A 50,270-nucleotide genomic window follows, 5' to 3' on the forward strand; every position below is an offset into this window, starting at 1 on the left:
ACCCGAATGAGCGACCTTTTTTGGCTGACGGACGAGCAGATCGAGCGGCTGCGGCCGTTCTTTCCCAAGAGCCACGGCAAGCCGCGTGTCGATGACCGGCGGGTGCTCAGCGGCATCGTCTTCGTCAACCGCAACGGGCTGCGCTGGCGAGACGCGCCAAGCGCGTATGGTCCTCACAAGACGCTGTATAACCGGTGGAAGCGCTGGGGCGAGCGAGGCGTATTCACGCGCATGATGGAGGGGCTGGCGGCGGTCGATGCGGAGCCYAAGACCGTGATGATCGACGCGACCTACCTGAAGGCGCACCGCACGGCATCAAGCCTGCGGGTTAAAAAGGGGATCTCGGCCGCCTTATCGGCCGCACCAAAGGCGGCATGAACACAAAACTCCATGCCATCGCCGACGCGAACGGGAGGCCCTTGAGCTTCTTCATGACCGCGGGCCAGGTCAGCGACTACACCGGGGCGGCCGCGCTGCTCGATGACATGCCTGCGGCACAGTGGCTGCTCGGTGATCGCGGCTACGACGCCGACTGGTTCCGCGACGCTCTCCAGGCCAAGGGCATTCAGCCCTGCATACCGGGTCGCAAATCCCGCAACGAGCCGGTCCGATACGATAAGCGCCGATACCGGCGCCGCAGCCGCATTGAGATCATGTTTGGCCGCCTCAAGGACTGGCGCCGCGTCGCAACCCGCTACGATCGCTGCCCGACCGCCTTCTTCTCCGCCATCGCCCTNCAGCCGCATTGAGATCATGTTTGGCCGCCTCAAGGACTGGCGCCGCGTCGCAACCCGCTACGATCGCTGCCCGACCGCCTTCTTCTCCGCCATCGCCCTCGCTGCCACCATCATCTTCTGGCTGTAATCAACGAGTCCTGAGCCTAGCAGTGGAGCTGGTGGCCCTGAGGAAAGCAGCTTTTCATAGCCGAGGAATGGACAGCGGGCAACGTTGTTTAGATATGCTGGGCGCCGGTTCCGTATGACAACGTCTTACGCGCAAACCCGCAGATTTCCTGGCGTATTACAACGTAAGACATTTCGTAATACGATGTAATCGCACGTAGCCTGGTACTAACCAATTGCTTGATAAGTAGAAATAGCAAGCGAAGCTTGCGTAGGGTGTGCTTGTTTTCTCCCTTTACCGGCTACTCATATTCAAAGTGCCAATCGATCGATCTTGGGGCCGTTCTTTGCTTCCTGCGAGGACGTCAGGCCGGCGTTATAGCCGGCCAGTAGAGATTGGTTCTGTTGCATCGAGAGGGCCGATCGGCAGCGAGTTTTGGTCATCAATACGATAGGCGAGATCACGTTTGTGCGCGGTCCTTTCCCGCTTATCCAAATCTTCGCAACTCAGGTTCATCAGTCACGGCGGAACGCCAGTGCACGAGGTACCGGTAAGCTGTTCCGTACTGCATGGAGCAGCATCGTCATTCCCGAATCCTCGACCGGTTCGATGAGGATCAGCCCGGTCGTTTTACCACCCATCCACAGCCGCATGGCACACGTCAGATTGTCAGACGGAGGGGCTACTCCAGATGGCTGATTGGGCATGGCCAAATCCACCCCCTTAGATCGCCACCAGCACCTCGTCGCGCTAGGGTCAGGACTCGTTGATTACAGCCAGAAGATGACGGTGGCAGCGAGGGCGATGGCGGAGAAGAAGGCGGTCGGGCAGCGGTCGTAGCGGGTTGCAACGCGTCGCCAGTCCTTGAGGCGGCCGAACATGATCTCGATGCGGCTACGTCGCCGATAGCGGCGCTTGTCGTACCTGACCGGCTCGTTGCGGGACCGCCGCCCTGGGATGCAGGGTTGGATGCCCTTGGCCTGGAGCGCATCCCTGAACCAGTCGGCGTCGTAGCCGCGGTCACCTAGCAGCCACTGAGCCTTCGGCAGGTCGTCCAGCAACGCGGCCGCACCGGTGTAATCGCTGACCTGCCCGGCGGTCATAAAGAAGCTCAAGGGGCGTCCGTTCGCATCGGCTACGGCATGGAGCTTGGTGTTCATGCCGCCCTTGGTGCGGCCTATCAGGCGGCCAAGGCCCCCCTTTTTACCCGCAGGCTCGATGCCGTGCGGTGCGCCTTCAGGTAGGTGGCGTCGATCATAACCGTCTTCGGCTCGGCGCCTGCCGCCGCCAGTCCTTCCATCATCCGCGTGAACACGCCTGCCTCACCCCAGCGCTTCCACCGGTTGTAGAGCGTCTTGTGTGGCCCATAGGCGCTTGGCGCATCTCGCCAGCGCAGCCCATTGCGGTTGACGAAGACGATGCCGCTCAGAACCCGTCGGTCGTCCACCCGCGGCCGGCCGTGGCTCTTGGGAAAGAACGGCCGCAGCCGCTCAATCTGCTCATCCGTCAGCCAAAACAGGTCACTCATTCCGGTCTCCTCGCGGAGCCTGAATCAGATCGCGACGTTCACATCAATGGGTCCTGACCCTAGTCACATTACGCTTAAGAAGCACAAAGTTCTTGACGTAAAATTTCATTGCTTAATCGGATTCAATTTGACTTGATAGATACGCCCTATAATTTCTTCGTTTTTATCAGATGGACGTATGATTAGGCTGAGATATTGCACTGGACAACTTTTGGATACTTGAAATTTTCCAGAAAACTTCCCTTCCGACCGTACACCTATCGGAACTCTTCCGATTTCTGCAGTATTTGCACATATTAGCGCCCAATAAGGCTGGCTGCTTCCGGGCAAATCTATGCCTGTGGCACGCCCCTCCAGAAAATATTCTCCGGGCGGTAACAACTGAGCTTGGCGTAGAACAGGGCCACCTATCCCGGGGGGAACTGAAAATTCAAATACCCCGCCGCCTTCGTCGTGTTGAAACGTTGCAACAACGCCATCATTTTCGATTGAAACCCAATCGAATATCGAAGGCTCGGCAGGCGTGGCTGTGAAATTGGGGTCGCGCGATCGCCTACGATCTACGCCAGGTGTAATTGCCGAATAAAGATTCCATGCTTCGTCAAATTTTCCCTGCTCACCAAGGCGCCGTATCAGTACCGCACGCGACGCAGCAGGCAGAAGAACATCCGCTTTTGCAATATCCTTGAAAAGAGACGCGACGGAGATGGTATCGACGGCATTGTCGGCTAGGTACACAATGAACGGTCCGCTCCACGTCGGTTGCGTCTTTAACCGTGAGACCAACGCCAAACGAATGGCCGGATCATCGAGCGCTTTGGCCAGAACCGGAAACAGCAGATCGGGGGCAAGGCGTGACGTACGGAGAGCAATATCGTACTGACGCAACGCGCCTTTAACATCGCCACGACTTACCGCGTCCTCGATCCACCACAGACGAGTCCGCAGATCGCGGCGTGAGAGCCTATTGCCATAAGCGAAGATATGCCGCGCCAGCGCGGTATTGTTACGAATTTGAGCGTTGATACCCAGTGTCGCAACCGCTGCAATCGCCGTCGGATCTTGATGCAATGCCTGCCGGGCAAGGCTGTCGCTTTGCACACGATCCGCAGGGCTTGCTTCGGGACCCGAAAGTTGTTCGGAAAGCAGCGCAGTAATCCGCCCGTCGCCAGGAGCAAGCGCATGCGCGTAGGCCGGGTCAATCCCCCTGATTGAATAAGCCAACGCGTAAGTGATGGCGGTATATCCCAACCCGGTGGCCGCAATCGCGATGCAGATGCGAACGCACCACTCACCCTTGGACCACCGGGATGTCAGTATACCACCACCGGCCATCAACCTTCTTTCGCTCCTGTACCGTCCCGACCATAGCCATAGCCATAGTCATATCCATACCCGTTATGGGCCTTGCGCGGTTCGAATTTGGTCAATACGCCACCGAAGATATGAGCATTGGCTGATGCAAGCCGTGCCAGCGCAGTCTTGACCAGCGTCGAGCGAATACCGTGGGATTCGACAGCGTAGACGACCCCTTCGACCCGGCTCGCGATCAGCGGAGCATCGGCTAGCCCCATCACCGGCGGGCTGTCGATGACAATATGTTCAAATCGTTCGTGAAGTCGTTCGATCAGCAGAGACAGACGGTGACCAGTCAGCAGCTCGGCGGCATTCGGCGGAATGGGTCCTGCGGACATCGCGGTGAAGCCAAGATCACTCATCTCGAACGTCAGTTGCATGATATCCTCTTGTCCAGCGAGAAAGTTGCTGAGACCGCGATCGTTACTGACGTTGCCTAGATGATGGACTGATGGCGAGCGCATGTCACCATCGATCAGGATCACCCGCTTTCCGCTTCGCGCCAGCATGGTTGCCAACGCAAGTGCAGTTGTCGACTTACCCTCGGCGGGGCGGGTCGACGTTACCGATAGCGAGCGGGGAACTCCATGCTCTGTAGTAAAAGCCAGATTGGTTTGCACCGCGAGATAGGCATCGACCATATCCGACTTACGATTGAGCAACGCCTCACGCGGCGTAGACCCTTCAACTTTGGGCACCGATCCCAGCAATGGCAATCCGAGACGACGCTCGACCTCCGCCGGATCGGCGATCGCCTCGTCCATCTGTTCGAGCGCAAAGGCGAGTGCCGCCCCCAGTCCCAACCCTGCCAGCAAAGCGATCGCCAGATTGATGAGTAGTCGTGGCGACGACGGCTTCTGCGGCACTTCAGCTTGGTCGACAATAGCAATATTGTTGACTCCAACCCCGCCAGCGACTCCGATTTCCTTGAACCGTTGCAACAGTCCCTCGTACAGGGCGCGGTTAGTATCCACTTCCTGCTGGAAAATATTGTACTGGATCGATCGGCGCCGCAGATCAAGATAATTACCCTTGAGCTGCTCGACCCGTGCCTGCAATCCGCGCTCCCGTTCCACCGCGCTACGATAGTCCCCCTCAAGCGAACCTGAAACGCGCCGCTCCTCGCCAGCGATGCTGCGGTCGAGTTGATTGATCTGCGACTGAATAGCGAGCGCAGTCGGGTATTCCGGTTCGAACTGAGTCAGCAGCCGCTGATATTCGGCGGCCAGTTCGGCGCGACGCTGACGCAGCGCATTGATCGCTTGGTTGCGTAGGGCTTCGGACGAGGAACCCGCGCGGCCAATTTCCCGATAGCGCGCCTCCGTAGCGATGCGCTCAGCCGTCGCTTGGCTCAACGCTGCATTGAGCGAAGCGAGATCGTCAGCAACGATCGAGCGTTCTGCGGTTGACCCGTCGCCGTTCTGCTGGGCAGGCAGGTTGATGATCCGCTGTTGCGAGGCATAGGCTACGAGTTGCCGCTGGGATTCATCCAGTCGCTCCTTCTGCTGCGCCAGCTGGCGCTGCAGAAGGTTGCGACCGTAAGACGTCGCCTGGATCTTACGCTCCAAGTTGGTCTGGATGAAGGCTTCGGACCATGCGTTGACCACTCGGGCCGAAAACTCCGCGTCAGGACTGGTGAAACGGATATCGACCAGGCGTGACAAGCGCGTGGGCGAAATGTTCAGATGATCGCGCAACACCTGCCCGGCTACCCGTTGGCGGATGGCCCGGCCGGCGGCGGGATAACGGCCGTTCACCAACTGAAAGGCCGGCACCTCGGAGGACACCCCAAAGCGTTCGTAGAACTTAGGGTCGTCGATCAACCTCAGTTGCGTCGCAACGCGTTCGGAAAGCGAGCGTGCCTGTAGCAGGCCGTATTGGGTCTGATAAAATTCCTGGTCGGCGACGCTTGTCTCGCGCTCCACTCCTTGAAAATTCGTGACCTGGCTAGCCTCGCGGGAGATTTCGACCGTTGCACTTGCCGTATATTTCGGCGTCATCAACAAAGTGACGATCAGCCCGAGCAGGACGCAAGCAGCGACGGCACCAAGAATAACGTAACGCCAGCGGAGCGCAATCCGCAGATACTGCCGGATGATCGGCACGTTCTCAGGCGGCTTTTGCGTCCGGATGCCAATGGAAGCATCGCGCGAATAGGGAGTGACGAGGTTCATGTCGTGCGAGGCCTTATTGCAGGACCGCAATCAGCGGTGCTGCGAGAAGCGGAGAAAGCGACACGAAATCGCGGAACAGGCGGCGCTGGGGTGAATCGCCTACGATGATGACGTCGTTGGCGAACACTGGCGGATCGTTATAGGCCCCCCGCCGGATCGCATCGACATTGTAGAGACCGGCCATACGCTGGTTGCCGACAGTGCGCAGGATGACGACGTCGTCTTGACGCGCAAATTCGGACAGCCCCTTGGCCGAAGCGATGACCCGCATCAACGTCATTTGGTTGGTGACGGGGTACAAGCCGGGTTCGACGACCTGTCCGTCAATCGTCACGACCTGACTGACCGAACTCTTGATGTTGACCGTGACTTCGGGCTTCCGAACGTAGCGCGCGCGCAAGGCAGTATCGATCGCCTGCGCCAATTCCTCGGCGGTTTTGCCCCGTGCGTCGATCGTACCCGCCAGCGGCATAGCGATACGCCCACTGGCATCTACTTGCATCTCACGGCTTAGATCCGGAACACTGAACACGTCTACCTGTATCGTATCGAGTGGGCCGATCAGTGCAGGGCGATCGGCCGCGGTCAGATCACCTCGGTCGGGTGGTGGCAACACCGAGCTGCCATGAACCACGGTTAACCCCGAGCTCGATTGGAGAGGTTCCCGGCCAGCGCATCCCACAAGGGCACTTGCCAGTAATAAGGCGATACAAAGCTTGCGCATGCGCTTGAGAAATCCGCGATGGATGCAGGGAAAGAAGGCGCAGCCTATAATTGCTGCGGAGCATCGGGTAAAGTCGAGCGCGTCGACAGATTATCGCCGCTCGCCAGCCATGTTGCGGCGATGACGAAAACGGCCATCATGATCGGCGTGCGTGCTGGGTAATCGAATAGGCTTGCAACAAACAGAAGTAGCAGCAAGGAGGATCCGAGAAGGGGCGGGATAGCGCCTCCACCAAACCGGGGAGCGCGCAACGCACGAAGTGTGGTATGGCACCACCATCCCAGTCCAGCCACCAAGAGCAATGTGGCCGGAAGGCCACCGTCGAGGATGATTTCGAGCAGATCATTATGCGCGTGATTGAAATAGGTAGTCTTCAACAGTCCGAACGGTTCGTGTATCCGGAAGACCGGATCGAAACCGCCAAAACCCGATCCGACCGGAAAATAGGTTTGGATCATCAACAGCACCGTAGGCAACGCACGCGTGCGCATATCCTGCAACTGGTCGGTTTCGAATAATCGGTCGATCGATGCCGCGCGACCTGCCGCAAAGCTGGCTGCAACGAACGCGAGGATGAGCAAGACACTACCGACCGGCAGCACCCAGCGCGGATAACGACGCAGTTCGCGCTGGGCCCTCGGCCAAATCAGTAGGGCGCCCAGCAACAAGCCGATTCCACCGAGTAGCAGTCCGGCACGCGATCCGCTGGCAAGGATCGTTAGCAGAAACAGGACCAGCAGGCCGCCCAAGACCGGTAGTCGCCATCCCGGCGACCGACCCGCAGGGAATGCCCAGACGGGTGCAATTGCGCAACCCATCGCCATGAACAGCGCAAAATGATTACGATTGGCAAACAGACCGCTGACCTGACGCGCATCGCCATTAAGTAGCGGATTGCGCAAATCCACTCCCGAGAACTGAATCAGGCCGATCAGCATCGACGTAACGATCAACCCGAAGAGAAGGTTGAACACCCAACGACGTTCGTACGCGCGCACACCGCCAAGAGCGAATAAAATGGCAAAGGGCACGACCAGCGACGATGCAGCGTTAAACGCGGCACCGGGGACGATAGCGATCGGGCGCCACGGAGCCACCCCTTCCTCTACCGCACCTGTCAGAATGGAGCGTCCAGGCAACGCCTGCCAGATGGACGGCGGCAACGGGATCAACTGGATCGCTACCGTCAAGAGAGCAACCAGCATCAGCCAGAATACCGGACGAGGGCCGACCAATGCAGCCCGGCGCTGAAAAAGAACGCAGGCGACGAGAACTGTCCATGCACCTGTACGAACCACCACTTGGCCCAGCACGTCAGCGCGCGCACTTCCTCCGGCCAGGAACAGCAAAATCAGCAACAGGCCCGTTAAGACGAAGGAAGGGCTGAGACGGAACGAGACGAGACGAGACTGCACCATGCCCGTGAGCCGCTACTCCATTTTGACCAGACAGAAAACCATTTTGATCGGCCGGGGCTGCATATCGCAGCTACGCCTTGCAACGAAAAAATTATCCGTCGTCCGTGGACGGCGAATGAAGGTGCCATGATAATATTTTACTATTCCCGTGCGCTGGCATATAGGCCCTGTAAAATGGCGAAATTATCATTTGCTTCCGTTCTTCGGATAATAATCCGCCAGCCCTGACGAGAATCCGGCAATATAATGATTACCAGCAAAAGCATGCCTTACGCAGGCTTAAATCACCAACTGCTTGTTTCCTTCTTGTCGTCCGTCATCCCGTATCTGATAATTTTGATGACTCTGCCGCAAGGGCAGGGGGGGCCTCCGCTTGCTATTACGGCGGTAGCTACATTCGTCACAGTTCTGACAGGTTCGATTATTCTACGCAATGTCACCAGTTATCCTGGTGTCGAAGCTAGTGTTTATTTTGTACCTTCATTTTTGATAACTTACGGTTCTTTGCTTCTTATATTTACAATGGGGCGAATTCCGTACAGCCGTCCGCAAATCATCGGGTCGTTCGTGTGTGCGGTATTCCTCTATTATTTTGCAATCGTGCGTTTAATGCGTCGGCGCAAGCCATGTATTGCGGTTGTTGCAGTTGGTGAAATCCAACCACTTCTGAACGAGGAATATGTGGACTGGCGCATATTGGCGAGCCCCGATACGCCGCTGAACGGTGCGATCGCGGTGGCCGCCAATCTGTGGGCCGACCTGCCCGACGAATGGGACCGCCGCCTTGCCGACTTCGCGCTGAAAGGTATTTCGGTTTACCATAGCAAGCACTTGTTGGAATCGCTGACTGGACGGGTCGAACTCGAACATCTTTCGGAAAGTACGTTTGGCACCCTCTCTCCGATTTCGGCCTATATGGCGCTGAAGCGTGGTATCGACACGCTAGTAGCGTTGATTACGCTGATCGTGCTGTTTCCCGTGTTGGCAGCGCTGGCTATCGTGATCCGACTGAACTCACCGGGACCGGCGATATTTCGCCAGCAACGGATGGGGTATCGGGGCCAACCTTTCACGCTTTACAAATTTCGTACCATGACCAATGCCCCGCCTTCGCAGGATCAGCGAGATGCCGCGATGACGAAAGACAGCGATAATCGTATCACTTCGATTGGCCACTTCTTGCGTCAAAGCCGGATTGACGAATTACCGCAGATCATCAACGTCCTGAAGGGCGAGATGAGTTGGATCGGTCCCCGTCCGGAAGCGATGGTACTATCGCGCTGGTACGAAAAGGAAATCCCCTTCTATCGCTATCGCCACATCGTGCGCCCTGGCATCACTGGTTGGGCACAAGTTTCGCAAGGCCATGTTGCTGAGGTGAACGAAGTAAAAAGCAAGCTGCATTATGATTTTTATTACATCAAAAACTACTCACTTTGGATCGACATTCTTATCGTCGTCCGCACCATCCGTACCATGTTGACCGGGTTCGGTGCCAAATGACGGCGCCGGATAGATGAGCCATCGGAGCATCGATCCTTGAGAAATTCATCCGATTCTATGCCAGGCAGCCACGCAAATACGTGGTTCGATGACACTGGGGTGCCAGTTACGCGTACCACGGGGTGGCTGATGGCGTTCATAATGCTGGGAGCCTTGTATTTCTTGCCCGCGGCATTGCCGTTCCTGTTCAATGCATCATCGTTCGCAATTGGCACCATAGCCAGCCTGATACTGTTCTGGTTCTTCTATGGCATGGGTTGGACGCCACGACGCACCGCTGGAATGAGCGATATTGGTTGGTTGTGGGCGATTGGCACCGCGGTGTTCGCCGTCCTGCATCTCGTCGTCGCATCGCAGATCGGGACGATAGATATCGGACGTGCGTTGTCCTCGTTGACGATGCTGATTTTCATGATTGTATCGGCTGCACTGATCGCTGACACGCTGTTTGTCATCGAAGATCGCGCTTTGATGCGGACGATGACCCTACTCGCACTCGTTTTCTTTGGTATTGCCGCGATGTCGATCGCGGGTATTCAGCCGCCAACCCAAAGCATCGGTGAAAAGCCGATATTTCCCTATACAGAACCGTCTTTTTTTGCGTTGACCTTTGCTCCGGTACTAATATTTCTTTGCGTGTCATCACCACTTTGGCTCCGGCTGATATGGCTGGGAGCTGGAGTAGTCCTGGCACTGCTACTCGCGAACCTGACACTGATGGTTGCAGTGTTGCTGGCGGCGATCGTCAGCTTGCCGTTAATAATTCTCATACCCACGCTTTTAGCTGCAGTCAGTTTCGCAAGTCTACTAGATCTTAGCTATTTCACCGACCGAATCAATTTTACGCTAACGTCCAACAATCTATCGACGCTGGTTTATCTCCAGGGTTGGCAGTTGCTGGATGAATCTTTGCGCAATACGTTGGGCTGGGGCCTCGGATTTCAGCAGCTAGGCATCGGCTACACGAATGTACCGGCATCGATTCGCCTCAATCAATTGATTGGATTTGATCTTAATCTGACCGATGGCAGCTTCATTTTTGCTAAAATTGGCAGCGAGTTTGGCATATTCGGCATAATATTTTCGGTTTTCGCTTTATATCTTTCTATAAAATCCTTTGTTGTACTGCGCTATGTGGCACGAGGCAAAAAAATTATTCCAGCCAGCTTGTTATTATGTTATGCTATATTGTTAGGAAGTTTGGTAGAATTGTTAGTTCGTGGAGCGAACTATTTTACTGGATCTATGGTCCTATTTCTATCTGCCTGCTTTTTCTTGTTGAGATTTAGAAGAATCCGTTCCGGAGAAATCGGGTGATCGGCTTTAGCTTTTTGGGCCTTGCTCCCGACCATCTGTCAGGCATCGGACGATACTCGGTGGCGTTGTTCGAAGCGATTGTTGTGATATTGGGCGATACGCCGGACCAACCAATCGTCGCCTTCGTTCCCGTTGGCAGCGAGCATCATTTTTCAGATGCTGCGCGCGCCTACGTTAAACCGTTACCCCTGCCGCACAACGCGGTGGCGCGTATTGCCTATGAGCAACTCGTCTTTCCGATCGTCCTGCGCCGAACCGGTGTCCGTACCTTGCTCAATGCCTCGTTCACCGGCCCGTTGTTCTGGGGCGGGGACATGGTGACCGTAATACACGATCTTTTCTATCACATTGTGCCTGCCATGGTACGATCCGACCGCCGGATGTACTTGAAGACGCTGGTACCGCCCACGATGCGCCGCAGCCGTGCGATTATCGTCGTGTCGCACAACACGGGACGGGACGTGGCACGGACCTATCCCGATATCGCGGATCGTGTAGTGGTCGTACCGCTGGCATGTCGCCCCATGTCCCGATCCGCCCGGCTGGAAACGATGCCTTCGGACTGCGCAATGATGGTATCGACGATTACCGCCAATAAGAATCCCGGCTTGTTCGTCGCCGCGCTGAAACTACTGCGGACCGATCACAACTGGGCCTGCGGAATGATCGTTGGCAACGATCCGGAAGGTTTGGCCGCCACTGCGATTGCCGCTCACGACGCTGCACACATTGTCGAACAGCGGCATCACGTGTCCGATAAAGAACTGACCAGACTTTATGCGAACGCGCTGGCGGTGGTGATCCCGTCCTATTACGAGGGCTTTGGCCTTCCCGTCCTTGAAGCGCAGGCGATGGGCGTACCGGTGTTGTGTTCGGATCGCGGGTCGTTGCCTGAGGTTGCAGGCGATGGTGCATTATTCTTTGATCCGGACGATCCTGATGCGCTGGCGCAGGCGATCGATACCGTTCGGAACGATCGGGGCACACGTCGTCGCTTGATCGATGCGGGTACTGCGAACGTTGCTAAGTATAGCTGGGAGCGTACCGCACGCGATACCCTGGCCGTTCTGTGCGCGAACCGGAAGAAGATCTAATGCGCATCGTTCAGCTTGGCAAATTCTATCCGCCCGAGAATGGAGGCATCGAAACCGTCACCCTCGATCTTGCCGAGGGGTTTGCGAAACGCGGGTGGCAATCGGAAGTCGTCGCATTTACCCGGCAACGGCCCGAAAACATCGTACGCAACGGCGTGTCAATCCTGCGGGTTAAATGCCGGGCAGTGTTTTCGTCGCAACCTTTGGGGCTTGACTGGATTTTCGCGACGATCCGCCGTGCCCGCAGGGCTGATGCGACCATTCTGCATGCACCCAATGTCCTAGGGGGGATCGTCAGTCCGTTTTTGGGACAGGGAAAGTCCATCGTGCTGTGGCACAGTGACATTGTAAACAAGGGCTTTTTCGAGGTTTTGATCCGTCCACTGGAAGAACTGATGCTGCGTCGCGCCGATCAGATCTGGGTGACGTCGGACATCTATGCGGCGAATTCGCAGCGACTGCAGAAGCATACGGACAAGATTCGTACCCTGCCGCTTGGCATCCACGACGTCGCTGCCGGTCCGGTGCATCCGCTATCCGACGAAATTCAGACCTTTCTGCGTGGTCGCCGCTTCGCATTGTCAGTCGGTCGCCTGGTTCCTTACAAGGGTTTTCACGATCTGATCGAAGCGGCTGCACTGCTCGATGACAACCAAGTGATCGTCATTGCGGGAACCGGACCACTTAAGGACGAACTGGCCGCCGCAATCGATCGCCTAGGCGTTGGCAACCGAGTTCTACTTGCTGGACGGGTGCCGGACGAGTTGCTCAAGGCGCTGTTCGCCCATGCCGCACTGTTCGTGCTGGCATCGAACCAGCGATCCGAAGCCTATGGCGTAGTGCTGCTCGAAGCGATGACGTTCGGATTGCCGATCGTTGCGACTGATATCTCGGGATCGGGCGTACCATGGGTCGCCGGGAGCGGTAAGACCGGTCCGATCGTGCCTGTAAAGTCGCCTACCGCACTGGCCGAGGCGATCCGGACACTGTTCACCGCCAAGGATACCAGCACACTGCGCCGGCAATCGCGGGAACGCTTCGTCGAATTGTTCGGCGTCGAAACCATGGTGGATCGAGCCTGTGCGTTCCTCCGGTGACGATGCGCCTTCGATGGCGGGCGGGATCGGGCGACGACGGTTGCTGGCGGGGATCGGCGGTGCAGCCGGACTGGGACTGGCGTCCAATGCGGCCTATTGTCACCGGCAATCGGACACGCCAGCTCCGGACATCGGAACGATCGCCAAGCTAAGCGGCATTCTTGACGCACAAAGCTTTGGCGTTACCATGTCAGGACGTACTGATGACAGCGCGGCGTTGCAGGCAGCGATCGATGCCGCCCACGCCGCTCGCAAGATGCTGCTGATTCCCGGCGGCGTGGCCCTACTGGGCAAGCCGCTGCGTCTGCAGGGGCGCTCGGTGCGGTTGCTGGGGGTCGGTATGGATCGTACGATCCTGCGGGCCGAAGTGGCGATGGACGTCATGATCGACGTTCGCGAAACCGAGGACAAGATCGTCTCTCCCTTCGAGATCGAAGGGCTGTGCCTTGACGGTGCCGGACGGGTGGGCACCGCACTGGCGATCCGATATCGTCATCATTCGGTACTACGCGACATGCTGTGCACCAGCGCGGGCACCGGAGTTCGTGAAACCGACTGCTGGTTATCGCGGCGCTATAATTGCCGGGTCGAGCGGCATCGCGTCGGATGGTTGATCGAACGTAACGGTCACAGCAGTCTGTGGGAGGGATGTTCGTTCGTTGAGTGTGACGAAACACACTTGGCGATCGACACGCCGGGACAGGGCGAACCGAGCAGCGCACTGACCTTTCGGGGCTGCGATGTCGAGTTCGGGCGGGGCACCGGGATACGTATCGGCAAGGGGGTCGTAGCCGCGTTCGACAACTGCTATATCGGTGAGAACATCGACGGCATCGTGTTCGACAACGCCGGACTGGCAACGGTATCGGGCGGTGTAGCGTTTTTCGGCCATACACCGGCCAGTGCGCTGGTCCGTCCGGGCGACGGAACGATCCGGTTCCAAGGGGTAAAGGTGAATGGCCAGAACGCCGGCTCGCTCACTAATATGGTCGCTCCATCGAACGGTCCAGGCAAGATCGACATTCGTGATATTACCCCCGCATTCTCGATCGCAGGTGATCCGACCATAGCCGGGCGACCGCTGATGATTGGGACGGCGAACAGCATGGTCGCTGCACAAGGTCGCAACTGGAACACCGTCGCGCGCGGTTGCATGGTCGATCGGGCAGCGAGCGGGACTGCGGGAGTGCGTCTGCGCTGCCGGACAGCCACTGCCACTGCCAATACCCAATTCGGTGCCAGCACGCCGCTGCCTGCCGATCGTACGGCATCGGGACGCCCGGTCAGCGCAATCGTCGTCTATGCTGCGTCGGCTCCGCTGACGCTGCAGGCGGTGGGGGTGCAAACAGGCAGTGAAGGCCGCCAGAACGCGCCCGCCTTTATTCAGGTGCTCGGCATATTACCCGCTTCGACGAGCGAGCGTACCTATCTCAAGCTTGACGAACGGTTAGCGGACCGCCCCTTTACCCATTTGGAGATTGTCGGCCCGGCAACCTCTGGCAACTGGATGACATTGGAGAACGTCACCCTTGCGCTGCGGGCAGATGCGACCAATGCAACGCTCAACCTTGCGATGGCGCAGTGAACGCTATGGCGGATTTTACTCCTTCCTGCGCAAGCGGTACGGTTTCCATGCAGGCCACCGCGCATCGTTCGGACCCGGATCACCGTGAATAGAAAGATATTCTCCAACGGCCTGTGGAACGTGCTGGGGGGTATGTCGAGCGCGTTGGTAGCCGTGCTGGTACCGCCGTTTTTGACGCGCATGCTGCCGCTCGAAGCCTATGGTGCATGGGCGGTGGCGTTGCAGATCGGCACCTATGTCAACATTTTTGGTCTGGGCGTGCAGGCTGCGGTCGGGCGATATGTCGCCTTCTACCCAGCGCCCGAGCAGACCGACGAACGCGACAGTATCGTCGCATCAGCCTTTTGGGCATTGCTGGTCATCGCGCTGCTTGGTTGCGGCGCGACTGGCATGCTCGCGACCCATACCGATCGATTGTTCCCGCACCTTTCCCTGGCATGGCAATCCGACGCCGCCCGCGCCACCGCGATCCTCGGCCTGTCATTCGCGGTTTCGCTGATCGGTTCGATCTTCGGATCGGTGTTCCTGGGCTTGCAGCAGAGTCATGTTCCCGCAATCACACAACTTGGCGGACGTGTGCTTCAAGGAGGATTGCTGATCGCAGCGGCTTCTACGGGCAGCCTGACGATCATGGCATTGGCGCATCTGGCAGGGTCGGTAGTCATTACTGTCATATTATGCTGGCTGTGGCGGACACGTACGCGGCATCCAACGATCGCTACGCACCGGATCAGCCGCGATAGCCTGAAGGAATTAGGCGGCTTCTGCCTCAGTCTGACCGTCTGGAACCTCGCAATGCTGCTCGTGTCCGGGCTCGATCTCATTATCCTTGCGCGGTATGCACCGATATCGGTTCCTTTCTATGCCGTTAGCCTGACACTGGTTAGTTTCATCGCAGGGACGTTGCAGGCGCTGGCATCGGCACTAACCCCGGCGGCTGCGGGAATGCAGGCGACCGATGGCGGCGATCGACTGAAGGAATTGCTGGTCCGTGCATCGAAGTTGATCGCGATCGCATCGCTGCTGGTATCGGCACCGTTGATGTTTACCGGGCGCGAGATACTGACGCTCTGGGTCGGCCCGGTCTATGCCGATCATGCGCAGGCCATTCTAGCACTGTTGGCCGTCGCAACGGTCATTCGGACCTGCCTGCTTCCCTATGGCATGATTGCGATCGGTACGGGACAGCAACGCCGCATGATCTACACCCCGTTGATCGAGGGTCTGACGAGCCTCGTACTCAGCCTGTGGTGGGTTCGCGAGCATGGCGTGATGGGGGTAGCCGCCGCCAAGGTGGCAAGCGCGACATTGGGTATCGTGCTGCTGATCGGCCAGAACGCACTAGCGCATACGATACCGCACCTGTCCCGCCGAACCGTGACATGGGAAGGTGTACTACATCCTCTCCTGTTCTGGGCGGCGCTGGGTGCGCTCTTCATACTTGCCTCGCCACTGCGCAGTGATCCGTGGAGGTTCGCGCCCCTCATGGCGCTGGCCGTCCTGATTGCCGCGATCGCAATGGGGTGTCGCGATATCGTACAGTTATTGCGGCGTTTCTCGAAACGGAGCCAAGTCCGTGCCTAACTTTGCCCGACGTGCGATCACCTATCTGCGATGGTTGCCCCCATTTCGCTTTCTACGCCGTGGCGAAGGTATCCGCGTCGCGCGCCCCCGCTTATGGGAACATACCGACCGCATCACGGTGGGCGCGCGGACCGTCGTCCGCGAACATAGTTGGCTGTGTCCGCTACCCTCCTGGAACGGCGTTACGCATTCGGCCCGAATCACGATCGGTAGCAATGTCTACATCGGTCGTTTTTGCTGTATTTCAGCAATCGATCTGGTTGAGATCGGCGACGACTGCGTCTTTAGCGAACAAGTCTACGTTGCCGATGCCGTGCATGAGGTGGACCCCCGTGCCGGACATATCTTTACGCAACCAATGCGGAGCAAGGGTCCGGTCCGCATCGGTCGCGGTACGTTCCTCGGCTATGGCAGTCGTATCCTGACCGGCGTCACGCTAGGCGAGGGATGCGTTGTCGGAGCCAATGCAGTCGTCAACCGCTCGTTCCCTGCCTACAGCATGATCGCCGGCATCCCCGCTCGCCGAATCAAGGCCTTTAACCTCGCAAGCGGCGAATGGGAGGCGGTCGGTGATTGATACCCCGCCCTCCGACGGTATCGCCCGGCACATTGCACCCTTCTTGCGGATCAGCCATGCGCTACGCTTCCGGATGCGCCGACTTTATACGACACTGGTGCTTGCTCGCTGTTACGGCCGGATCGGCAAGGGCAGCGTCGTCTTTCGACAGGATATGGTGCGCTTCCCACATCGTATCACCATTGGTGAACGTACGATCATTCGCCACGGTGGACGAATCGAAATGGTACTGCATGGTCAGGATCCGCTGCCTTGGCTGAGCATCGGAGACAACGTCAATATTGAACAGAATGTGCACATCGTCTGCCATGGTTATGTTCGGATTGGTCACAACGTCTCGATCACGGGAAATTGCGCCATCGTCGACGTATCGCACCCGATAGATGCCATCGAACGCGGCATGAAAATCGGCGACGCGATTGATCCTGCACTGCGCCGGGTGGAAATCGGCGATAATTGTTTCATAGGGTTTGGTTCGACTGTCCTGCCCGGCGTGACGATTGGCAAAAATTGTGTCATCGGCGCGGGATCTGTCGTTACGCGCGACATCCCATCGAATTCCATCGCGTCCGGTATTCCTGCTCGGGTTCTACGCTCCCGGACCATGCAACCTGCCAGAGAGTCTTGATATGCCTCGTATTGCCTTGGTGACGGTGACGTACAACGGGGAGACGGTCTGGCCCGAATTTTTTGACAGCATGCTCGCGCAGCTGGGGGTCGAATGGCATTTGATCGTCGTAGACAATGCCAGTACCGATCGTACGACCGACATGGTGCGTGCTGCGCAGGACGCGCGGATCACGCTCATTGCCAACGACCGCAACGCAGGCGTCGCCGAGGGTAATAACCAGGGCACGCAATGGGCGCTCGATCATGGCTATGACGAAATTCTGCTCATCAATAACGACACCGCGTTCGGTCCCGACCTGTTGCAACGCTTGTCGGCGACCCTCGAACAGAGCGGTGCGGGAGCGGTCTCCGCACTGATTCCCTATTATGATCAGCCCGATATTTCGTGGTATTCTGGTGGCCATTTTAGCAAACCGCGCGGCATGCTGAGCCTGCACGATGGTCAGGGAAAGCTGTTTTCGGTAGGTGACGCTCCGTTTCCTACCGACTATGCCCCGACTTGTTGCGTATTGTTCCGGGCGGAGGTTTTCAAACGGGTTGGTTTGATGGACGAGACGTATTTCGTCTATTGGGACGATGTCGATTTCCTGTGGCGAATGAAACGTGCCGGAATCAAGATCGTTGTCGATCCAGCGGCGGTCATGTTGCACAAGGTCAGCATTTCGACCGGCGGGCGACAGTCGGATTTCAGCATCCGTTACGGGCATCGCAACCAAATATACTTCGCGCGCAAGTTTTTTGGCCCGGTGTATGCGGCCTATGTCACTGTATTTTCTACATCGACGGGGCTGGGACGGGTTGTACTGGGCAAAGATAGTGGGCGGCAATGGCGTTTGCGTTTGAAGGCGATGAGCGAAGGCTGGAAGATGCAGCTTCCGGCACATGCCGGCGCCTGATCCTTCTTAGCTATCATTACGGAATTACGGGGTACATCAATGAATATTCTGATTACCGGCGGTGCCGGTTTCATCGGCAGCCGGACCGCCGCCGCCCTTGTCGCGCGCGGGGATCAGGTCACGATCATCGACAACCTGTCACCACAGATTCACGGCGACGCCGAGGCCCGGGCGCGGATCGCGGCAAAACTGTCTGAACAAACCAATTTCATCGAGGACGATGTCCGCAACGTAAATCTGCTGACCTCGCTCGCGCGCGAGCATGACGCGGTTCTGCATCTTGCGGCCGAAACTGGCACCGGGCAGTCGATGTACGACATGGTCCGCTACAGCGACGTGAACGTCACCGGCACGGCGGCGTTGCTGGAAGCTGCGACCGTATCCGGATCGCGGATCGGAAAGATCGTCGTGGCATCGTCGCGCTCAATCTATGGCGAAGGTGCCTATCGCTGCGTGTCACACGGGTTGGTCTATCCCGGCGATCGTTCGCCTGCTGCAATGGATGCCGGCATATTCGATCCGCGTTGTCCGATCTGCGACGAAGTGGTCGCGGTTGCGCCGACACCGGAAAGTGCGCCGCTGACGCCCGCCTCCGTCTATGCGGTCACTAAACTTGCCCAAGAAAATATGGTGTTGGCGGTCGCACGTGCGCACGGATTGTCAGCCTATGGGCTACGCTATCAGAACGTGTTCGGTGCCGGGCAGTCGCTAAGCAATCCATATACCGGCATTTTGTCGATCTTCTCGCGCGAGATGGTGTTCGGCCGTCCCATCGAGATTTTCGAAGACGGGTTGGAAAGCCGCGATTTCGTGCATGTCAGCGACGTCGTCAGGGCCAATTGCGCGGCATTATCGGCCGATGCCATCGGCGTACATCCGATCAACGTAGGTACGGGCGTCGGAATTTCGGTCGAGACGGTTACTGCCGAACTGGCACGGTTTTTGGAATATCAAGGTACGGTTCGCGTCTCGGGTCGTTACCGCGCAGGAGACATTCGCCACAACATTGCCGATGTCGGCTTGCTGCAGGCCGAATTGGATATGACGTGCGGCATTGATTTCCGGACTGGTCTAGAAGAATTCGTGACGTGGTCGCGCGCCGAACTGATGCGTGGCATGGACAACGATGGCTATGCCCGTTCGCTGGCCGAACTGGCAGAGCATGGATTGATGAAGGGCGGGTGAACATCCTCGACCTGACCAAGGGAGCATGCCACCCCAAGCCCTTCGCATCGACTAAGCAACGGTAGTTTGAAATGCCCCCCTCCCCCGTCCAACTCATCCGCCCGAAACGCCATGGCGACGCCCGTGGCTGGTTCACCGAGGTCCACTCCGTGCCCGCCTTCGCCGCGCTCGGCATCGATTGCACCTTCGTGCAGGACAACCATTCCTATTCCGCCCCCGCCTTCACCCTGCGCGGCTTGCATTTCCAGACGCCGCCGCGCGGCCAGGACAAGCTGGTCCGCTGCATCCGCGGGCGGATCTTTGACGTCGCGGTCGATGTTCGCAAAGGCTCGCCGACCTGGGGCCACTGGGTTGGTGCCGAGCTGTCCGCCGAAAACGGCCACCAGCTGTTCATCCCCATCGGCTTCGCACACGGCTTCGTCACGCTTGAGCCCGATTGCGAGGTCACCTACAAATGCTCGGACACCTACGCGCCCGATCAGGACGGCGGCATCGCGTGGGACAGTGTCGGCATCGACTGGCCGATCCCCGCCGGCGTCACCCCCGAACTTTCGCCCAAGGACGGTCGGCAACCGGCACTGGCCGACTTCGACAGCCCGTTCGCCTATGACGGCCGTCCGCTGGCCCCGCTTTCCTGATAAGGACCGATCGCATGCGCATCTTCGTCACCGGCGGGGCCGGCTTCATCGGCTCGGCTTTGGTCCGCCACCTGATCGAGAACACGACCCACGACGTCCTGAACTTCGACAAGCTGACCTATGCCGGCACGCTGACCACGGTCGAGCGGGTCGCCGACAGCGACCGGTACCAGTTCGTCCACGGCGATATCTGCGATGCGGAGGCGGTCCGCGCCGCGATCGCCGGCTTCCGACCCGACGTCATCACCCATCTGGCCGCCGAGAGCCATGTCGACCGATCGATCGATGGCCCCGGCGCGTTCGTGCAGACCAATGTCGTCGGCACCTATACCATGCTGGCCGAGGCACGTGCCTGGTGGCTGAGCCTCGACGAGGAGGCGCGCAAGGCGTTCCGTTTCCACCATATCTCGACCGACGAAGTGTATGGCACGCTGGGCGATACCGGGCTGTTCACCGAAGACACGCCCTATGATCCGCGCTCGCCCTATTCGGCGTCGAAGGCGGGCAGCGACCATCTGGTCAGCGCATGGGGCCATACCTTCGGCCTGCCGGTGCTCATCACCAACTGCTCGAACAATTACGGGCCGTATCATTTCCCCGAAAAGCTGATCCCGCTGATGATTGCCAAGGCGCTCGATGGCGAAAAGCTCCCCATTTATGGCAAGGGCGATCAGGTCCGCGACTGGCTGTATGTCGAGGACCATGTCCGCGCGCTGCAGGCGGTGTTCGAACGCGGGCGACCGGGCCGGACCTATAATGTCGGCGGCCATAACGAACGGCAGAATATCGAGGTGGTGCAGACGCTCTGCGCGATCCTCGACGAACTGCGCCCGCGCGCCGATGGCCGTCCTTACGCCGAACAGATGACCGAGGTGGCCGACCGCCCCGGCCATGACAAGCGCTATGCGATCGACGCCTCGCGCATCGGTGCCGAACTGGGCTGGCACCCGGCGGAAACCTTCGAGACCGGCATCCGCAAGACGGTCGAATGGTATCTGGCGAACGAGGCGTGGTGGCGTCCGCTGGTCGCCGCCAAGGCCGCCGAACGGCGCGGGGTCGCGTGATGCTGCGTCGACCTGTCGACATGTCGGGTGCGCGATGAAGCCGATCCTCGTCACCGGTGCCAACGGCCAATTGGGCCGCGAACTGGCGCGCATCGCCTGCCCCGCCGGCTATGAGGTCGTGGCACTCGACCGCGCCGCGCTCGACCTGACCGATCTGGCGGCGATCGCGGACGTGATCGCGTCGCGCGACTGGGCGGCCGTCATCAACGGCGCGGCCTATACCGCCGTCGACAAGGCCGAGAGCGACGTCGTCGCGGCCTGGACCATCAACGCGCTGGCCCCGGCCGCCTTCGCGCAGGCCTGTGTCGCGGCCGGCATCCCGCTGGTGCAGGTATCGACCGACTATGTCTTCGCCGGGGACAAGGACGGTGCGTGGGAAGTGACCGATCCGGTCGCGCCGCTCGGCGTCTATGGCGCGTCGAAGCTGGGCGGCGAACTGGCGGTCCGCACCAGCGGCGCGCGCCATGCGATCGTCCGCACCGCATGGGTCGTGTCGGCACACGGCAGCAACTTCGTGAAGACGATGCTGCGCGTCGCCGCCACCCGGACCACGCTGTCGGTGGTCGATGACCAGATCGGGTCGCCGACCAGCGCCGCCGATCTGGCGAGCACGCTGCTGACGATCGCCGTTCGTCTGGCCGAGGACGCCGACGCGCCCACCGGCACCTTTCATTTCAGCAATGCCGGCGCGGTCAGCTGGGCCGGTTTCGCGCGCGAGATCTTTGCGCAATCGGGGCTGCGCGGCGGGGCCTCGGCCGAGGTCGCGCCGATCCCGAGCAGCGACTATCCGACCCCGGCGAAACGCCCGGCCAACTCGCTGTTCAGCCACACCGCCATCCACGCCGCCTATGGCATCGCCCCACGTCCGTGGCAGGCGGCGCTGGGGCCTATTCTCGACGAACTGATCGGACATACAGCATGAAGGGCATCATCCTCGCCGGCGGCTCGGGCACGCGGCTTCACCCGGCGACGCTGGCGGTGAACAAACAGCTGCTGCCCGTCTATGACAAGCCGATGATCTATTACCCTCTGAGCGTGCTGATGCTCGCGGGCATCCGCGACATCCTGATCATCTCCAGCCCTGAATTCATCGACAATTACCGCCGCCTGTTCGGCGACGGATCGGCGTTCGGCCTGGCCATGTCCTATGCCGAACAGCCCAGCCCCGATGGCCTCGCGCAGGCGTTCACTATCGGTGCGGACTTCATCGGCGACGACAACGTCGCGCTGGTGCTGGGCGACAACATCTTCTTCGGTGCACACCTGACCGACCTGCTCGCCAGCGCCGTCGCCCGGCCGACCGGCGCGACGGTGTTCAGCTACCGCGTCGAGGACCCCGAGCGCTATGGCGTGGTCGAATTCGGCGAAGGCGGCCGCGCGATCAGCCTTGAGGAAAAGCCGGCGGTGCCGAAGTCGAACCACGCGGTCACCGGCCTGTATTTCTACGACAACCGCGTCGTCGACTATGCCCGCAACCTGAAGCCCTCGGCCCGCGGCGAGCTGGAGATCACCGATCTCAACCAGCTCTATATGGAGGCCGATGACCTTTATGTCGAACAGATGGGGCGGGGCTATGCCTGGCTCGACACCGGCACGCATGACAGCCTGCTGGAGGCCGGCGAATTCGTGCGGACGTTGCAGAAGCGGCAGGGCGTGCAGGTCGCGTGTCTCGAGGAAATCGCGTTCGAGATGGGTTTTATCACCGCCGATCAGGCACGCGCGGCAGGGGAGCGGTTCAAGAAGACCGCTTATGGCCAGGCGATCCTGAACGCGGTCGAGGGGCGCTAGTCCCACTCCCGCCGGCCACCGGATCGGGGCCGGCGGTGACAAAGGGGGGCAGACCGACTAGGGACGACGCTCCCTATCTTCCCGGAAAATCGTTCGTGCCGCCACTCGCCATCATCACCATGGTCTATAACGAGGCGGAGAAGCTGCCGATTTGGCTGCGGCATTATGCGCGGCAGGTCGGGCTGGCGCATTGCTACGTCATCGATCACGGGTCGGACGACGGCTCTACCGAAGCGCTCGGCGGCGCGAGCCGGATCATACTGCCGCGGTCACCGCAGGACAATGACCAGCGTCTGGCACTGGTGGCCGACCTAACCCGCGGCCTGCTGCGCTATTACCGCCGCGTCGCCTATGTCGATGCCGACGAACTGCTGCTCGCCGATCCGGCGGGCTACCGCGACCTCAACGACTATGCCGAACGGATGACGGCCGACGCGGTCACCTCGATCGGGCTGGAGATCGTGCATGGCACGGGCGAGCCGCCGTTGGAATCCACGCGCGGGGTCGGCGGACAGCGCGGCAGCGCGATCTTTTCCTCGTCGATGTGCAAGACCAACATGGTCGGGCGCGGGGTCAACTGGGCACCAGGCTGGCATGCGCACGACGCCGCCCCGCGCTTCGACGATCTGTACCTGTTCCATCTGCGCCATGCCGATCTCGATCAGGCGCTGAGGCGGCTCGCCATCACCCGGGCGATGCCATGGGCCAGCGAAGCCGCAGGCCGGCACCAGCGCAACGACGACGACTGGATGCGCGGCGTCGTCAGCCATTTCGGCGGGCTGCCGTTCGATGTTGAAACAGGAGTAACGCAGCCCGACGGGCCGGTCGCGCAAGCGTTGCAGGAATTCGTGGCGGACGCCACGCCCGGGGCGACCCCGGCGCATCCATGGTCGGTGCCGCTGGCGCGCTATGGCCGGCCGCGCGTTGCGATCGAACCGCGCTTTCGCAAGGCGTTGGACGTATAATCCGCAATATCTTTAAGCAATTTTTACCATCGTCATTTACCGCTTGCGCCATCGCATCGCTGCCGGAGGGGCAAGACAAACGTGGCACGTAGCAAGCCGTCGAGGCTCGGCACGATCCGGCCGGACCATAAGCCGCCGGCCTCAATTGTGCCGGCCTCTCTACCCGCAACCGTGCGCTGCGCCGGGCGGGTGGAATCGATCGAGACGGGCGAGGGCTTCATCGTCGTCACCGGATGGGCGACCGATGCCGCGGGGCAGCCGGTCGATACCGGCCTGACGATCGAGATCGATGCCGAACGTCACCCTATCGCGGGCCTGTTCCCGCGCAGCGACCTGAAAGCCGAAGGCGTGTCGGCCGAGGCCTGTGCATTCTGTGTCGATGTCGCGCATGTTGGCACGCTGCCACGCGTGCGGTTGCTGGCGGGCGAACAGGAATTATGGTCGAGCACCCGCCATGCCGTCGGCATCCACACCTTCCGCCCGGTGGCATCGTTCGATCAGGTCAGCCGTGAAGTGGTTTCGGGCTGGGTATATGATCCGGCGCTGTGGCATGGCAGCCGCGCCGCACAGACGCTGAAGCTGCGCGTCGGCGATCGGCTGTTGCCGGTCACCGTCGACGGGTGCCGTACCGACCTGCCCTTCTCCGCCGCGCGCGAGGGCAGCTTCCTTGGCTTTCGCGTGCCACTGCATGCCGCAGCGACGGCCGATTACCGCACCGGCAGCGACGTACTGGTAACCCTGATCGCACAGGGCCATGACCTTGTCGAGGCGATGCTGCAGGTGACTGCGCCGCCCGCCCCGCCGGCCCCGGCAAGGCCCGTCGGCGTGCCGGACGGCTATATCGACTTTCATGGCTGGTCCGCCGGATTGAACGGTTGGCTGTTCGGTGGCTGGATTCGCAACGATGCGTCGGGGGGCACGTCGCTGACGCGGGCGCAACTCGACCGTGACGGTGCTGCGGACGACGCGGTGCTGCTACTTACTTATCCGCGGGCCGACGTGGCGGCAATCGGTCAGGGCATCCTCGCCTTCGTGCCCGGCGGCGCAGGGGAAGCCAGCGACATCGTCCATTTGCGGAGCGACGACGGACAGCGACTGGCGCTCAAGGTATCCGACACCGCGCAACGACTAAACGACCTCGAAGCGGTACGCACGGTGCGTGCGATCGTGCGCGACCTGCCGCACGCCGCCGACAGCGCGTTGGTCGAGGCAGTATCGCGCCCGGTGTACGAGGGCGTCGACACGCTGGCCCCGTTGAACCGCCCGATCTTTCTCGAAGTCGACGAGATCGTCCGTGGTGGTACCGACGGGGTGGTGCTGATCGGTTGGCGAGTCGACCCGACGCAATCGATCGCGACGATCCGCGTCCGTTCGGGCGTGCTTGCTTCCCAGCCCCTTGGCGAGCGCTGGCTGACGGTCGATCGTCCCGACATTCGCGACACGCTGGGCCGCCGGTTCGACCTCGACCATGCCGGTTTCGGTTTCCAGGCCTATGCGGCGATCCCCGGATACGATCCGGCGCAACTCTATCTCGAAATTACGCTGAGCGATGGTGCGGTGGCGTTCAAGCCGCTGCCGGTCGCGGCGCAGGCCGGTCGCGGCGGCATCGTCCGGCTGCTGTCGGGCATGACGGTGACCGCCGACAATGTCCGCCATATTTGCGGCAAGGTCCTTGGCCCGCCCGTCGTCGGCATGAACCGCGAGCGCATCGCCGCCAGCGGTACGCCTGTGGTGATGGCGCTCGGCACCCTGTCGCCACGGCCACGCTGCTCGGTGGTCGTGCCGCTCTATGGCCGGCTCGATTTCATGATGTACCAGATGGCGTTGCTGTCGGAGGCCGGACTGACGGAGGACGAGCTGGTCTATGTCCTCGACCAGCCCGAGCGGAAGACCGAGTTCCTGAACCTCGCCCGCTCCTGCCACCGCCGCTTCGCCATGCCCGCGCGCGTGGTACTGCCGCCCGAAAATCTGGGGTTCGCAGGTGCCAGCAATGCCGGCATGACCGCCGGCGTCGGCGACTATGTCTGCTTCCTCAATTCGGACGTGGTGCCGATCACCGGCGACTGGCTCGACCGGTTGGTGGCGGCGATGGAGGCCGATCCGGGCATCGGCATCCTCGGCGCGCAATTGCTGTTCGAGGACGGCACGCTGCAACATGGCGGCATGGCGGTGCAGCGACTGGCGAACTTCGGCAACATGCCCTTCCCCTGTCATCCCGGCAAGGGACGGCTGCCGGCCACCGGCGACACCGTGCGCGACGTGCCACTGGTGACCGGCGCGCTGATGCTGATGCGGCGGACGCTGGTCGAGGAACTGGGTGGGTTCGACACCGACTATGTGGTCGGCGATTTCGAGGATGCCGATCTGTGCATGAAGGTGCGCGCGCGCGGCCTGCGCTGCGCGGTGCATGACGGGGTCCGTCTCTATCACCTCGAACGGCAGAGCCAAGGCAGCGCCGCGCAGGCATGGCGGCAGAATCTGACGCTGGTCAACGCCTGCACCTTCGCCGAACGCTGGGATGGCGCGCTGGCCGATATTCCGGTCGAAGACGAATTGATGGTGCTGGCATGAGTCGTTCCGCAAGAGCCGCCATGGCGGTCGCAACCCCGCCGGCCGTAGCCGCGTCGGACACGCGCGTGCTGGTGATGTCGCACATGGACCCGCGCGTGTCGAAGGGCGGAGCGGAGATCGCCGCGTTCCAGCTGCACGAGGAACTGTGCCGCCGTCCGGGCTATCGATCCTTCTTCGTGTCGTGCGCGCCGGGCAAGATCGAGCGGCGCGACGGCGTGGTGTTCGGCCAGCCCTTTGGCGCCGACAATTTCGTCTATACGATGCGCGAGTTCGACCATTTCCTCCATTCGAACCCGGATGGCGAGACGGTGACCGAGCTGACCGCGCTGCTGCACGAAATCCGGCCCGACGTGGTGCATATGCACCATTACACCAATTTCGGGCTGGAGATGCTGCTGACCGTCCGCCGGGCGCTGCCCAAGGCGCGGATCGTCGTGACGCTCCACGAATATCTCGCGATCTGCAACCATTTCGGCCAGATGGTGAAACGTGGCAGCTTCGCGCTGTGCCAGAAATCCGGTCCGCGCGAATGCCATGGCTGTTTCCCGGAGATCAGCCCGCAGGACTTTTTTCTACGTGAGCTGTTCATCAAACGCTTCTTCCGCCTGGTCGACCGGTTCGTCGCGCCCAGCGCCTTTCTGGCTGAGCGCTACATCGCATGGGGCATTCCGCGCGAGCGGATCAGCGTCGTCGAAAACGGCATTCCCGACCCCGAGCGGCGCGGGCAACTTCCATACCCGACACTCGATCGCGGCATCACCTTCGGTTTCTTCGGGCAGATTTCGCGGCTGAAGGGGTTCAACGTCCTGCTCGACGCCGCCGCCCAACTCGACGGCGACGACGATATCCGGATTGAGGTGCATGGCGATTATTCGTCGCAGCCCGAGGATTTCCAGCGCGAGGTGCGCGAACGCCTGCTCACCGCGCCGCGTAACCTGCGCTATATGGGGCCGTACGACAATGGCCGCGTCGACACGCTGATGCAGTCGGTCCATGCGGTGGTGGTGCCGTCGATCTGGTGGGAAAATTCCCCGCTGGTGATCCAGGAAGCGCTCGCCAATCGCCGTCCGGTCCTGTGTTCCGACATCGGCGGCATGGCCGAAAAGGTCCGCGACGGCGTGGACGGTTTTCACTTCCAGAGCGGCAGCGGTGCCAGCCTTGCCGCGCTGCTACGCCGGTTGGCGGCGGACCGGGGGTTGCTGGCGGAGATACAAGGAACGATGGCTATACCACCGACAGTATGCGAAACTGCGGATCGGATGATTGACATTTATTCCGGGTAACGGTCGACAAGCATACGATCAGCTCAGGTGCAGATTATACATTATTACAATTACGCAATAAAAATAAATACTTATGATCGATCTCATATAGCTGCGCAGATGCTACAACTGATTGGACATGAGGTGATATGCAACTCGACACGAATGCACTGAAATTGGTCGGTATCGATCTGGCCTTTCCCCGGTCGTTCGATATCTGGGGAGATGCCGCAATTGAATCTCCGGTATTTTGCGCCTCGAACCTGCGGTTCGACACGTTCCTGCGGATCGGCGCCTTCAGCAACCTGAACGCTTCCACCGAGATCGGCCACACCTCGATCGGCCGTTACACAAGCATCGCACAGAATTGCTTCATCGGTGCGGATCGGCATCCCACCGACTGGATATCGACATCGCGTGTTTTCTATGTCCCCGATTTTCGCGGCTTTTCCACCTTCGTCGGCGGCCGTGATCCCAGCACGCCGTTTTCGGCGACGGGAACGCCGACCAGGATCGGCAACGACGTGCTGATCGCCAACAGCTGCATCATCAATCGCGGCATCACGATCGGCGACGGTGCGATCGTCGCACCGGGCAGCGTCGTGACCAAGGACGTCCCCGCCTATGCCATTGCCGGCGGCAATCCGGCACGGGTGTTGCGATACCGGTTCCCGGATGCGATCATCGCAAAACTGCTCAACCTGCAATGGTGGAACTACTCGATCTTCCACCTCGAAAGCATCGATTACACGGACATCGGGAAGATGATCGATCGCTTCGAGGAAGTTCGGGATGAATTGACCGTGTTCGAACCCGGCTTTCACCTGACCCGGGAAAATTATTCCGGCTTCCTGCAATAGCGGCGCTCGCCGCCGCCACGCGCGGCGACGTTCGTTCGATCAGATTGCGTGCCTCTTCACCCGGTCGATATAGGCCTCAACCTTCTGCTGGAAGAAAACGTCGCCTAGTGCGACGAACTTTTCGTAATCCGATCGCCAGTGGCTGCCCATGCCTTCCATTCCGGTTGCAGCTTTGAGCGCGTTGTAACCGTTGACCGTCTTGCGTTTTGCCTGTTCGACGCTGCGGACGGCATAATGGATCATGGCGAAACCATGTTCGGCGGCGATGACCATATCCGCTTCCCGGTCGGCACAATCGCGGATGAAATGGGCACCCATTTCGACCATCGCGACGCCGTCGATGCGAAATGCACATTTGCGGACCAGTCCCGGCCCGAAACGGCTTCGGCATGGAAAACTGCGATGCAAATCCTGTTCGGGTTCGAACCGCTGCAGGGCAGTCACGGAGGCGGCATGGCTCCACGCGAACACGATCATCTTCGCATCCTGGCGGTCGGCATGATTGACGATCTGTCGCAGCGAGGCTTCGCTGTCGAACGCCTGCAATTCCTCGTCGGCATCTATTGGAAACGCCCAGCGGATCGGACTCCCGATCCCCGCGAATACCCGAGCAGCATAATCCACCAGCGCCATCGTCTTCACGTCCTGATAATAGCCGACGACCGGATCGCTGACGATGAAGGTGATCGCCGATGGATGATCGGCAGCGAAGCGGCGTATCTCGTCGGCCGTATTGTCCGTGCTGCCATTGTCGGCGATCATGAACTTTCGGAAGCCCTGCCGGTACGATGCCGCCAGACAGGCGTAAATCACGTCGCCTTCGTCCTTGGCCATCGTCACGTGCACGCATCCGGGCAATTCCGGAGCCTCCGCTGCCGGCGGTGCGAGCCGGATCTCGTAACCGGACAGACGCTGAACCGCCAGCAAGGTGCGGGCGGACGCGAGTTCCTTCAATATCGTCTGATATTCAGCGGCCAGCACCCGCCCATGACAATGCCGTTCGCCCCGCCGCAGGATGTCCACTTCCGCAGCAAAATCACCATGTCGGCGATGGATTTGGGCAATGTGATAGTAAGACCACATATTCGCTGGCGCGACGGCAGCGGCGCGTTCGAACCAGCCAAGTGCCGATGCCTTATCATGAAGGCGCAGATACATCTTGCCGAGTTCCAATGGCGCTCGAACATCGGACGGCGATCTGGCCTGCGTTTCATGCAGCAAGGAAAGCGCGGCTTCTGTATCCCCTTGCGCAAACAGCGTTTCGGCATGGAGATTGCGCGCGACAATATTCCCATCTAAATCAGTTGCATGGCTTTCGTACAGACGATGGGCAGTGTCATAGTCCGCTTTGGCAACCGCTGCCTGCAGTGCTGGAACCACATCGCTCATATTCGAAACTTGCCCTAAGAAAGTTGAAAATCCGATACGCCCAATCGAAACTTGCATGCTAGCCAAATAAAGTTCGTGAGCGGGCATCGCTTACCCGGCCGTCAAATCCCGCCGCCGCCCGTTCGGCATACAGCGCGCGGTCCTCCGGCGACACGGCAGCGGCTTCCTTGTCCCAGTCGACCTCGACCAGCATTGCCTGCGGGTCTTGGCGCAGCGCACCGGCTGCCATCGCCAGCACGGTCAGTTCGGTATCGGCATAATGGCTGCGATAGCCGGGGTGGAACAGGTCGCCGGCATAGTTGCCGTGTGCCCAGTCGGCGCGGACCATGCCGAACGCCGCCAGCGCGCCTGCCCATTTGCCGTCATGAAACGCCAGCAGCCCGCCCTGTCCAGCGTCCAGCGCACGCACCCCATGCACCAGCCATCCACGCCCGGCGAACGCATCCTGCGCGACATAGGCGACGTACGGCGCATCCGTGCGGCGAAAGGCCGCGTTGGCGACGGCGATGAAGCCGCGCCGCCGATCGTCGGCGATACACGCCACGCTGACCGGCGTACCGGCGCGGCGGGCCAGCTGCACCGCCGACCGCTTCGCCGCTGCCGCGTCGATATACGGCATCACCACCAGCGGCCGGTCGTCTCGACCGATCCGTGCCGGCAACGCCTCGGCACTGGCGAACACGACCTCGGCCGCAGGAACGGGCATGTTAGGCAAAACGGATCTCGCCCGGCGTCACCTGCCGCAGATAGCGTTGTGCCCATTGCCGGCCGTGCTGCTGCTGGAGATAGAGGCTGCGATAATTGACCCAGCATGCCGCCAGCCAGGACGACCGGTCGCGACAGGCATGGTCCTTCATCTCGCGCAGCAGCTTCTGGTGCACGTTCATCTCGTCCTCGGGGATCGGCAGCGGTAGCTTGAACCCCAACAGATGCGCGCCGGCGGTGCGCAGAAACAGCGGGAACAGCCGTTCGACGATGAACGGCATATAGGTGCAGCCCTTGTGCACCATGCGGTCGTCGGCGGCGGTGCTGTGCAGTGCGGCCTTGTCCGCGGCCGACAGATTGGCATCGGCGCGCCGGATCGCGCCGCGCACGAACGGCAGATAGGCCGACCAGAAGGCCGGCGTGCCCACGAAATAATTGGCGGTGGAATACTGGCTGGACGGGTCGATCGTGTCGACCGCCTCCCCCGGCAGCCCGGCCGCGACCAGAAACGCCCGCGACAGCTCGACGAACCGGGGATGCGCGGTTTCGCCCTGCACCCACAGATTGTGGTAGATACCCTCATGCTGCGGATGCGGGTTGCAGAAATAGACGTCGTGACCCGGATGGGCGGCGATCAGGTCGAACAACTCCGCCCCGTCCAGACCGGTCTTTTCGGTAAAGCGCCACGACAGGGCACCCCATAAGGCCGCCCCCTGGACATGCGGCGAGATCGACAGCCGTTCGAACAGGTCGAATTCGAGATATTCGGTCGCCGGCCCGCGATTGTCGAGCGGGATGAAGCGCGGGTCGCACACGCTGCGATGCCAATCCTCGTAATGGATCTGAAAGATGCGTGGCGGCTCTCCCTGCATCCCCTGATCGCGAACATCCGGCATCGTTAACCACCTCGTGACCTCCGGGCGGTAGGGTGCGGCGACATGCAGACCACCTGCCCGGTCGAGGGACGTTAACCATGGAACTGATTGACAAACCGTCACCATCGCCGACGATCGGCTATCTGGGCGCGGTCGACGACGACCGGCAGGGACGGCTGAGCGGTTGGGCGATCACGCGGCAGGGCGATCCGTGCGAAGTGACTGCCACCGTCAACAGTCGCAGCTTTGCCACCGCATCCGACCTGCCGCGCCCCGATCTGGCCGCCAAGGGCCAGTCGCGCGGTGCTGGCGGATGGCGGATCGAACTGGTCGACGCACTGGAGCCGGGGGAGAACCGTATCGATATCACCCTGCCCGACGGCACGCCCCTGTCGGGCAGCCCGCGCATGGTGACATGGACGCCGGCCCCCACGGCTGCGCCGGCACCACGCCATCTGGGCGCGATCGACAGCGCCAATGCCCGGCTGCTGTCGGGCTGGGCACTGACCGCCACCGGCGACCCGTGCGAGGTGACGATCACGGTCGGCGACGGCGATCCGGTGACCATGTTGTCGGAAGGAACGCGCGCCGACTTGGCGGCCAAGGGGATGTCGCGCGGTGCCGGGGGCTGGCACCTGTTCCTAGAAGGCCGTCTGATGCCGGGTGCGAACCGGGTGACGATCGCGCTGCCCGACGGTTCGGCCATGCCCGGCAGCCCGCTGACCATCGAGGGGCAGACCGTCCCCCCGGTGGAGGTCAGGCCGGCCCCCGTCCCGGCAATGGCACCGGTGACCGCCCCGCCGCCGCCCTCAGCGAGCGCGGTCGTGACCGAATTGCCACCGCGTCAGCGTCCGGCGATGCCGTCGCTGGTCGAACTCGACGAATTGTCGCTCGACGATCTCGCGCTGGCGGTCGCCAGCGGGCGGATCCGGGTCGACACGCCACCCCCGCCCGAACCCGTCGCACCGCCGGTCCTGTCGGAAGCGGCGGCTGACCCCACCCCGCCGCCCCGGCGCAGTGGCTGGGTAGCACGGTTGCTGGGGCGATAGCGGAACGGGCTGCGCCGCCCGCCTATTCCATAATCGACGCCATATAGGCCGCCCGTTCCGCCGCCCGGTCGGGATCGGGGTCGAGCGCATGGATGCGGGCGATCTCCATCTGGTGACGTCCGGCATCGCTGCGTTCGGCGAAGGACGCGGTGTGCTGGCGGTGGCGGCACAGCGGTTCGGGCACGAACACCGCACCATATCCCGCCGCCGCCGCGCGCAGATACAGCAGCCAGTCGAACGCGAAGTCCAGCGTCGCCAGTGCCGCGCGCTCGCGCTCCAGCAGTTCGGCCAGGACCGCGCGCCGCCAGACCACCGAACTGACCGACAGCACCGGATTGCGTATCCGCATTCCCGACGCCCGCAGCACTGCCGCATTGATCGCGCCGTCCTGAACGGCCGTACCGATCACCGATGCCGGATAGCCCGAATGATCGGCGATCACCTGATCGTCGCCATCGGTCCATTCGACTGCGGTAAAGGCATAGGCGGCGTCGGGCGCATCCTGCAACGCGGCGACGCAGCGGTCGAGCATGTCGGGCGCGATCCAGTCGTCCCCTTCGGCCAGATGGAGGAATTCGGCATCGCTGCCGGCGACGATCTGCCGCCAACTGGTCGGCAGATGGCCGCCATTGGCCGGATCGGCACGAAAGCCGAAGCCGAGCCGCGCGGCTTCGTGGCGCGCGGCGGCGGCGCTGCCGTCGGTCGAGGCGATGTCATGATAGGTGACACGCACGGGCGGCAGCGTCTGCCGTGCGATGCTGGCGCAGCGCGATGCGACGAAGCGGCCGTGATTGTGGCCGATGATTGCGACCTCGACCGCTGGGGGGGCAAGCACCAGCCCGAGCAGCGCACGGACATAGCCCGGCCAGTCGAACCGTTCCGCCGCCCACGCCGCACGTGCCTCCGACCGGCTGAGCGCCAGCCCGGCCTGCACCGCCGCTGCCAGCGATGCGACGTCCTCGCCCTTGGCCAGCACGCCCAGATCACTATCCCCGGCGATCAGGTCGCTTATCCCGCCGGCATCGGCCAGCGCCACCACCGGCAGGCCGCACGACCACGCCTCGATCGCGGCGGAGGGCAGCGGGTCCTCGCGCGACGACAGCAGGAACAGGTCGGCCGCCGCCATCAGCGTCTCGATCTCCGGGCTGTCGGGCAGGTGCAGCAGCCATCCCGCCGTGACCAGCGGCTCGACCCGGTCGGCCAGTGCCTGCGCGGTGGCGGGGTCCCAGTCGCCTTGCCACACGAACAGCATCGCGTCGTCCGCGGCGCAGGCGGCTTCGGCGGCCGCGACGAACAGGTCGACCCCCTTGCGCCGGTCGCCATAGCCCAGCGCGACGACGACCGCACGGTCGTCGTCCGGCCCCAGCAGCGCGCGGCGTGCGGCATCGCGACCAACGCGCGCGACCCGGCGATACTGGCCCTGCGGCAACAGGGTGATCGCATCGGCGGGCACGCCCGCATCCTCAATCACCTGCGCGACCGACCGGGTGGAGGCGACGAAGCCGCGTACCGCCCCCGCCGCCGCGCGCAGATCGGGCGCGAAGCCCAGCGTGTCGGCCATGGCGGGCAGCTCGTGGATCAGCGACAGGACCTTGAGCCCCGCATCGGCCAGCAGCACGAGGGCCGGAGCCGACGCACCGCTATTGACGATCGCCGCGCCGAACCCGTCGCGCACCAGGTCGGCCGCGACGCGGTCGACCGGGCGGTGCGTGTTGCACACGATGGTCGGCGCGACCGCCTGATAGTCGGGCAGCAGCCCGTCATAGCCGGCATCGCCGCGCAGCAGGACGAAGCGGACGCTCGCTCCCAGATCGGCGGTCAGCGTGCGACCGAGATGCAGCAGCAGCCGCTGCGCCCCGGCCGGAAAGGCATCATGCCCGACCAGCACGATCTTCAGCCCGCCGGCGTCCTCCTGCGGGTGCATCACCGCCTGTACGGTGTTGAGATAGGCATAGCCGAAATGGCGATCGGGTTCGAGATAGGCACCCTCGCCCCATTCGTTCCATGCATTGATGCAGACGATCGGATCGTCGCTGTCCGCCTCCGCCGCCGCGACCAGCGGTTCGAGCCACTGGCGGAACAGCGCGGGCGTCGATCCGTGGATGACCGAGGACGCCCCCTGTCGGCGGCTGTCATTGTCCCATGACGGAAAACAGGCACGCACCAGCGGATAGGGGGTCGGTTCGGCCAGATCGGCCAGCGCCGCCGCGACGAAGCGGTCGTAATCCCACACCTTGAGCGCCGGATTGCTGCCGAACGGGCGCTGCGGCATCGCCAGCGGCAGTTCGCGGCTATGCTTGTGCGGCGGAAACTCCATCGCCCCGTCGAGGTCGTAGACGCGCGGGTCGAGATCCTCGAAAGTCTGCGCCATCCAGATCACCGGATCTTCGCCGAGCGCGCGGCAAGCCTCGCGGAACCGCGCGATCCAGCCCGTCGGATCGGGCAGATGCCCGACGCGATAGATCACGAACAGCGGCCGCTCCCCGATCCGGCGATAGCGCGGATCGGCGGCATAGCGCACCAGATCGGCGGCGACCTCACCTGGCAGCGTGTCGGGATAGCGCTGTTCGAGCAGGATCTCCGCCTCGGACCCGTCCCAGCGGCGCGACCAGGTCTCGTTCGCCCAGATCAGGAAGAAACCGGCATCGAGCGACGGATCGGCAACGAAGCGGTCGAGCGGCCGCTCGAGCAGCCGCTGGTCGCCGAAATGATAGTAATAGAAGGCGAACCCGGCGAGGCCCGCCTGCCGCGCCAGCGCCACCTGCCGCGGCATGATGCGCGGGTCCTCAAGGTCGTAGAACCCCAGCGCCGAGGGGACACGCGGCTGATAATGGCCCGAAAAGCGCGGCGTGCCGCGCACGACATTGTGCCATTCGGTGAACCCCTCCCCCCACCACGCATCGTTTTCGGCGACGCGGTGATACTGGGTCAGGTAGAAGGCATAGACGTCGCACGCCCGCCGCGTGTCCGCAACCGGGGGCGCGGCGTGATGTTCGTACAGCGGCGAGGGCCGGTGATTGGCGCGCACCTCCTCCTGCATCCGCTCGGCCGCCGAGGTGCGGTCGGTGCCGCTATCGTCGTCGCCGTCGCCCAGCAGCCGCCAGCGCGCCATCAGCGCGCGAAACGCCTCCGTATTGCTGCCCGACAGATGATAGCGTTCGCGGAGCGCAAACCAGTTGAAATCGTGCGAGGGCAGCCGCCCTTCATCGGCACCGACATGGACCCAGTGCCAATAGGGATCGACCCCGGCCGCGACCACATCCGGATTCTGTTCGCCATACCATGCCGCCGCGAAAAAACGGTTGGGATCGACCGGACGCCCGGCCTCGACCGCGCGCACATAGCCGACGAGCGCGGGTTCGTCGCGGCGACCGGCCCGCGTCCGGACGAAGGCGGGGTCGAGGCCGATCATCGGCTGATAGCCGTCGCCGTCGCCGACCGTCAGATAATGCGCCAGCAGGCAATGCCCCTCGGGCACGCGACGCAGCTGTCCGCGATACCAGAGAGGATCGAACCAAGGCGACGGCGCGCGGTTCTCCGCCTCGCCCCGCACGATGTACTGCGCCAGCAGATCCTCTTCGCCAGCCAGATCGGGATTGTTCCGGGCGTAGAAGGCGGCGTCGAACGTGCGCGTGGCGCGGATCAGGCGGTGGAACTTGCGTTGAAGCGGGGTCATCCGGATGCCGAGCGAGAGGGACGGGGTCAGGCGGGTTGCGCGATCAGCGCCGCGATCTGACGCGCGAGCGTCGGATTGCGGCCCCGGGTGCGCGCATGGGACAGCACATGGCGCTGCGCGAACAACGGCCCGCCCGATGGCGGCCCGATCACGCGCACGCCCAGATGATAGGCCTCCACGGCGGTCAGTCCGGCGGCATAGGGGGCGGTGTTGACGATCGCCCGGTGCCGCGCGACCGCCGCCAGATAGGCGTCATGGCCATCGGGCGTGACGACCGCCGCGATCGATACCCCGATCGGCTCCAGAACGCGGCGCACCCGCTCCAGCGTGGCAGCATAAGCATAGCGGCGATCGATCAGCGTCACCTCCCGCACGTCTTCGGGCCAGAGCGGGCGCAGCGCGTCGGTCACCTTCACCGGATTGCCGACCAGCGCGACGCCCTGTTTGGGCAGGTCGCGCAAGGCGGCGATGGCGGCGGGCGGGGTATAGTCGCAATAGCCGCGATCGATCTCGACCAGCGGTTCGGCATAGAGCGCGCGCGACGTCGCGGGCGATTGCCATTTGTCGCCGATCCACCCGTCGAACGCATCCAGCCCGGTGGTGGCCGACTGGCCGCCGATCCAAGTGAAGGCCCGCGCCGCCGGCCGCGCCGACAGGGCCGACAGCGCGCCGACGTCGCTCCACCCGCTCAAGTCGAACACCACGTCCAGCTCGGCGGCGACCAGACGGTCGGTCAGCGCCTCGGGCGGCAGATGGGCGACGTCGTGCCATTCGCCGGCAAGGGCACGGAATTGCGCGGTCGCGGCATCGTCGCGCGTCCCCCGCTGAAAGATCACCAGATCATGCGTCGCCGCCAGCGCGGCCCAGGTCGAGAAGGTCAGGAAATAGACCGGTGAGGCGGACAGCAACGGCGAGATCAGCCCGACCCGCCGCCGCCCACTGCGCAACACCCGGACGGGAGCCGCCGGGCGTTGCAGATGGGTGCGCGCGAAGGTCCGCAGCCCTTCGCTCAACGCCGCCGGGGCAAGGGCACCGGTATAGAGCGCCGCCATCAGCCGCGTCAGTTCGGCGTCGCTCGCCCAGTCGGGGTCCTGCGCGACCCGACCGGCCAGCGCCGCCGCCTGCGCGGCATCACCGAAGACGTTGAGGTGCAGGTCGGCCAGCCCCATCAGCGCCGGGGCGCTGGCCGGATCGTGCGCCAGCACCGCCTGCCACTGCCGTCCGGCCTCGACCGGCTGTCCGCCGTCGCGCGCGACGCGGGCGAGCAGGGCCCGCGCCTGCCACAAGGCGGGCCGGATCGCGACCGCGCGCGCGGCGGCCTCGGTTGCCCCGCGTCGTTCGCCGGCGGCATAGCGTGCCAGCGCAAGGTTCTGCCAGATCGCGGCGTCGGCCGGGCGCGCCTCGGCGGCGCGTGCGAACAGCGCCGCCGCCGCCGGCCAGTCGCCCGCATCGCGGCGCGCCTGCGCATCAGTCAGCAACGTGTCGATCGGGTCCATCGCCCCCGTCCTGCCCGCGTATGCGACCGCCGGCAATGATCAGTTCCCCAGCAGAAAGGCTTGGGTCGCCGCCATCGCATCCTCGGGTGCCGCCCCGGCCAGCAGCTGGAGGTTCAGATAGTTGATCGAGAGCGTCGTCGCCGCCTGAACATAGGCGTTCTTCACCTCGAACACCGTCTGGATCGCGTTGACGACATCGACATTGGTGCGCACGCCGCCTTCATAGCTGCGGCTGTTCGCTTCGACCGACAGTTCGGCGGCCTGGATCGCCTTGGCATTGATCGCCAGCGCCTGCCGCCCGCCATCGACCAGCGCGTGGAGCCGTTCGAGTTCGGTGCGGGCGCGTTCCTCGACCTGCCGCCGTTCCTCGTACGAGCGACGGACCGTCGCATTGGCCGCCCCCACCTGAAAGATCGATGCGGCGTTGAGCGGTGCCGACAGCGACAGGCCGACATAGCTGTCGGCCAGTCCGTTGCGCCGGGTATAGGTCGCGCTGGCGCCCAGCACCGGAAAGATCGATCCACGCACCCGTCGCGCTTCGAGCTGGTTGATCCGTTCGGTCTGGCGCGCCGCCTCGATCTGCGGATTGGCGGTTTCCTGCGTGCCGAGATAGGCATCGACCGGGTCGAGCACGACCGGACCGAAGCGTTCGGGCAGGCGGAACGCATCGACCGGCACCGGCTGCCCGGTGATCGAACGCAACCGCGTCGACGCCGCGATCAGATCGCTTTTCAACAGGATGCGGTTGGCCAGCGCCTGTTCGTAGCGCACCTCGATGTCGCGGGCGTCGGTGACGGTGCCTTGCCCTGCCTTGTACAGCCGGCTCGCGCGCTGCGACTGGCTGCTGAAGGCGTCGATGCGCGCATCGTTGAGCGCGATCGCCTCGGTCGCCTTGATGATGTCGGCGACGGCGGTCATCGTGCGCGTCGCCAGATCCTGTGCGCGCACCTCCAGCGTGGCGTCGGCATAGGCACGGCGCGGGCGACGCTGCTTCAGCGTGGCGAGGCCCGACATGCTGACGATCGGCTGTGTCACCGTCGCGACGTGCCGCGCGCCGCCTTCGGTCGGGATGTTGTTATAGGTGTAGCTGGCCTGCGGGAGATAGGCGGTGATGGTCTGGCCCGCCGTTTCGCGGTTCACGTCGCGCTCGGCGAGCGCCGCCTGAAAGGTCGGATCGTTCTCGCGGCCGAGCATGTAGGCGGAGACGAGGTCGATCTCGCCGGGCGCGCGCACCCGCCGTTCGCCGGGTGCCGGCGGCCCCTGCACCTGCGGATCGACCGGTCCGACCGCCTCGGGCGTGTTGCCGAGCGGTGCCTGCGGCCCGGAAACCGGCCGCTGCGGCACCGGCGGCACGTCGGGCGAAAACGACGTGGCAGGGGGCAGCGGAAAGCTGGTGACGCGTCCGCCCAGTGCCGGTTGCGGCAGCGCCGGGCTGGAAGGGACCCGATCGATCGTCACCGGTGGCGGCGCGGTGCCGCCCGACGGCGCGGTGCTGCCCTGTCCGGCGGCGCTGCTCATCGGCACCGGCGGCACGCTGACCCCGCCGGTCTGGGCGCGGGGGGCGGCTCCGGCGGGATTCATGGTTAATGCGATGGCCGCTGCGAGGGCGGTCGCCGGCAGGCGATGCGATGACATGGAAATCAGTCCTTGAAAGCGCGCGCGAACTTGTCGGCCAACGGCTTGAGCAGCCACGACATGAAGGTGCGCTCGCCGCGCTTGGCGATCACGTCGGCGGGCATGCCGGGGCGTAGCTGGTTGTCGCCCAGCTCCTTCAGCGCGTCCGGCCCGATCTCGACCTGCGCGAGATAATAATCCTCGTTCTCGCGCACTTCCTCGCCGGGCTTGGCCTTCAGCTTGTCGATGCCGACCGACTTCACCGTGCCATGGACGACGGGGGTGATGGCGGCGTTGAACGAGGTGAAGCGGACATCGGCGGGCATGCCGACATGGACCTTGTCGATTGAGGCGGGTGGCACCTTGGTCTCGACGATCAGCGCGCCGTCCAACGGCACGACTTCCATCAGCACCTCGCCGCCGTTGATGACGCCGCCTTCGGTAAAGACCTTCAGGTTGACGATCGTGCCCGCGACGGGCGCCCGGATCTCGCTCAGCGACTGGTTGAAGCGCGCCGCCGACAGCTTGGTGGCCAGTGCCTCGCGGTTCTTCTGGAACTCGGTCAGCTCCTTGGCGACCTCGCTCTGGAACTGAGACTGGGTCTCGGCCATCTGCGCGCGGATCTTGCCGACATCGGCCTGCGCGGTCTGCAGCGCCGCTTCCTGATCGACCTTGTTGCGCAGGGTGGTGTTATACTGCGCCTTGGGCACGAACCCGTCCTTGGCCAGCGTCTCGACGCTGTGCAGCTCTTCCGACAGCGTGCCCAGCTGCACCCGGTGCGATGCGACCGCACCCGACAGGCCGGCGATCTGCGCGCTCAGGCCGCGTGCCTGTTCGGCATATTGCTGGCGGCGGGTGGTGAAGAAGCGCTGTTGCAGCATCTTGGCCTCGGCGACCTCGTTCGGGCTCTCGCGTTCCAGCGCGGCCAGTTCGGGGTCCCAGACGATGCCACGGCCGAGCAGTTCGGCCTTGGCGCGGCTGACGCTGACCAGCGTGTTGATATATTCCTGGCGCAGGTTGGTAAGCGTCGCCTCGGTTTCCAGCGGGTTGATGCGCAGCAGCACCTGTCCCTGGCGCACCTGTTCGCCTTCGCTGACCAGCACCTTCTGCACGACGCCGCCGGTCGGATGCTGCACCGCCTTGCGATAGCCCGCGACCGTCACCGTCCCGACCATGTTCGACCCGGCATCGATCGGCGCGGTGATCGACCAGATGAAGAACGCGCCGACCGCCGTCACGATCAGCCATGTTCCCCGGCGGCGGACGGTCGATTCCTCGACCGCGACCGGCTCCAGCCCGCGCTCGGCGAGCCGGGCGGGGTCATAGGGGTTCCAGCTGCGCTTCAACCGGGCGGCCCAGCCCCCTGCATCGGTTACCGTTGCCATGTCGTCCGTTTCCTTCAGGCGGCCTGCGGCGTGATCGGGGCGACCACGACGGGCTTGGGGGCGGGCTTCGGGTCTTCCGCGCCGGTGCGCACGGTGCGCACCGCCGCGATCATCTCGGCCGCCGGGCCGAAGCCGACCTGCCGGCCCTGACGCAGCACCAGCAGGTTATCGACCACGCTCATCAGGCGCGGGCGGTGGGTGGTGATCGCAAAGCTGGTGCCGCGCGCCTTCATGGCGGTGATCGCCTTGAGCAGCGCGGTCTCGCCCACTTCGTCGAGGTTCGCGTTCGGTTCGTCCATCACGACGTACGCCGGATCGCCATAAAAGGCGCGGGCGATGGCGAGGCGCTGGCGCTGCCCGCCCGACAGCTGGAACCCGGTCTTGCCCAGAAACGTGTCATAGCCGTCGGGAAAGGCGAGGATGGTGTCGTGCATGTCGACCAGGCGCGCGGCGGCGATGACCTTTTCGCTGTCGACCTCGCCCAGACGCGCGATATTCTCGGCGACGGTGCCTTCGGGAAACCGGATTTCCTGCGGCACGAAGCCGATATGCGGCCCCACCTCGTCATGGTTCCATTCGTTCAGCTCGACGCCGTCGAGCCGGACCGATCCGGCGGCAGGCTTCCACACGCCGACCAGCAGCCGGGTGAGCGAGGTCTTGCCCGATCCCGACGGACCGATGATCGCCACCGCCTCGCCTGGGCGGATCGTGAAGCTGACGTCGGTGACGACCGGGCGGGTCGCACCCGGCGGGGCGGCGGCGGCGCCGATCACGTCGAGCCGGCCGGTGGGCGCGGGCAGCGCCATGCGCCCCGCGCTCCGGGCTTCCTCGGTCAGCAGGATGTTCAGCCGGTCATAGGCGGCACGCGCCTGCACGATCTGCGGCCAGTTGCCCATCAGCCGCTGAAGCGGTGAGACCGCGCGCGAGATCAGCATCGACGCGGCAATCACCATGCCCCCGGTGATCTCGCCATTGATCGCCAGCCATGCGCCCAGCGCGATCTGAAGCGAGGGCAGCGCCTTGTTCAGGAATTTCGACAGGCCGCCGGCGATGCCGCTGGCCTCCGATGCGTTGACGGACATCTGCAAGAACTGCCGATGCTTGTCATGCCACCGCCGACGCACCGCCGGCAGCATGCCGAGCGCCAGCGTCGCATCGGCCTGCGCTAGGCCATCGGCGGCGACCGCCTGCGATTCCGTATTCTCGTCGTTGGCGGCCTTCAGGATCGGTGAGGAAATCTTCTGGGTGAACCATGCCGATACCAGCATCAGCACCACCGCGACCGCGATGAACGCCGCCAGCCATGGGTGGAACAGCGCACCGACGATGATGAACACGATCGCGAACGGCGCGCTCATCAACGCGAGAATCGGTTCGCCGGTCATGAACTGGCGGAACGACACGACGTCGCCCATCAGCTGCTGGACATTCACGTTCCGCCGCCCGACCGAGCGACGGAACGAGGCGTCGAACACGTCCGCCGCCAGATCCCAGTCGGTCCGCAGCGAGATGCGGATGAGCAGCCGGGTGCGCATCCATTCGAGCGCCGACCAGAACAGATAGACGCCGACGATCAGCAGCGTCAGCGAGACGAGCGTGACGCCGCTGCGCGTGCTGATGACGCGGTCATAGGCGCTCATCATGTACAGCATCGGCGCGACCGCGAGGCATTCGGTGATCGCGGTAAAGAAGAAGACGAGGTAGAAGGAGTGGCGGCATGCCTTGAGCAGCCGTGCCACCGGCTTGTCCGCCGCGCGAAGCGGTCCGCTGCTGCCCTGTCCGTCCGTGGCCATTCACCTGCGCCTTGCCGTTGTTCGGATCGGCTATGCGGCGGAAATGGTTAAGATGGGGTTAGACGATCGTTGCGCGAACGGTCCGATCCCCAGGAGGACCGGACCGAAATCGGCGCGAACCGATTGATTTGCAGGCAATGACCGTCCCGGCCAATGGCCGCCCCCTCCCGACCGGGAAGGGGCGGAGTATCGGCCGGTCTTACCGGTCGTGATGCAGCTGGCGGTACAGTTCGTCGTCCTGCCCGATCAGCTTCACCTCGATCCCGACATCGCCGAACGCCGGCGGGGTCATGTCGTCGGCATCGGTCAGCACGTCGATTTCGGTGATGCCGATTGCCTTGAGCTGCTCCACGCCGCCTTCGACCTGCGCCAGCGCATGGGCCGCGTCGGCGTCCATCACCAGCGCGACCTTGTCGCTGCCCTGGAAGATCGGATCGGGTCCGTTCTGCCCATCGCCCAGCGAGCGGAGTAGGGCGCGGATCTCGGCCATGCCGCTATCCCCGTCCAGCCCGTCGAGGCCGAGGTCGACATAGACCGGCCCATTCTGACCATCGTCGAGGCGGACCTCGTCGACGCCCATGTCGCCGATGTCCTTCAGCGTCGCGAGCAGCTTGTCCGACGAACCGGTGCCGTCGATGACCAGCGTATCGGCGGTATAGGCGCGCAGCAGGCCCGATTCCGCCAGCGCATGATGCGCGCCGTCGGTGATGCGGTACACCCCGCCGGTGCCGTCGTCGTCGGCCCCTTCGAAGCCGCTGCGCATCTCCTGGATCAGTTCGGCCTCGACGCGAGCCTCTTCGGGATCGAGGAAGCGCTGTGCCACCGGATCGAAGGGTTCGTAGGTGAAGTCGATGCCGAACAGGTCGGTGATCTGGTCCAGCACCGCCAGCTGATCGGGATCGAGCAGGGCGATATCCTGATTGGTGACGATATGGTCGATCCCGGCATCGGCCAGTCCTTGTGCCAGTTCAACGATCGCACTCAGCTGGCTCGCATCGACCCGCAGCGTGACGTCGAGAAGGTCGTCCGACTGTGCCACGTCGAACTGCGGCAGGTCGTCGGCGCTGATCCCGGTCAGGTCGCCGGCATCGATCACCAGCTTTCCGCCGATGGTCCCCGCCACCACATCGACCTTCAGGTCGTGCAGCCCGCGCAGCGTGGTGGACATCTGCGTACCCTCCGCCGCGACGGTGATGTCGTCGCCGTCCGCGAAGTGCAGGCCCGCCGCGACCAGATTGGCCGCCTGATCGTCGGAAATGACTGCCTGATCCTCGATCACGTCGAGCGTGTCGACATTGATCTGGCCAAGCAGCGCCGCCTCGCCAGGGGCGGTGACCGCCGCCAGTTCGGTCGCGCCCAGATGCACCACCACGTCGGCGGCAGGGGTGAAGTCCATGCCGTTGACCGACACGCCCCAGGCCTGCTGGAGCGACAGCCCCAGCGTGCCCGACCCGGCGACGCCGATATGGTCGATACCCGCATCGGCCAGCGCCGGTGCCAGCGCGAACATGTCGAAGTCGCGACCCAGCATCCCGGCATCGACGGTCAGCGTCACGTCGAGCGCGGCGTCGCTCTGGTCGATGACGAACGATGGCAGATCGCCGGTCGTGATGCCATCGAGTGCGCCGCCCGCCTCCAGCGACAGGACGGTGACGCCCGCGCCTACCGCAACCGCATCGACATGCAGCCCCTGAAGCCCCTTCAGCGTGGTCGACATGTGCGTACCCTCGACCGCCAGCGTCACATCGTCGCCCTCGACGAAGTCGACGCCCGCGCCGATCAGCCCGGCGGCCTGCGCCTCGGTGATGGTGGCGGCACCGGCGACGTCGAGGTGATCGACATGGAGCTGCGCCAGCAGCGCCGGATCGCTGGCGATCCCCGCGAGCTGTCCCGCATCCACGTCGAGCGTGATGTCGGCGGTGGTCGCGAAGTCGAGCCCTGCGCCTGCCAACGCCTGCGCCTGACCCAGATCGAGTGCCAGCGCGCCGTTGCCGGCCACGCCCAGATGGTCGATGCCGCTGTCGCGCAGTCCGGCGGCCAGCTGGGTCAGGTCGACCCCGACACCCAGCGTGCCCGGATCGACGTTCAGCGTCACGTCGAGCGCGGCATCCGATTGCGCCACGTCGAACTGCGGCAGGCTGCCGACACTGAGCGAGTCTAGCGATCCGCCCGCCTCGAGCGACAGTGCGGTGACACCCGCACCGACCGCGATCGCATCGACATGCAGCGCCTGCAGCGACTTCAGCGTGGTGTTGAGGTGGGTCCCCTCGACCTGCAGCGTCACGTCGCCGGCTTCGGCGAAATCGATGCCGGCGGTGACCAGCGTGTTCGCCTGCGCATCGTCGATGGTCGCGGTGTCGACGACGATCGTCTCCACGCCCGCGGCGGCCAGATCGGCGGCGCGGGTGATCGCGAAGTCGAGCTGTTCGGCCGATACCATGAGCAGCGGCACGTCGAGGCTGGCGGTGGCGGTGCCGATCGCAGTCGCGCCAGCGCTGTCCGCCACGGTGTAGCTGAAGCTCTGGCTACCGAAGAAATCGGTCGCCGGGGTGAAGGTCAGCGTGCCGTTTTCACCCAGCGTCACCGTGCCGTTCGTCACGTCGACCGACTGGCCGATCGCGATCGCGCGGCCTTCGACCGCGACGACGCTGAGCGGGCCGCCGTTCGGATCGGTGTCGTTGGCCAGCACGCCGATCTGTACCGACATGCCCAGACCGAATTTGGCGGCATCGGCCAGCGTCACCGGCGGCAGGTTGGCATCGGGCTGGTTGAGATCGCGGACGGTGTCGACCAGCGCGTCGGGCGAGGTCGCGCTCGCCACCGCCTGGTTGATCGCTGCCGCCCTTTGCGCCGTCGCTGCCGCCACGCCCGCATCGGTACCGGCCGCGACCAGCACGTTCGCCAACTGCCTCGGATTGCCGAGATCGACCGCGCCGGTCTTTGCCAGCTGCGCGATCTGTGCGCTGACCGCGGTCGCGCTGACGCCCGCCGCCTGCGCCTGGATCATCACCGTTGCGATCTGGGTCGCGACCTTCTGGATCGCGAAACCGATCGCCGGATCGGCGGTGGGCGCAAGGAAGTCGAAACTGCCGAGATCGACGCCTTCGGGCAGGCCGAACGCGCGGGCGATCTGCGCCTGCGCGGTCGCCACGTCGACGCCGGTCTGGGTCAGTTCGGCGACCAGCGTGGTCAGCGGCGTCACCGCCGTCGATCCCGCCGGGGCCTTCAGCGCAATGGTGTTGGGCAGCCCGGTGTCGGTGTTGACGCCGCCCAGTGCGATCATTGTGCCGACCGGTTCGCCGACCAGCGTGAAGCGGCCCTGTGCGTCGGTGACGGCGACCACTTCGCCTTCGTCATATGCGCCGTTGCCGTTCGCGTCGAAGAAAATGCGCGCACCGGCGACATAGCCGTCGATGACCACGCCCTGCGTGACCTGCGCCACGGTCAGGTTCAGCGTGTCGGTGTCGGTCGCCTGACCGTCGCTGGTGACCATGGTCAGAGTTTCCGCGCCGACATAGCCCGAAGCGCTGGTATAGCCGACCGTGGCAAGCGTCGCGTTGACCTGTGCCAGCGTGCCGGTCAGCACCAGTGCGCCGGTGCCGGCACCGCTGATCGTGGCGCCGCCGGCGACGGTGCCGGCGACCAGCACACCGTGCGCAACGCTCAGCGTGGTGGTGAAGCTGGTATTGCCGCCATCGACATCGGCGATCGACAGGCCGTTGATCGCGACGGCGCTACCCTGCGCCACCGGTGCGACGCTGGCGGGCAGCGCGTTGACCGGAGCGTCGTTCACGGGGGTGACGGTGCCGTTGACGGTTGCGGTGGCCGTGCCGCCCTTCCCGTCCGACACGGTATAGGTGAAGCTCGGGCTGCCGTTGAAATTGGCCGTCGGGGTGAAGAGCAGACCGCCGGCAGCATTCAGGCTGACGACGCCACCGGTGATCGTGACCGGGGCGGCCGCGGTGATGGCGGTGCCGTTGATCTGCGTGACCGTAAGCGTGTCGCCATCCACATCGCGGTCGTTGGCAAGCACCGTGATGGTGACGGCGGTGTCTTCGGCGGTGGTGAAGCTGTCGTTGGTCGCAACCGGTGCATCGTTCACGGCGGTGACGGTACCGGTGACGGTTGCGGTGGCCGTGCCGCCCTGCCCGTCCGATACGGTGTAGGTGAAGGTCGGGCTGCCGTTGAAATTGGCGGCGGGCGTGAAGGTCAGCCGGCCATCGCCATTCAGGCTGACGACGCCGCCGGTGATCGTGACCGGGGCGGTCGTGGTGATCGCGGTGCCGTTGATCTGCGTGACGCTCAGCGTGCCGCCATCGCGGTCGCTGTCGTTGGTCCGCACGTCGAAGGTGACGGCGGTGTCCTCGGCTGTGGTGAAGCTGTCTGCGCTCGCGCTCGGCACGACGTTGGGCGCGGGACCGTCCTTGTCGCCGCCGCCACTGCCGGCCAGCGCGACACCGCCGCCGACCACCGCCAGCCCGGCCAGCAGCCATAGCGGCGAAAAGCCGCCGTCGAGCGCCGAGTCATGATGCGTGTCAGCGCTGGCGCGCTCGGCATGGGCGACGTCGCCATGCGCGTCGCCGGCGGCGGCGATCTTCGCCTCGCCCTTGGCTGCGACCTTGATCTTTTCGCGGAACGCGGTTTCAAGGCGACGGATCGCCGCCGAGGCATCGACGTCCAGAAGCTGGATGAATTCGCTGTCGAGCCCAAGCGAGGCCAGTGCCTCGGCATCGAGCAGTTGCTTGAGTTCGTCGATCGACAGGGTGCGGATCGCTTCCGGATCGATCGCGGCGATCGCCTCGGGCAGCGCGTCGGTGGGCACGGGACCGGTATCGCCGGCACCGGTATCGGCCGGGAGCGTCTCGGCATGCGCTGACTGGGTTTCGATCATGACGGCAGCGAGCAGACCGACCGCCAGCTCGACCATGTTGCCCTTAAGCTTCAAAAATCGCCGACGCGGCAACCGGATAGCCGAAGACTTCACTTGATATTCCCCTTCTACGCCCGCTCCGGCCGGTCGCGGCGCATATAGGATCACCCCTGCAGGGGCGGCGCCGGCTCGACCGGATCGGCGCGCGTGCGACGATCGCGATACGAATGTCCGAAACTGGAACCACCGCTGCGACCGTGGCCGCCCCGATGCCTGCTCCGGACGGGGCCGTTTTCGCGGGGAAAGATTAAGGTCGGGTCAAAAATGCGGCGACGCTCAAACAAATTTTGCGTTGAGGTCTACTCAATGTGCATCAATGTCACTGGAAAATAGGTGTCTCGACCTGAACGATTTCAACCTTGGACAAAGCTCATCAGCACTTTAGGGGGGCGTTCGCAACGATAGTAACAGCAACGACAGCGGTCATGGCAGTTGCAAAATAGGCAAAATGTCAAACTAGCCTGTTCCAGTTGTAATGACAGTAAACCCCGGTGCGTAGTTACTGCCGGATACGGCAATGAATAATGATGTATATCTCACATACCTACCATAAGGAATGACAAGATCATATTTTGGCACGAAGCAGTCAGCTAGGTGTAGTGGAAAGCGATATGCTGATCGGTTTTAAGACGATAACGTGATTAGTTCTCCGCCTAGATGTTTAATCCTACTGTTTAATGATGCAATCCTTTTTTTGGAATGGAAGGAAGTCGTATGGGACAGGTACGTCACGGGAGCGCCACGACCACGCACGCCGTCCGAGCAACAATACAGCTTTGTCGTAAGCTTCGCTTGCGAGGCGGAGCCCTTGAACTGGGGATTAACCCGTAGACGGTGGCGAAATAGCGGAAGCGGGCAACAACCGAAGATTTGAAGACCGGGCCGAAGGCCTCTCATTCCACCATCCTAACCGAAGCCGAGGAGGCGATGATTGTGGCGTTCCGGCGGCAAACACTGCTGCCGCTCGACGACCGCCTTTACGCGTTGCAGCCATCGATACAACACCTCACACCGTCAGCGCTACACCGCTGCCTACAGCGGTACGGCATATCCTGTCTGCCGGACATCGAGGGCGACTGAAGTGCTCCCCGGAAATCATGCCATAGGTAAGTTAGCTCGTCATATGGAGACGAGCGATGCGGCGAGGCCGTTTTACCGAGGATCAGATCATAGGCGTGCTGCGTGAGCACGAGGCTGGCGTAAAGACCGCCGAGCTGTGCCGGAAGCACGGCATCAGCGATGCGACGTTCTACAACTGGAAGTCGAAATACGGCGGGATGACCGTGTCGGAAGCGGCACGGTTGCGGACGCTGGAGGACGAGAACCGGCGGCTGAAGAAGCTGCTGGCGGAGTCGATGCTGGACGTGTCGGCGCTGAAGGATCTGCTGGGAAAAAACTGACCCGGCCTGCGGATCGCTACGCTGCGGTGGAGAAGCTGATGACCGACCACGGCTTCTCCGAGCGTCGCGCCTGCAGACTGATCGGGGTCAACCGGTCGGCATGGCAATATGAGCCGCTTCGCGGGAAGGACGATACTGTCCGCGAGCGGATGCGCGAGCTCGCCAACGAGCGTCGCCGGTTCGGCTATCGCCGGTTGGCAATCCTGCTCAGGCGTGAAGGCAAGGGCATGAACCTGAAGAAGGTGTACCGGCTGTATCGCGAAGAGCGGCTGACGGTGCGCAAGCGTGGCGGCCGGAAACGGGCGCTAGGCACGCGGGCGCCGATGGCGATCCCGCAGGAACCCAACCAGCGCTGGTCGCTAGACTTCGTGTCGGATGCATTGGCCTGCGGCCGGCGGTTCCACGTCCTCAACGTCATCGACGATTACAGCCGGGAGTGCCTGGCGTGCATCGTCGACACCTCATTATCAGGTCGGCGTGTCGTCCGCGAACTCGCCGCCATCGCCGAGCGTCGCGGGCTGCCGTGCATGGTGGTCAGCGACAATGGCACCGAGCTGACCAGTCATGCCGTGCTCGCCTGGTGCCAGGACACCGGCGTCGAGTGGCATTACATTGCGCCCGGCAAGCCGCAGCAGAACGGCTTCGTGGAATCGTTCAATGGTCGCTTGCGCGACGAGTGTCTGAACGAGCACCTGTTCCCCTCGCTGGCTGCGGCGAGACGGATCATTGAGGCATGGCGGACCGACTACAACACCGTGCGTCCGCACAGCAGCCTTGGCGGCATGGCACCCGCCGAGTTTACCAACCGCCCACGCCACGGGCATGAGGACACCAAAGCTAACTTATCAGCGGCCTGAAAATGGGGAGCACGTCAGCGGCACCGGCACTTCTCGAACGCGCCGGGCGCATGCGCTACCTGCTCGGCGACAAAGGCTACGATGCCGACAGGCTACGGCGCTCGCTGCGCGATGGAGGCGCTGTTCCGGTCATCCCGGGCCGACGCAACCGCAAGCGCGCCATCCGCTACGACAAGGACCGCTATCGCGGTCGCCACCTCATCGAAAACGCCTTCTGCCGTCTCAAGGACTTCCGCCGCGTCGCCACCCGCTACGACAAGCTGGCAGCCAACTTCCTCTCAGGCGTCGCGCTTGCAACCGCCATCGCGTTCTGGCTCAGAATGAGGCTGAACCCTAGTATAGATCGATACCGTTGATGATGGCACCGCTCATCAGGTTATAATGTTCCTGGCTCAGGCTGACCTCGGTGACGAATGCCGCCGGGGCAAAGCCCTTGTTCAGC

The 50,270-nt window shown here is 63.0% G+C and carries 36 protein-coding genes and 3 pseudogenes; 24 read left to right on the forward strand and 15 right to left on the reverse strand.

Annotation, left to right across the window (positions count from 1 at the left end; genetic code table 11):
* Positions 1-6: 6 nt before the first annotated feature.
* Together ASE70_RS19170 and ASE70_RS19815 are read left to right on the forward strand one after the other, a co-directional pair.
* Positions 7-736 (forward strand): IS5 family transposase gene (locus ASE70_RS19170; protein ID WP_156356156.1). Its coding sequence is split into 2 segments (ribosomal slippage), with 731 coding nucleotides annotated over them: positions 7-340 and positions 340-736; the frame shifts between segments, so codons are not numbered across the junction. This gene is flagged as partial in the annotation.
* A gap of 1 nt (position 737) precedes the next feature.
* Positions 738-864: pseudogene (locus ASE70_RS19815) on the forward strand (transposase); the annotation flags it as partial.
* A gap of 494 nt (positions 865-1,358) precedes the next feature.
* Here ASE70_RS19815 and ASE70_RS20890 read toward each other — a convergent pair.
* The 6 genes from ASE70_RS20890 to ASE70_RS09865 form a co-directional block, all read right to left on the reverse strand.
* Positions 1,359-1,484, reverse strand: a complete 126-nt coding sequence (locus ASE70_RS20890) for a hypothetical protein (RefSeq protein ID WP_268795549.1) — start codon at positions 1,482-1,484, stop codon at positions 1,359-1,361.
* A gap of 129 nt (positions 1,485-1,613) precedes the next feature.
* Positions 1,614-2,371 (reverse strand): IS5 family transposase gene (locus tag ASE70_RS19175; RefSeq protein ID WP_156356132.1). Its coding sequence is split into 2 segments (ribosomal slippage): positions 1,614-2,050 and positions 2,050-2,371, totalling 759 coding nucleotides; the frame shifts between segments, so codons are not numbered across the junction.
* A 105-nt stretch (positions 2,372-2,476) separates the two neighbouring features.
* Positions 2,477-3,706 (reverse strand): hypothetical protein, encoded by a 1,230-nt coding sequence (locus ASE70_RS19820; protein ID WP_156356133.1) that lies wholly within the window; start codon positions 3,704-3,706, stop codon positions 2,477-2,479.
* Entirely contained in the window at positions 3,706-5,901 is a 2,196-nt protein-coding gene (locus ASE70_RS09855; protein WP_056504153.1) for a GumC family protein, read from the reverse strand. Before ASE70_RS09855 ends, ASE70_RS19820 begins: the two co-directional genes overlap by 1 nt.
* Positions 5,902-5,914: 13 nt before the next feature.
* Positions 5,915-6,625, reverse strand: a complete 711-nt coding sequence (locus ASE70_RS09860; protein WP_156356135.1) for a polysaccharide biosynthesis/export family protein — start codon at positions 6,623-6,625, stop codon at positions 5,915-5,917.
* A 44-nt stretch (positions 6,626-6,669) separates the two neighbouring features.
* The gene (locus tag ASE70_RS09865; protein ID WP_235519753.1) at positions 6,670-7,983 is read right to left on the reverse strand and encodes an O-antigen ligase family protein; all 1,314 of its coding nucleotides are present in this window, start codon (positions 7,981-7,983) and stop codon (positions 6,670-6,672) included.
* 399 nt (positions 7,984-8,382) lie between these two features.
* On the opposite strand from ASE70_RS09865, the gene ASE70_RS09870 reads away from it, so the two are divergent.
* The 18 genes from ASE70_RS09870 (at position 8,383) to ASE70_RS20895 (ending at position 28,659) form a co-directional block, all read left to right on the forward strand.
* A complete protein-coding gene (locus tag ASE70_RS09870; RefSeq protein ID WP_235519759.1) occupies positions 8,383-9,546 on the forward strand; it encodes an exopolysaccharide biosynthesis polyprenyl glycosylphosphotransferase in 1,164 nt (387 codons plus the stop codon).
* A 129-nt stretch (positions 9,547-9,675) separates the two neighbouring features.
* Entirely contained in the window at positions 9,676-10,863 is a 1,188-nt protein-coding gene (locus ASE70_RS09875; protein WP_156356138.1) for a hypothetical protein, read from the forward strand.
* The gene (locus ASE70_RS09880) at positions 10,860-11,957 is read left to right on the forward strand and encodes a glycosyltransferase family 4 protein (RefSeq protein ID WP_156356141.1); all 1,098 of its coding nucleotides are present in this window, start codon (positions 10,860-10,862) and stop codon (positions 11,955-11,957) included. Before ASE70_RS09875 ends, ASE70_RS09880 begins: the two co-directional genes overlap by 4 nt.
* Positions 11,957-13,054 (forward strand): glycosyltransferase, encoded by a 1,098-nt coding sequence (locus ASE70_RS09885; RefSeq protein ID WP_056504169.1) that lies wholly within the window; start codon positions 11,957-11,959, stop codon positions 13,052-13,054. The genes ASE70_RS09880 and ASE70_RS09885 overlap by 1 nt, the downstream gene beginning before the upstream one ends.
* Before the next feature lie 13 nt (positions 13,055-13,067).
* On the forward strand, positions 13,068-14,639 hold the full coding sequence (locus ASE70_RS09890; RefSeq protein ID WP_156356142.1) for a glycosyl hydrolase family 28-related protein: 1,572 nt from the start codon (positions 13,068-13,070) through the stop codon (positions 14,637-14,639).
* Between the two features lie 84 nt (positions 14,640-14,723).
* A complete protein-coding gene (locus ASE70_RS09895; protein WP_156356144.1) occupies positions 14,724-16,223 on the forward strand; it encodes an oligosaccharide flippase family protein in 1,500 nt (499 codons plus the stop codon).
* Positions 16,216-16,800, forward strand: coding sequence for an acyltransferase (locus ASE70_RS19825; RefSeq protein ID WP_162235961.1), 585 nt, complete (start codon positions 16,216-16,218; stop codon positions 16,798-16,800). The genes ASE70_RS09895 and ASE70_RS19825 overlap by 8 nt, the downstream gene beginning before the upstream one ends.
* Positions 16,793-17,428 (forward strand): acyltransferase, encoded by a 636-nt coding sequence (locus ASE70_RS20990; RefSeq protein WP_327196829.1) that lies wholly within the window; start codon positions 16,793-16,795, stop codon positions 17,426-17,428. Before ASE70_RS19825 ends, ASE70_RS20990 begins: the two co-directional genes overlap by 8 nt.
* Position 17,429: 1 nt before the next feature.
* Entirely contained in the window at positions 17,430-18,326 is an 897-nt protein-coding gene (locus ASE70_RS09910; RefSeq protein WP_082450949.1) for a glycosyltransferase family 2 protein, read from the forward strand.
* Between the two features lie 39 nt (positions 18,327-18,365).
* Positions 18,366-19,511 carry an NAD-dependent epimerase/dehydratase family protein gene (locus ASE70_RS09915; protein ID WP_056504186.1) on the forward strand — a complete coding sequence of 382 codons (1,146 nt, stop codon included), beginning with the start codon at positions 18,366-18,368 and terminating at the stop codon, positions 19,509-19,511.
* 71 nt (positions 19,512-19,582) lie between these two features.
* The gene (rfbC, locus tag ASE70_RS09920) at positions 19,583-20,149 is read left to right on the forward strand and encodes a dTDP-4-dehydrorhamnose 3,5-epimerase (protein WP_056504188.1); all 567 of its coding nucleotides are present in this window, start codon (positions 19,583-19,585) and stop codon (positions 20,147-20,149) included.
* Positions 20,150-20,163: 14 nt separating this feature from the next.
* A complete protein-coding gene (gene rfbB / locus ASE70_RS09925) occupies positions 20,164-21,213 on the forward strand; it encodes a dTDP-glucose 4,6-dehydratase (RefSeq protein WP_056504190.1) in 1,050 nt (349 codons plus the stop codon).
* A gap of 34 nt (positions 21,214-21,247) precedes the next feature.
* Positions 21,248-22,135, forward strand: a complete 888-nt coding sequence (rfbD, locus tag ASE70_RS09930; RefSeq protein WP_056504193.1) for a dTDP-4-dehydrorhamnose reductase — start codon at positions 21,248-21,250, stop codon at positions 22,133-22,135.
* Positions 22,132-23,001, forward strand: coding sequence for a glucose-1-phosphate thymidylyltransferase RfbA (rfbA, locus tag ASE70_RS09935; RefSeq protein WP_056504197.1), 870 nt, complete (start codon positions 22,132-22,134; stop codon positions 22,999-23,001). Before rfbD ends, rfbA begins: the two co-directional genes overlap by 4 nt.
* Before the next feature lie 95 nt (positions 23,002-23,096).
* Complete coding sequence (locus tag ASE70_RS09940) at positions 23,097-23,966, forward strand: glycosyltransferase family 2 protein (protein WP_156356148.1); 870 nt, start codon at positions 23,097-23,099, stop codon at positions 23,964-23,966.
* 171 nt (positions 23,967-24,137) lie between these two features.
* On the forward strand, positions 24,138-26,537 hold the full coding sequence (locus ASE70_RS09945) for a glycosyltransferase family 2 protein (protein WP_156356150.1): 2,400 nt from the start codon (positions 24,138-24,140) through the stop codon (positions 26,535-26,537).
* Positions 26,538-26,557: 20 nt separating this feature from the next.
* Positions 26,558-27,820 carry a glycosyltransferase family 4 protein gene (locus tag ASE70_RS09950; RefSeq protein ID WP_056504210.1) on the forward strand — a complete coding sequence of 421 codons (1,263 nt, stop codon included), beginning with the start codon at positions 26,558-26,560 and terminating at the stop codon, positions 27,818-27,820.
* A 128-nt stretch (positions 27,821-27,948) separates the two neighbouring features.
* Complete coding sequence (locus ASE70_RS20895; RefSeq protein ID WP_056504212.1) at positions 27,949-28,659, forward strand: CatB-related O-acetyltransferase; 711 nt, start codon at positions 27,949-27,951, stop codon at positions 28,657-28,659.
* A gap of 39 nt (positions 28,660-28,698) precedes the next feature.
* Here the strand turns inward: ASE70_RS20895 and ASE70_RS09960 are convergent, their stop codons facing one another.
* The 3 genes from ASE70_RS09960 to ASE70_RS09970 are packed head-to-tail and all read right to left on the reverse strand — an operon-like array spanning position 28,699 to position 31,649.
* On the reverse strand, positions 28,699-30,105 hold the full coding sequence (locus tag ASE70_RS09960; protein ID WP_235519765.1) for a glycosyltransferase family 2 protein: 1,407 nt from the start codon (positions 30,103-30,105) through the stop codon (positions 28,699-28,701).
* A gap of 1 nt (position 30,106) precedes the next feature.
* A complete protein-coding gene (locus ASE70_RS09965; protein WP_056504219.1) occupies positions 30,107-30,754 on the reverse strand; it encodes a hypothetical protein in 648 nt (215 codons plus the stop codon).
* Position 30,755: 1 nt separating this feature from the next.
* Positions 30,756-31,649 (reverse strand): hypothetical protein, encoded by an 894-nt coding sequence (locus ASE70_RS09970; RefSeq protein WP_156356152.1) that lies wholly within the window; start codon positions 31,647-31,649, stop codon positions 30,756-30,758.
* A 77-nt stretch (positions 31,650-31,726) separates the two neighbouring features.
* Here ASE70_RS09970 and ASE70_RS09975 point away from each other — a divergent pair, with 77 nt between their 5' ends.
* Positions 31,727-32,677 carry a hypothetical protein gene (locus ASE70_RS09975; RefSeq protein WP_056504224.1) on the forward strand — a complete coding sequence of 317 codons (951 nt, stop codon included), beginning with the start codon at positions 31,727-31,729 and terminating at the stop codon, positions 32,675-32,677.
* 22 nt (positions 32,678-32,699) lie between these two features.
* Here the strand turns inward: ASE70_RS09975 and ASE70_RS09980 are convergent, their stop codons facing one another.
* From ASE70_RS09980 to ASE70_RS10005, 6 genes are all read right to left on the reverse strand, one after another.
* Positions 32,700-36,353: a glycoside hydrolase family 99-like domain-containing protein gene (locus ASE70_RS09980; RefSeq protein ID WP_056504227.1), complete on the reverse strand. Its 3,654-nt coding sequence runs from the start codon at positions 36,351-36,353 to the stop codon at positions 32,700-32,702.
* A 26-nt stretch (positions 36,354-36,379) separates the two neighbouring features.
* The gene (locus tag ASE70_RS09985) at positions 36,380-37,849 is read right to left on the reverse strand and encodes a hypothetical protein (protein ID WP_056504229.1); all 1,470 of its coding nucleotides are present in this window, start codon (positions 37,847-37,849) and stop codon (positions 36,380-36,382) included.
* Between the two features lie 39 nt (positions 37,850-37,888).
* The gene (locus ASE70_RS09990) at positions 37,889-39,430 is read right to left on the reverse strand and encodes a TolC family protein (protein WP_056504232.1); all 1,542 of its coding nucleotides are present in this window, start codon (positions 39,428-39,430) and stop codon (positions 37,889-37,891) included.
* Positions 39,431-39,489: 59 nt separating this feature from the next.
* Positions 39,490-40,848 carry an HlyD family type I secretion periplasmic adaptor subunit gene (locus ASE70_RS09995; RefSeq protein ID WP_056504234.1) on the reverse strand — a complete coding sequence of 453 codons (1,359 nt, stop codon included), beginning with the start codon at positions 40,846-40,848 and terminating at the stop codon, positions 39,490-39,492.
* Positions 40,849-40,862: 14 nt separating this feature from the next.
* Positions 40,863-42,641: a type I secretion system permease/ATPase gene (locus ASE70_RS10000; RefSeq protein WP_056504237.1), complete on the reverse strand. Its 1,779-nt coding sequence runs from the start codon at positions 42,639-42,641 to the stop codon at positions 40,863-40,865.
* Positions 42,642-42,840: 199 nt separating this feature from the next.
* A complete protein-coding gene (locus tag ASE70_RS10005; RefSeq protein WP_156356153.1) occupies positions 42,841-47,625 on the reverse strand; it encodes an Ig-like domain-containing protein in 4,785 nt (1,594 codons plus the stop codon).
* Positions 47,626-48,285: 660 nt separating this feature from the next.
* Here ASE70_RS10005 and ASE70_RS20660 point away from each other — a divergent pair.
* The 3 genes and pseudogenes from ASE70_RS20660 to ASE70_RS10025 form a co-directional block, all read left to right on the forward strand.
* Positions 48,286-48,648, forward strand: a pseudogene (locus tag ASE70_RS20660) (IS481 family transposase); the annotation flags it as partial.
* 59 nt (positions 48,649-48,707) lie between these two features.
* Positions 48,708-49,828, forward strand: a protein-coding gene (locus tag ASE70_RS10020; protein ID WP_156356155.1) for an IS3 family transposase whose coding sequence is annotated in 2 segments (ribosomal slippage) — positions 48,708-48,957 and positions 48,957-49,828 — 1,122 coding nt in all. Because the reading frame shifts where the segments join, the coding sequence is not laid out codon by codon here.
* Between the two features lie 11 nt (positions 49,829-49,839).
* A pseudogene (locus tag ASE70_RS10025) lies at positions 49,840-50,184 on the forward strand (transposase); the annotation flags it as partial.
* Positions 50,185-50,270: the final 86 nt, after the last annotated feature.

The organism is Sphingomonas sp. Leaf22, assembly GCF_001421715.1.
Lineage (GTDB): Bacteria > Pseudomonadota > Alphaproteobacteria > Sphingomonadales > Sphingomonadaceae > Sphingomonas.

Excerpts from the sequence above, each read along its gene's own strand:
- ASE70_RS20890 (WP_268795549.1), bottom strand. The coding sequence starts at position 1,484 with ATGGGTGGTAAAACGACCGGGCTGATCCTCATCGAACCGGTCGAGGAT.
- ASE70_RS19820 (WP_156356133.1), bottom strand. The coding sequence starts at position 3,706 with ATGGCCGGTGGTGGTATACTGACATCCCGGTGGTCCAAGGGTGAGTGG.
- ASE70_RS09855 (WP_056504153.1), bottom strand. The coding sequence starts at position 5,901 with ATGAACCTCGTCACTCCCTATTCGCGCGATGCTTCCATTGGCATCCGG.
- ASE70_RS09860 (WP_156356135.1), bottom strand. The coding sequence starts at position 6,625 with ATGCGCAAGCTTTGTATCGCCTTATTACTGGCAAGTGCCCTTGTGGGA.
- ASE70_RS09870 (WP_235519759.1), top strand. The coding sequence starts at position 8,383 with ATGACTCTGCCGCAAGGGCAGGGGGGGCCTCCGCTTGCTATTACGGCG.
- ASE70_RS09875 (WP_156356138.1), top strand. The coding sequence starts at position 9,676 with ATGGCGTTCATAATGCTGGGAGCCTTGTATTTCTTGCCCGCGGCATTG.
- ASE70_RS09885 (WP_056504169.1), top strand. The coding sequence starts at position 11,957 with ATGCGCATCGTTCAGCTTGGCAAATTCTATCCGCCCGAGAATGGAGGC.
- ASE70_RS09890 (WP_156356142.1), top strand. The coding sequence starts at position 13,068 with ATGGCGGGCGGGATCGGGCGACGACGGTTGCTGGCGGGGATCGGCGGT.
- ASE70_RS09910 (WP_082450949.1), top strand. The coding sequence starts at position 17,430 with ATGCCTCGTATTGCCTTGGTGACGGTGACGTACAACGGGGAGACGGTC.
- ASE70_RS09915 (WP_056504186.1), top strand. The coding sequence starts at position 18,366 with ATGAATATTCTGATTACCGGCGGTGCCGGTTTCATCGGCAGCCGGACC.
- rfbC (WP_056504188.1), top strand. The coding sequence starts at position 19,583 with ATGCCCCCCTCCCCCGTCCAACTCATCCGCCCGAAACGCCATGGCGAC.
- rfbB (WP_056504190.1), top strand. The coding sequence starts at position 20,164 with ATGCGCATCTTCGTCACCGGCGGGGCCGGCTTCATCGGCTCGGCTTTG.
- rfbD (WP_056504193.1), top strand. The coding sequence starts at position 21,248 with ATGAAGCCGATCCTCGTCACCGGTGCCAACGGCCAATTGGGCCGCGAA.
- rfbA (WP_056504197.1), top strand. The coding sequence starts at position 22,132 with ATGAAGGGCATCATCCTCGCCGGCGGCTCGGGCACGCGGCTTCACCCG.
- ASE70_RS09950 (WP_056504210.1), top strand. The coding sequence starts at position 26,558 with ATGGCGGTCGCAACCCCGCCGGCCGTAGCCGCGTCGGACACGCGCGTG.
- ASE70_RS20895 (WP_056504212.1), top strand. The coding sequence starts at position 27,949 with ATGCAACTCGACACGAATGCACTGAAATTGGTCGGTATCGATCTGGCC.
- ASE70_RS09960 (WP_235519765.1), bottom strand. The coding sequence starts at position 30,105 with ATGCAAGTTTCGATTGGGCGTATCGGATTTTCAACTTTCTTAGGGCAA.
- ASE70_RS09965 (WP_056504219.1), bottom strand. The coding sequence starts at position 30,754 with ATGCCCGTTCCTGCGGCCGAGGTCGTGTTCGCCAGTGCCGAGGCGTTG.
- ASE70_RS09970 (WP_156356152.1), bottom strand. The coding sequence starts at position 31,649 with ATGCCGGATGTTCGCGATCAGGGGATGCAGGGAGAGCCGCCACGCATC.
- ASE70_RS09975 (WP_056504224.1), top strand. The coding sequence starts at position 31,727 with ATGGAACTGATTGACAAACCGTCACCATCGCCGACGATCGGCTATCTG.
- ASE70_RS09980 (WP_056504227.1), bottom strand. The coding sequence starts at position 36,353 with ATGACCCCGCTTCAACGCAAGTTCCACCGCCTGATCCGCGCCACGCGC.
- ASE70_RS09985 (WP_056504229.1), bottom strand. The coding sequence starts at position 37,849 with ATGGACCCGATCGACACGTTGCTGACTGATGCGCAGGCGCGCCGCGAT.
- ASE70_RS09990 (WP_056504232.1), bottom strand. The coding sequence starts at position 39,430 with ATGAATCCCGCCGGAGCCGCCCCCCGCGCCCAGACCGGCGGGGTCAGC.
- ASE70_RS09995 (WP_056504234.1), bottom strand. The coding sequence starts at position 40,848 with ATGGCAACGGTAACCGATGCAGGGGGCTGGGCCGCCCGGTTGAAGCGC.
- ASE70_RS10000 (WP_056504237.1), bottom strand. The coding sequence starts at position 42,641 with ATGGCCACGGACGGACAGGGCAGCAGCGGACCGCTTCGCGCGGCGGAC.